General features: G+C 67.6%; 54 protein-coding genes and 7 pseudogenes (2 of these 61 only partly in view). 28 read left to right on the plus strand and 33 right to left on the minus strand.

Annotation, left to right across the window (positions count from 1 at the left end):
* From glyA to ACSJDS_RS03270, 16 genes and pseudogenes are all read left to right on the plus strand, one after another.
* Positions 1 to 488: the 3' portion of a serine hydroxymethyltransferase gene (gene glyA, locus ACSJDS_RS03195; protein WP_473032075.1), read on the plus strand. It extends 814 nt beyond the left edge of the window; 488 of the gene's 1,302 nt are visible here — the last part of the coding sequence; the start codon falls outside the window, past its left edge; it ends in the stop codon at positions 486 to 488.
* A gap of 50 nt (positions 489 to 538) precedes the next feature.
* Positions 539 to 1,789, plus strand: a complete 1,251-nt coding sequence (locus ACSJDS_RS03200) for a sarcosine oxidase subunit beta family protein (protein ID WP_473032076.1) — start codon at positions 539 to 541, stop codon at positions 1,787 to 1,789.
* A gap of 12 nt (positions 1,790 to 1,801) precedes the next feature.
* A pseudogene (locus ACSJDS_RS03205) lies at positions 1,802 to 2,169 on the plus strand (sarcosine oxidase subunit delta).
* Positions 2,166 to 5,228 (plus strand): sarcosine oxidase subunit alpha family protein, encoded by a 3,063-nt coding sequence (locus ACSJDS_RS03210; RefSeq protein ID WP_473032077.1) that lies wholly within the window; start codon positions 2,166 to 2,168, stop codon positions 5,226 to 5,228. Before ACSJDS_RS03205 ends, ACSJDS_RS03210 begins: the two are co-directional and overlap by 4 nt.
* A complete protein-coding gene (locus ACSJDS_RS03215; protein WP_473032078.1) occupies positions 5,221 to 5,529 on the plus strand; it encodes a hypothetical protein in 309 nt (102 codons plus the stop codon). The genes ACSJDS_RS03210 and ACSJDS_RS03215 overlap by 8 nt, the downstream gene beginning before the upstream one ends.
* Positions 5,502 to 5,870, plus strand: a complete 369-nt coding sequence (locus ACSJDS_RS03220; RefSeq protein WP_473032079.1) for a sarcosine oxidase subunit gamma — start codon at positions 5,502 to 5,504, stop codon at positions 5,868 to 5,870. Before ACSJDS_RS03215 ends, ACSJDS_RS03220 begins: the two co-directional genes overlap by 28 nt.
* Before the next feature lie 185 nt (positions 5,871 to 6,055).
* Positions 6,056 to 6,921: pseudogene (gene purU, locus ACSJDS_RS03225) on the plus strand (formyltetrahydrofolate deformylase).
* Positions 6,922 to 7,082: 161 nt separating this feature from the next.
* Positions 7,083 to 8,663, plus strand: coding sequence for an ABC transporter substrate-binding protein (locus ACSJDS_RS03230; protein ID WP_473032080.1), 1,581 nt, complete (start codon positions 7,083 to 7,085; stop codon positions 8,661 to 8,663).
* A 66-nt stretch (positions 8,664 to 8,729) separates the two neighbouring features.
* Positions 8,730 to 9,710 carry an ABC transporter permease gene (locus tag ACSJDS_RS03235; RefSeq protein WP_473032081.1) on the plus strand — a complete coding sequence of 327 codons (981 nt, stop codon included), beginning with the start codon at positions 8,730 to 8,732 and terminating at the stop codon, positions 9,708 to 9,710.
* 54 nt (positions 9,711 to 9,764) lie between these two features.
* Complete coding sequence (locus tag ACSJDS_RS03240) at positions 9,765 to 10,670, plus strand: ABC transporter permease (protein WP_473032082.1); 906 nt, start codon at positions 9,765 to 9,767, stop codon at positions 10,668 to 10,670.
* On the plus strand, positions 10,645 to 11,199 hold the full coding sequence (locus ACSJDS_RS03245) for an ATP-binding cassette domain-containing protein (protein ID WP_473034964.1): 555 nt from the start codon (positions 10,645 to 10,647) through the stop codon (positions 11,197 to 11,199). The genes ACSJDS_RS03240 and ACSJDS_RS03245 overlap by 26 nt, the downstream gene beginning before the upstream one ends.
* Complete coding sequence (locus ACSJDS_RS03250; RefSeq protein ID WP_473032083.1) at positions 11,181 to 11,732, plus strand: ABC transporter ATP-binding protein; 552 nt, start codon at positions 11,181 to 11,183, stop codon at positions 11,730 to 11,732. The genes ACSJDS_RS03245 and ACSJDS_RS03250 overlap by 19 nt, the downstream gene beginning before the upstream one ends.
* Complete coding sequence (locus tag ACSJDS_RS03255) at positions 11,722 to 12,318, plus strand: ATP-binding cassette domain-containing protein (protein ID WP_473032084.1); 597 nt, start codon at positions 11,722 to 11,724, stop codon at positions 12,316 to 12,318. The genes ACSJDS_RS03250 and ACSJDS_RS03255 overlap by 11 nt, the downstream gene beginning before the upstream one ends.
* The gene (locus ACSJDS_RS03260) at positions 12,216 to 12,767 is read left to right on the plus strand and encodes an oligopeptide/dipeptide ABC transporter ATP-binding protein (RefSeq protein WP_473032085.1); all 552 of its coding nucleotides are present in this window, start codon (positions 12,216 to 12,218) and stop codon (positions 12,765 to 12,767) included. Before ACSJDS_RS03255 ends, ACSJDS_RS03260 begins: the two co-directional genes overlap by 103 nt.
* Positions 12,768 to 12,780: 13 nt before the next feature.
* A complete protein-coding gene (locus tag ACSJDS_RS03265) occupies positions 12,781 to 13,218 on the plus strand; it encodes a TSUP family transporter (protein WP_473032086.1) in 438 nt (145 codons plus the stop codon).
* 17 nt (positions 13,219 to 13,235) lie between these two features.
* A complete protein-coding gene (locus tag ACSJDS_RS03270) occupies positions 13,236 to 13,544 on the plus strand; it encodes a hypothetical protein (RefSeq protein ID WP_473032087.1) in 309 nt (102 codons plus the stop codon).
* A gap of 10 nt (positions 13,545 to 13,554) precedes the next feature.
* Here the strand turns inward: ACSJDS_RS03270 and ACSJDS_RS03275 are convergent, their stop codons facing one another.
* The 4 genes and pseudogenes from ACSJDS_RS03275 to ACSJDS_RS03290 all read right to left on the minus strand — a co-directional run bounded on the left by ACSJDS_RS03275 (position 13,555) and on the right by ACSJDS_RS03290 (position 16,325).
* Positions 13,555 to 14,343, minus strand: a complete 789-nt coding sequence (locus tag ACSJDS_RS03275) for a heme ABC transporter ATP-binding protein (protein ID WP_473032088.1) — start codon at positions 14,341 to 14,343, stop codon at positions 13,555 to 13,557.
* Positions 14,336 to 15,287: pseudogene (locus ACSJDS_RS03280) on the minus strand (FecCD family ABC transporter permease). Before ACSJDS_RS03280 ends, ACSJDS_RS03275 begins: the two are co-directional and overlap by 8 nt.
* Positions 15,288 to 15,394: 107 nt before the next feature.
* Positions 15,395 to 15,724 (minus strand): annotated as a pseudogene (locus ACSJDS_RS03285) (hypothetical protein); the annotation flags it as partial.
* A 13-nt stretch (positions 15,725 to 15,737) separates the two neighbouring features.
* Entirely contained in the window at positions 15,738 to 16,325 is a 588-nt protein-coding gene (locus ACSJDS_RS03290) for a heme/hemin ABC transporter substrate-binding protein (RefSeq protein WP_473032089.1), read from the minus strand.
* 198 nt (positions 16,326 to 16,523) lie between these two features.
* Between ACSJDS_RS03290 and ACSJDS_RS03295 the strand changes: the two genes are divergently transcribed.
* The 6 genes from ACSJDS_RS03295 to ACSJDS_RS03320 are packed head-to-tail and all read left to right on the plus strand — an operon-like array spanning position 16,524 to position 21,243.
* A complete protein-coding gene (locus ACSJDS_RS03295) occupies positions 16,524 to 18,572 on the plus strand; it encodes a TonB-dependent receptor plug domain-containing protein (protein WP_473032090.1) in 2,049 nt (682 codons plus the stop codon).
* Positions 18,573 to 18,608: 36 nt separating this feature from the next.
* Entirely contained in the window at positions 18,609 to 19,034 is a 426-nt protein-coding gene (locus ACSJDS_RS03300; protein WP_473032091.1) for a hypothetical protein, read from the plus strand.
* Positions 19,025 to 19,444 (plus strand): radical SAM protein, encoded by a 420-nt coding sequence (locus ACSJDS_RS03305; protein ID WP_473032092.1) that lies wholly within the window; start codon positions 19,025 to 19,027, stop codon positions 19,442 to 19,444. The genes ACSJDS_RS03300 and ACSJDS_RS03305 overlap by 10 nt, the downstream gene beginning before the upstream one ends.
* Complete coding sequence (locus tag ACSJDS_RS03310) at positions 19,441 to 20,022, plus strand: hypothetical protein (RefSeq protein ID WP_473032093.1); 582 nt, start codon at positions 19,441 to 19,443, stop codon at positions 20,020 to 20,022. The genes ACSJDS_RS03305 and ACSJDS_RS03310 overlap by 4 nt, the downstream gene beginning before the upstream one ends.
* Positions 20,023 to 20,032: 10 nt before the next feature.
* Positions 20,033 to 20,575, plus strand: coding sequence for a heme utilization cystosolic carrier protein HutX (gene hutX / locus ACSJDS_RS03315; protein WP_473032094.1), 543 nt, complete (start codon positions 20,033 to 20,035; stop codon positions 20,573 to 20,575).
* Positions 20,572 to 21,243: an NAD(P)H-binding protein gene (locus ACSJDS_RS03320; protein ID WP_473032095.1), complete on the plus strand. Its 672-nt coding sequence runs from the start codon at positions 20,572 to 20,574 to the stop codon at positions 21,241 to 21,243. The genes hutX and ACSJDS_RS03320 overlap by 4 nt, the downstream gene beginning before the upstream one ends.
* Positions 21,244 to 21,342: 99 nt before the next feature.
* Here the strand turns inward: ACSJDS_RS03320 and ACSJDS_RS03325 are convergent, their stop codons facing one another.
* From ACSJDS_RS03325 to ACSJDS_RS03335, 3 genes are all read right to left on the minus strand, one after another.
* The gene (locus tag ACSJDS_RS03325) at positions 21,343 to 22,758 is read right to left on the minus strand and encodes a TonB-dependent receptor domain-containing protein (protein WP_473032096.1); all 1,416 of its coding nucleotides are present in this window, start codon (positions 22,756 to 22,758) and stop codon (positions 21,343 to 21,345) included.
* Positions 22,658 to 23,533: a TonB-dependent receptor plug domain-containing protein gene (locus ACSJDS_RS03330; RefSeq protein ID WP_473032097.1), complete on the minus strand. Its 876-nt coding sequence runs from the start codon at positions 23,531 to 23,533 to the stop codon at positions 22,658 to 22,660. The genes ACSJDS_RS03325 and ACSJDS_RS03330 overlap by 101 nt, the downstream gene beginning before the upstream one ends.
* Positions 23,534 to 23,675: 142 nt before the next feature.
* Entirely contained in the window at positions 23,676 to 24,599 is a 924-nt protein-coding gene (locus ACSJDS_RS03335; protein WP_473032098.1) for a LysR family transcriptional regulator, read from the minus strand.
* Between the two features lie 426 nt (positions 24,600 to 25,025).
* Between ACSJDS_RS03335 and ACSJDS_RS03340 the strand changes: the two genes are divergently transcribed.
* Positions 25,026 to 26,339 (plus strand): serine hydrolase, encoded by a 1,314-nt coding sequence (locus ACSJDS_RS03340; RefSeq protein ID WP_473032099.1) that lies wholly within the window; start codon positions 25,026 to 25,028, stop codon positions 26,337 to 26,339.
* Positions 26,340 to 26,410: 71 nt separating this feature from the next.
* Here the strand turns inward: ACSJDS_RS03340 and ACSJDS_RS03345 are convergent, their stop codons facing one another.
* The 5 genes and pseudogenes from ACSJDS_RS03345 to ACSJDS_RS03365 all read right to left on the minus strand — a co-directional run bounded on the left by ACSJDS_RS03345 (position 26,411) and on the right by ACSJDS_RS03365 (position 31,876).
* The gene (locus tag ACSJDS_RS03345) at positions 26,411 to 27,850 is read right to left on the minus strand and encodes an ABC transporter ATP-binding protein (protein WP_473032100.1); all 1,440 of its coding nucleotides are present in this window, start codon (positions 27,848 to 27,850) and stop codon (positions 26,411 to 26,413) included.
* Positions 27,847 to 28,674 (minus strand): ABC transporter permease, encoded by an 828-nt coding sequence (locus ACSJDS_RS03350; RefSeq protein WP_473032101.1) that lies wholly within the window; start codon positions 28,672 to 28,674, stop codon positions 27,847 to 27,849. Before ACSJDS_RS03350 ends, ACSJDS_RS03345 begins: the two co-directional genes overlap by 4 nt.
* Complete coding sequence (locus ACSJDS_RS03355) at positions 28,671 to 29,654, minus strand: ABC transporter permease (protein WP_473032102.1); 984 nt, start codon at positions 29,652 to 29,654, stop codon at positions 28,671 to 28,673. The genes ACSJDS_RS03350 and ACSJDS_RS03355 overlap by 4 nt, the downstream gene beginning before the upstream one ends.
* Positions 29,651 to 31,035, minus strand: a pseudogene (locus ACSJDS_RS03360) (ABC transporter substrate-binding protein). Before ACSJDS_RS03360 ends, ACSJDS_RS03355 begins: the two are co-directional and overlap by 4 nt.
* Positions 31,036 to 31,231: 196 nt before the next feature.
* Entirely contained in the window at positions 31,232 to 31,876 is a 645-nt protein-coding gene (locus ACSJDS_RS03365; protein WP_473032103.1) for a DUF1826 domain-containing protein, read from the minus strand.
* 293 nt (positions 31,877 to 32,169) lie between these two features.
* On the opposite strand from ACSJDS_RS03365, the gene ACSJDS_RS03370 reads away from it, so the two are divergent.
* On the plus strand, positions 32,170 to 33,045 hold the full coding sequence (locus ACSJDS_RS03370) for a DMT family transporter (protein WP_473032104.1): 876 nt from the start codon (positions 32,170 to 32,172) through the stop codon (positions 33,043 to 33,045).
* 11 nt (positions 33,046 to 33,056) lie between these two features.
* Here the strand turns inward: ACSJDS_RS03370 and ACSJDS_RS03375 are convergent, their stop codons facing one another.
* The 4 genes from ACSJDS_RS03375 to ACSJDS_RS03390 all read right to left on the minus strand — a co-directional run bounded on the left by ACSJDS_RS03375 (position 33,057) and on the right by ACSJDS_RS03390 (position 35,678).
* Positions 33,057 to 33,929, minus strand: coding sequence for a metal ABC transporter permease (locus ACSJDS_RS03375; RefSeq protein ID WP_473034965.1), 873 nt, complete (start codon positions 33,927 to 33,929; stop codon positions 33,057 to 33,059).
* 43 nt (positions 33,930 to 33,972) lie between these two features.
* Positions 33,973 to 34,515, minus strand: coding sequence for a metal ABC transporter ATP-binding protein (locus ACSJDS_RS03380; RefSeq protein ID WP_473032105.1), 543 nt, complete (start codon positions 34,513 to 34,515; stop codon positions 33,973 to 33,975).
* Between the two features lie 85 nt (positions 34,516 to 34,600).
* The gene (locus ACSJDS_RS03385; protein ID WP_473032106.1) at positions 34,601 to 34,759 is read right to left on the minus strand and encodes a hypothetical protein; all 159 of its coding nucleotides are present in this window, start codon (positions 34,757 to 34,759) and stop codon (positions 34,601 to 34,603) included.
* Positions 34,752 to 35,678, minus strand: coding sequence for a metal ABC transporter solute-binding protein, Zn/Mn family (locus tag ACSJDS_RS03390; RefSeq protein ID WP_473032107.1), 927 nt, complete (start codon positions 35,676 to 35,678; stop codon positions 34,752 to 34,754). The genes ACSJDS_RS03385 and ACSJDS_RS03390 overlap by 8 nt, the downstream gene beginning before the upstream one ends.
* A 218-nt stretch (positions 35,679 to 35,896) precedes the next feature.
* On the opposite strand from ACSJDS_RS03390, the gene mntR reads away from it, so the two are divergent.
* Positions 35,897 to 36,379, plus strand: coding sequence for a manganese-binding transcriptional regulator MntR (mntR, locus tag ACSJDS_RS03395; protein WP_473032108.1), 483 nt, complete (start codon positions 35,897 to 35,899; stop codon positions 36,377 to 36,379).
* A 39-nt stretch (positions 36,380 to 36,418) separates the two neighbouring features.
* On the opposite strand, the gene thiE is transcribed toward mntR, so the two are convergent.
* The 3 genes from thiE to ACSJDS_RS03410 all read right to left on the minus strand — a co-directional run bounded on the left by thiE (position 36,419) and on the right by ACSJDS_RS03410 (position 38,183).
* The gene (thiE, locus tag ACSJDS_RS03400; RefSeq protein ID WP_473032109.1) at positions 36,419 to 37,036 is read right to left on the minus strand and encodes a thiamine phosphate synthase; all 618 of its coding nucleotides are present in this window, start codon (positions 37,034 to 37,036) and stop codon (positions 36,419 to 36,421) included.
* Between the two features lie 109 nt (positions 37,037 to 37,145).
* Positions 37,146 to 37,628 carry a C40 family peptidase gene (locus tag ACSJDS_RS03405; protein ID WP_473032110.1) on the minus strand — a complete coding sequence of 161 codons (483 nt, stop codon included), beginning with the start codon at positions 37,626 to 37,628 and terminating at the stop codon, positions 37,146 to 37,148.
* Between the two features lie 210 nt (positions 37,629 to 37,838).
* A complete protein-coding gene (locus tag ACSJDS_RS03410) occupies positions 37,839 to 38,183 on the minus strand; it encodes a hypothetical protein (RefSeq protein WP_473032111.1) in 345 nt (114 codons plus the stop codon).
* 255 nt (positions 38,184 to 38,438) lie between these two features.
* Between ACSJDS_RS03410 and gloA the strand changes: the two genes are divergently transcribed.
* Positions 38,439 to 38,972 (plus strand): lactoylglutathione lyase, encoded by a 534-nt coding sequence (gloA, locus tag ACSJDS_RS03415; protein WP_473032112.1) that lies wholly within the window; start codon positions 38,439 to 38,441, stop codon positions 38,970 to 38,972.
* A 34-nt stretch (positions 38,973 to 39,006) separates the two neighbouring features.
* On the opposite strand, the gene ACSJDS_RS03420 is transcribed toward gloA, so the two are convergent.
* The 4 genes and pseudogenes from ACSJDS_RS03420 to ACSJDS_RS03435 all read right to left on the minus strand — a co-directional run bounded on the left by ACSJDS_RS03420 (position 39,007) and on the right by ACSJDS_RS03435 (position 42,981).
* Complete coding sequence (locus ACSJDS_RS03420; RefSeq protein WP_473034966.1) at positions 39,007 to 39,381, minus strand: hypothetical protein; 375 nt, start codon at positions 39,379 to 39,381, stop codon at positions 39,007 to 39,009.
* Between the two features lie 147 nt (positions 39,382 to 39,528).
* A pseudogene (locus ACSJDS_RS03425) lies at positions 39,529 to 39,995 on the minus strand (asparaginase domain-containing protein); the annotation flags it as partial.
* 26 nt (positions 39,996 to 40,021) lie between these two features.
* Positions 40,022 to 41,440 (minus strand): aspartate ammonia-lyase, encoded by a 1,419-nt coding sequence (locus ACSJDS_RS03430; RefSeq protein ID WP_473032113.1) that lies wholly within the window; start codon positions 41,438 to 41,440, stop codon positions 40,022 to 40,024.
* Positions 41,441 to 41,505: 65 nt separating this feature from the next.
* The gene (locus ACSJDS_RS03435) at positions 41,506 to 42,981 is read right to left on the minus strand and encodes an alanine/glycine:cation symporter family protein (RefSeq protein ID WP_473032114.1); all 1,476 of its coding nucleotides are present in this window, start codon (positions 42,979 to 42,981) and stop codon (positions 41,506 to 41,508) included.
* An 805-nt stretch (positions 42,982 to 43,786) separates the two neighbouring features.
* On the opposite strand from ACSJDS_RS03435, the gene ltrA reads away from it, so the two are divergent.
* Entirely contained in the window at positions 43,787 to 45,118 is a 1,332-nt protein-coding gene (ltrA, locus tag ACSJDS_RS03440; protein WP_473032115.1) for a group II intron reverse transcriptase/maturase, read from the plus strand.
* A gap of 198 nt (positions 45,119 to 45,316) precedes the next feature.
* Here the strand turns inward: ltrA and ACSJDS_RS03445 are convergent, their stop codons facing one another.
* From ACSJDS_RS03445 to ACSJDS_RS03455, 3 genes and pseudogenes are all read right to left on the minus strand, one after another.
* Complete coding sequence (locus ACSJDS_RS03445; protein WP_473032116.1) at positions 45,317 to 46,288, minus strand: Bug family tripartite tricarboxylate transporter substrate binding protein; 972 nt, start codon at positions 46,286 to 46,288, stop codon at positions 45,317 to 45,319.
* Positions 46,289 to 46,380: 92 nt separating this feature from the next.
* Positions 46,381 to 47,900, minus strand: a pseudogene (locus ACSJDS_RS03450) (tripartite tricarboxylate transporter permease).
* A 1-nt stretch (position 47,901) separates the two neighbouring features.
* The gene (locus ACSJDS_RS03455; protein WP_473032117.1) at positions 47,902 to 48,351 is read right to left on the minus strand and encodes a hypothetical protein; all 450 of its coding nucleotides are present in this window, start codon (positions 48,349 to 48,351) and stop codon (positions 47,902 to 47,904) included.
* A gap of 208 nt (positions 48,352 to 48,559) precedes the next feature.
* On the opposite strand from ACSJDS_RS03455, the gene ACSJDS_RS03460 reads away from it, so the two are divergent.
* Complete coding sequence (locus tag ACSJDS_RS03460; RefSeq protein ID WP_473032118.1) at positions 48,560 to 48,925, plus strand: helix-turn-helix domain-containing protein; 366 nt, start codon at positions 48,560 to 48,562, stop codon at positions 48,923 to 48,925.
* Here ACSJDS_RS03460 and ACSJDS_RS03465 read toward each other — a convergent pair.
* From ACSJDS_RS03465 to ACSJDS_RS03495, 7 genes are all read right to left on the minus strand, one after another.
* Positions 48,907 to 49,356 (minus strand): hypothetical protein, encoded by a 450-nt coding sequence (locus ACSJDS_RS03465; RefSeq protein ID WP_473032119.1) that lies wholly within the window; start codon positions 49,354 to 49,356, stop codon positions 48,907 to 48,909. The genes ACSJDS_RS03460 and ACSJDS_RS03465 overlap by 19 nt on opposite strands.
* A gap of 42 nt (positions 49,357 to 49,398) precedes the next feature.
* Positions 49,399 to 50,136, minus strand: a complete 738-nt coding sequence (locus tag ACSJDS_RS03470) for a DODA-type extradiol aromatic ring-opening family dioxygenase (protein WP_473032120.1) — start codon at positions 50,134 to 50,136, stop codon at positions 49,399 to 49,401.
* Positions 50,137 to 50,219: 83 nt separating this feature from the next.
* Positions 50,220 to 50,774 (minus strand): lipocalin family protein, encoded by a 555-nt coding sequence (locus ACSJDS_RS03475; RefSeq protein WP_473032121.1) that lies wholly within the window; start codon positions 50,772 to 50,774, stop codon positions 50,220 to 50,222.
* A gap of 74 nt (positions 50,775 to 50,848) precedes the next feature.
* The gene (locus ACSJDS_RS03480; RefSeq protein ID WP_473032122.1) at positions 50,849 to 51,370 is read right to left on the minus strand and encodes a lipocalin-like domain-containing protein; all 522 of its coding nucleotides are present in this window, start codon (positions 51,368 to 51,370) and stop codon (positions 50,849 to 50,851) included.
* Positions 51,367 to 52,176 (minus strand): FtsX-like permease family protein, encoded by an 810-nt coding sequence (locus ACSJDS_RS03485; RefSeq protein ID WP_473032123.1) that lies wholly within the window; start codon positions 52,174 to 52,176, stop codon positions 51,367 to 51,369. The genes ACSJDS_RS03480 and ACSJDS_RS03485 overlap by 4 nt, the downstream gene beginning before the upstream one ends.
* Positions 52,176 to 53,858, minus strand: coding sequence for an FtsX-like permease family protein (locus ACSJDS_RS03490; RefSeq protein ID WP_473032124.1), 1,683 nt, complete (start codon positions 53,856 to 53,858; stop codon positions 52,176 to 52,178). Before ACSJDS_RS03490 ends, ACSJDS_RS03485 begins: the two co-directional genes overlap by 1 nt.
* Positions 53,858 to 54,459, minus strand: the 3' portion of a protein-coding gene (locus tag ACSJDS_RS03495) for an ABC transporter ATP-binding protein (protein ID WP_473032125.1). Its footprint extends 79 nt past the window's final position; the window shows 602 of its 681 coding nt (coding positions 80-681); its start codon lies off the right edge, out of view; it ends in the stop codon at positions 53,858 to 53,860. The genes ACSJDS_RS03490 and ACSJDS_RS03495 overlap by 1 nt, the downstream gene beginning before the upstream one ends.

Below are 54,459 nucleotides of genomic sequence, written 5' to 3' on the forward strand. Positions count from 1 at the left end.
CGGTGGCCTTCAAGGAGGCCATGAGCCAGGACTTCGTCCAGTACCAGCAGCGGGTGATCGACAACGCCCGGGCCATGGCCGGGGTGTTCGTGGAGCGCGGCTATGACGTCGTCTCCGGCGGCACCGACGACCACCTCTTCCTGGTCTCGCTGATCAAGCAGGGCGTGACCGGCAAGGACGCCGACGCGGCGCTGGGCCGCGCCCATATCACCGTCAACAAGAACGCCGTGCCCAACGACCCCCAGAGCCCCTTCGTCACCTCCGGCCTGCGCATCGGCACCCCGGCGGTGACCACCCGCGGCTTCGATGCGGCCGAGTGCACCGAGCTGGCCGGCTGGATCTGCGACATCCTCGATGTGCTGGCCGAGCAGCGCAACAGCGATGCCGTGGAGGCCGAGGTGCGCGAGAAGGTCGCCGCGCTCTGCGAGCGCCATCCGGTCTACGGGGTCGCCACCGCCGCCCCGGCCCACGAAACCGCCACCGCCTGAACGCCTAGGGTAACGGCCCCGCCCGCCGGGGCCGGTCGAGGAGAGACGAGATGCAACGCTATTCAGGATTCGGGCTGGCCAAGCACGCGCTCAGCCACCATGAGAACTGGGAGCGCCAGTGGCGCAATCCCACGCCCAAGAAGCAGTACGACGTGATCATCGTCGGCGGCGGCGGCCACGGCCTGGCCACCGCCTACTACCTGGCCAAGGAGCACGGCATCAAGAATGTTGCCGTGGTGGAGAAGGGCTGGCTGGGCGGCGGCAACACCGCCCGCAACACCACCATCGTGCGCTCCAACTACCTGTGGGACGAGTCGGCGGCCCTCTACGAGCACGCCATGAAGCTGTGGGAGGGGCTCTCCCAGGACCTCAACTACAACGTCATGTTCTCCCAGCGGGGCGTCATGAACCTGGCCCACACCCTGCAGGACATGCGCGACGTTCAGCGCCGGGTCAACGCCAACCGCCTGAACGGCATCGACAGCGTGGTGCTCACCCCCGAGGAGATCCAGGAGATCGTGCCGATCATGGACTGCTCGAAGAACGCCCGCTACCCGATCCTCGGCGCCTCCTGGCAGCCGCGGGCGGGCGTGGCGCGCCACGACGCCGTGGCCTGGGGCTATGCCCGGGCCGCCGACGCGCTGGGCGTCGACCTGCTGCAGAACACCGAGGTCACCGGCTTCAAGATCCGCGACGGCCGCGTCTACGGGGTGCACACCAACCGCGGCGACATCGAGGCCAAGACCGTGGGCTGCGTGGCAGCGGGCAACTCCGGCGTGCTGGCCAAGATGGCCGGCTTCCGGCTGCCGCTGGAGTCCCACCCGCTGCAGGCGCTGGTCTCCGAGCCGCTCAAGCCGGTGCTGGATACGGTGGTGATGTCCAACCACGTGCACGGCTACATCAGCCAGACCGACAAGGGCGACCTGGTGATTGGCGCCGGCATCGACGGCTACAACGGCTACGGCCAGCGTGGCAGCTACCCCACCGTGGAGCACACCCTGCAGGCCATCGTCGAGATGTTCCCGATCTTCTCGCGGGTACGCATGAACCGCCAGTGGGGCGGCATCGTCGACACCTGCCCGGACGCCTGCCCGATCCTCTCCGCCACGCCGGTGAAGGGGCTCTTCTTCAACTGCGGCTGGGGCACCGGCGGCTTCAAGGCCACCCCCGGCTCCGGCCACGTGTTCGCCTGGACCCTGGCCAAGAACCAGGCCCATCCGCTGGCGGCCCCGTTCTCCATCGACCGTTTCCATACCGGTGCTCTCGTCGACGAGCACGGTGCGGCCGGCGTGGCTCACTAAGGAGGCAATCCCATGTTTCTTATCTACTGCCCCACTGCGAGGAGCACCGCGAGGAAGAGGAGTTCCGTCCCAAGGGCCAGGCGCACATCGCGCGCCCCGCGGAGCCCGAGGCCTGCTCCGACAAGGAGTGGGGTGACTACCTCTTCTTCCGTGACAATCCGCGCGGCATTCACCACGAGCTGTGGGTGCACGCCGTCGGCTGTCGCAAGTTCTTCAACGTCACGCGTAATACCGTGAGCTACGAGATCCTCGAGAGCTACAAGGTCGGCGAGCGGCCACGCTTCACCGCCGAGCATCCCGATGGCCGGCCGGCCGAGGCCGCCGAGAGCGTCGCCTCCAGGGCGGAAGTGGTCGAGCGCAAGGAAGGAGTCAAGGCATGAGCCAGTCGTCCAATCAGCCGAATCGCCTCAACGAGGGCGGGCGCATCGATCGCTCCCGCCGGCTGACCTTCACCTTCAACGGCAAGCGCTACCAGGGCCATGCCGGTGACACCCTGGCCTCGGCGCTGCTGGCCAACGGGGTGGATATCGTCAACCGCAGCTTCAAGTACTCGCGCCCGCGCGGCATCGTCGCCGCCGGCGCCGAGGAGCCCAATGCGCTGGTTCAGCTGGGCAGCACCGAGGCGGCCCAGGTGCCCAACGTGCGCGCCACCCAGCAGGCGCTGTTCGACGGGCTCGTCGCGCGCAGCACCAACGGCTGGCCCAACGTCCAGCGCGACGTCATGAGCCTGGTGGGCAAGCTGGGCGGTCGCTTCATGCCGCCGGGCTTCTACTACAAGACCTTCATGGCGCCGGCCTCCATGTGGATGACCTACGAAAAGTACATCCGCAAGGGCGCGGGCCTGGGCCGCAGCCCCATGGAAGCCGATCCGGACAGCTACGATCACCTCAACCAGCACTGCGACCTGCTGGTGATCGGCGCCGGGCCCGCCGGCCTCGCCGCGGCGCTGACCGCGGCCCGCAGCGGCGCCCGGGTGATTCTGGCCGACGAGCAGGAGGAGATGGGCGGCTCGCTGCTGGACAGCCGCGAGCTGCTCGACGGCCAGCCCGCCGCCCAGTGGGCCGAGCAGGTGCTGGAGGAACTCGCCGGGCTCGACAACGTCACCCTGCTGGCCCGTACCACCGCCAACGGCTATCACGACCACCACTTCGTGACCCTGCACGAGCGGCGCACCGAGCATCTCGGTGAGACCTCGCCGACCGTGGACGGCTGCCGCCCCTCCCGTTCGCGCATGCACCGCGTGCGTGCCGGTCAGGTGCTGCTGGCCACCGGTGCCCACGAGCGGCCGCTGGTCTACGCCGGCAACGACGTCCCGGGCAACCTGCTGGCCGGCGCCGTCTCCACCTATATCCGCCGCTACGGGGTGGTGCCGGGCAACAAGCTGGTGCTCTCCACCAGTAACGACCACGCTTATCGCGCCGCCCTGGACTGGGATGACGCCGGCCGCGAGGTGGTGGCCATCGTCGATGCGCGCCAGGCGCCGGACGGCGAGCTGGTGGAGCAGGCCCGCGCCCGCGGGATCCGCATCATCGAAGGCGCCGCGGTGATCGAGGCCAAGGGAGGCAGCCGCGTCAGCGGTGCCCGGGTGGCCACCCTCGATGCCCAGGCGTTCAAGGTGACCGGCCAGGCCGAGACCCTGGCCTGCGATACCATCGCCAGCTCCGGCGGCTACAGCCCGGTGATCCACCTGGCTTCCCACACCGGTGCCCGGCCCACCTGGAACGATGAGATCCTCGGCTTCGTGCCCAGCCTGGTGAAGGGCGTGCACGCCGCCGGCAGCGCCCGGGGGATCCACGACCTGGCCGAGGGGCTGGCCGACGGCGTGGCCGCGGCGGCGAAGGCGCTGGCCGCGCTGGGCCGCACGGCCCAGGCCATCGAGCTGCCCCAGGTCGATGCCCGCCGCGAGGGCAAGGCCTGTGCGCTCTATCAGGTGCCCCACGAGAAGCCCACCCTGCGCGCGCCCAAGCAGTTCGTCGACCTGCAGAACGACGTCACCGCGGCGGCCATCGAGCTGGCCACCCGCGAGGGCTTCGAGTCCATCGAGCACGTCAAGCGCTACACCGCCATGGGCTTCGGCACCGACCAGGGCAAGCTCGGCAACATCAACGGCATGGCCATCGCCGCGCGCTGCCTGAACAAGTCGATCCCCGAGGTGGGCACCACGGTGTTCCGGCCCAACTACACGCCGGTGACCTTCGGCGCCATCGCCGGCCGCCACTGCCGTGAGCTGTTCGACCCCGAGCGCTACACCGCCCTGCACCAGTGGCACGTGGAGAACGGCGCCGAGTTCGAGGACGTGGGCCAGTGGAAGCGCCCCTGGTATTTTCCACAAGTACGCCCCGACGCCGCGAACGGCGAACGCGAAAGCATGGCGGAAGCGGTGGCCCGCGAGTGCCTGGCGGTGCGCGAGAAGGTCGGCATTCTCGACGCCTCGACCCTGGGCAAGATCGATATCCAGGGGCCGGATGCCCGGGAGTTTCTGGGTCGCATCTACACTAACAAGTGGGCCAAGCTGGCGCCCGGTCGTGCCCGCTACGGGCTGATGTGCAAGGACGACGGCATGCTGATGGATGACGGCACCACCAGCTGCCTGGCCGAGAACCACTTCCTGATGACCACCACCACCGGCGGCGCCGCCGGGGTCATGGAATGGCTGGAGCTGTGGCACCAGACCGAGTGGCCCGAGCTCGACGTCACCTTCACCTCGGTGACCGACCACTGGGCGACCATGACGGTGACCGGGCCCGAGGCGCGCAACCTGCTGGGCGAGATCACCGACATCGACCTGGCCAAGGAGAGCTTCAAGTTTATGGACTGGCGCGAGGGCAAGGTCGCCGAGGTGCCGGCGCGGGTCTTCCGCATCTCCTTCACCGGCGAGCTCGCCTACGAGATCAACGTCCAGGCCAACTACGCCCTGCACGTCTGGAAGACGCTGTTCAAGCACGGCGAGAAGTACGGTCTGACCCCCTACGGCACCGAGACCATGCACGTCCTGCGCGCCGAGAAGGGCTTTATCATCGCCGGCCAGGACAGCGATGGCTCGGTGACCCCGGAGGACCTGGGCATGCAGTGGGCGGTCGGCTACGACAAGCCCTACTCCTGGGTGGGCAAGCGGGCCCTGTCGCGCTCCGATACCCGGCGCGTCGACCGCAAGCAGCTGGTGGGCCTCAGGCCGAAGGACCCGGCGGTGGTGCTGGAGGAGGGCGCCCAGATCGTCTTCGACCCGGATCACGCCATCCCCATGCCCATGGTGGGCCACGTGACCTCGAGCTACTACAGCCCGACCCTGAAGAGCGGCTTTGCACTGGCCGTGGTCAAGGGCGGCCACTCGCGGATGGGCGAGACCGTCTACCTGCCCATGGCCGACGGCAAGACCCACGCCGCCGAAATCGTCAGCCCGATCTTTGTCGATCCCAAGGGAGAGCGCCAGCATGTCTGAGCAAACTGCCACCTGGTTCAACCTCTACGACGCGCGCCCCGAGACCGAGGTGCCCGCCGAGTCCCCGCTGGCCTGGTCCTATCACAGGACCGGCCGCCCGGCGGTCAGCCAGAAGAGCCGCGTGGTGCTGCGCGAGCGCGCCATGCTGGGTCACCTGATCCTGCGCGGCGGGGCCATCGTCATCGACGAGGCCGTCCGCCAGGTGCTCGGCTTCGGCCTGCCGGGGCGCCCCAATACCCTGGCCCATGACGACGGCGGCGAGCGCTCGATCCAGTGGCTCTCCCCGACGAGTGGCTCCTGATCGTCCCCGGCGGCGAGGAGTTCGCCCTGGAGGGCAAGCTGCGCGAGGCGCTGGGCGACGCCCACTACGCCATCGTCAACGTCAGCGGCGGTCAGACCCTGATCGAGCTCGAGGGCGAGATGGCCCGGGAGCTTCTGATGAAGTCGACGCCCTACGACGTGCACCCGGACGCCTTTCCGGTGGGCAAGGGCGTCACCACGGTGTTCGCCAAGGCCAACCTGATCCTGCGTCGGCCCAGCGAGCATCGCTGGGAGCTGGTGCTGCGCCGCAGCTTCGCCGACTACTGCTATCGTTGGATTCTGGATGCGGGCGCGGAGTACGCTATCGGCGTCGAGCGCTGAGCCTTTTCCACCCGTCCCGCTATTGGGTAGGACGAGGGGCGCCGGGGGCAGGTCGCAGCGGGGGTCCGATTCCAGGGATGGAATCGGTAGCGTACAGGGAGGTATTCACAGCGCCCCGCATAGACCTGTCGCCGGATCAGCCCCAAGAACGATAATCCGGGCCTCTGGTGATAGGAGAGTTAGTAATGAGCCGTAGTGTCAATACCTGGATCCTCACCGCCCAGTGCCCGAGCCAGCTCGGCACCGTGGACGTGGTCACGCGCTTTCTCAAGGAGCGCCGCTGCTATATCACCGAGCAGCACTCCTTCGACGACCGCCTGAGCGGGCGCTTCTTTATCCGCACGGAGTTTCGTCCCGAGGCGGACGGGTTCGATCAGGCGGCTTTCGAGGCCGAGTTCGCGGGTCGGGCCGCCGAGTTCGACATGCTCTTCGAGCTCACCCCCCGGGCACCCGCATGCCGGTGGTGATCATGGTCTCCAAGGCCGATCACTGCCTCAACGATCTGCTCTATCGCTACCGTATCGGCCAGCTGCCCATCGACATTCGCGCCATCGTCTCCAACCACCCGGACCTGGCGCCCCTGGCGGAGTGGCACGACATCCCTTATCACCACTTCCCGATCACCGCCGACACCAAGCCCGAGCAGGAGGCGCAGGTGTGGGCGGTGGTCGAGGAGACCGGCGCCGAGCTGGTGATACTGGCCCGCTACATGCAGGTGCTCTCCAGCGAGATGTGCGAGAAGCTCAGCGGCCGCGCGATCAACATTCACCACTCCCTGCTGCCCGGCTTCAAGGGCGCCAAGCCCTACCACCAGGCCTATGAGAAGGGCGTGAAGCTGGTCGGCGCCACCGCCCACTACATTAACGACGACCTGGACGAAGGGCCGATCATCACCCAGGGGATCGAGCCCGTGAGCCACGCCGACTATCCGGAGGACCTCGTGGCCAAGGGGCGCGACATCGAGTGCCTGACCCTGGCCCGGGCCGTGGCCCTGCACGTGGAGCGCCGCGTCTTCCTCCACGCCAGGCGCACCGTGGTCTTCGAGCGGTAGATCGGGCGGCGAGCTGTCTCGGCATGGGGCTGATGCAAGGACCAGAGTCGAAATAACGCTGAAAGCCGCGTTCCTCGTCGGGCTGGCAATCTTGACTAAGGTGTGGGAAAAACGACGCCAAGGGCGAGAGCCCATCAAACGCTTGAACGAGGAACAACAAGATGCTCAAGAAGACCGTACTGGCCAGCGCCGTGATTGGTGCCATGCTGGCCTCCGCCGCTCATGCCGAGACCCTGCGCTGGACCCGCTCCGCGGACAGCCTGACCATGGACCCCCACTCCCAGAACGAGGGGCCGACCCACTCGGTCAACCACCAGATCTTCGACACTCTCATCTATCAGGACATGGACGTAGCCTACCAGCCGGGCCTGGCCACCGACTGGTATGTTCACCCGGACGACCCCAAGATCTGGGTGTTCGAGATCCGCGAGGGCGTGACCTTCCACGAGGGGCAGTCGTTGACCGCCGACGACGTGGTCTTCTCCCTCAACCGCGCCCGCCACGAGCACGCCGACATGCGCGGCCTGCTCACCTCCATCGCTGAGGTGCGCGCTGCCGACGACTACACCGTGCACGTGGAGACCCACGACCCCAATCCGCTGCTGCCCAACAACCTCACCAACCTGTTCATCATGAGCCGTGAGTGGGCCGAGGAGCACGGCGTCGAGGACCCGCAGAACTACGCCGCCGGGGAAGAGACCTATGCGGTGCGCAACGCCAACGGCACCGGCCCCTTCCGGGTCGAGAGCCGCGAGCCGGACGTGCGCACCGTCTTCGTGCGCAACGACGACTACTGGGGCATCGATCACTACCCGATGGAGATCACGCGGCTGGTGTTCACCCCCATCGAATCGTCGGCCACTCGGGTGGCGGCGCTGCTCTCCGGTGAGGTCGACCTGCTCCAGGAGACCCCGGTACAGGACATCGAGCGTTTGGCCAACGCCCCGGGTCTGAAGAACGAGCAGGGCGCCGAGAACCGCACCATCTTCCTGGGCATGGACCTGGCCTCGGCCACGCTAGAGACCGTCGACACCGACGACAATCCCTTCGCCGACCGCCGCGTGCGCGAGGCGATCAACCTGGCGGTGGATGCCAACACCATTCAGACCGCGGTGATGCGCGGCAACTCCGAACCCGCCGGGATGATCGCGCCGCCCTTCGTCAACGGCTACAGCGAGGAGATGGATGTGGTGCTGCCGGCTGATGTGGGCCGCGCCCAGCAGCTGATGGAAGAGGCCGGCTACGGCGACGGTTTCCGCGTCACCCTGCAGTGCCCCAACGACCGCTACGTCAACGACGAGCAGATCTGCCAGGCGGTGGTCAGCATGCTGGCGCGCATCGGCATCACCGTGGACCTGGTGGCCCAGACCCGCTCGCTGCACTTCGCGGAGCTGGCCCGCGGCGAGTATGACTTCTACATGCTCGGCTGGGGCGTGCCCACCATGGACTCGGAGTACGTCTTCAACTACCTCTACCACACCAAGGAGGAGGATCGCGGCACCTGGAACTTCACCGGCTACAGCGATGAGCGGGTCGACGAGCTGACCGTGGCCATGGGCCAGGAGACCGACGAGGCGGCGCGCAACGAGATGATCGCGGAAGCCTGGCAGATCGTGCATGACGAGATCGTCTACATCCCGATCCACCATCAGATGCTGACCTGGTCGATGCGCGACGATATCGACTTCCAGGTGCAGAGCGAGAACACGCCGCACTTCAAATATCTGAAGTTCAACCAGTAAGTCTCTCGAGGCACGACCCCTGGCCGCCACAAGCGGCCAGGGGTATCGTCGTTATTTGGTGATCCCATGCTAGCGTTTCTGATCCAGCGCGTGCTGCAGGCCATCTTCGTGATGTTCGTGGTCGCGCTTATCGCCTTCTCGCTGTTCCACTACGTCGGCGACCCGGTGCTCAACATGCTCGGGCAGGAGGCCACCGAGGCCGATCGCGCCGCGCTGCGGGCCCAGCTCGGTCTCGACCAGCCGGTGGTGGTGCAGTTCTGGAATTTCATCGTCAATGCCGCCCAGTTCGAATTCGGCATTTCCTACCGCTCGGCGCGCCCGGTGACCGATCTCATCATGGAGCGACTGCCGGCGACCCTGGAGCTGGCCATCATCTCGGCGATCTTCGCCGTGGTCATGGGCATCGGCCTGGGGATCTATACCGCCCTGCGTCGCCGCAGCTGGCTGTCGAAGTTCATCATGACCACCTCGCTGATCGGCGTCTCGCTGCCGACCTTCCTGATCGGGGTGCTGCTGATCTACCTGTTTGCCGTGGAGCTGGGCTGGCTGCCGGCCTTCGGTCGCGGGCAAACGGTGCGCCTGGGAGAGTGGTGGACCACCGGGCTGCTCACCGCCAGCGGGCTGCGCTCGCTGATCCTTCCGGCGATCACTCTGGGGCTCTTCCAGCTGACGCTGATCATGCGCCTGGTGCGCGCCGAGATGCTCGAGGTGCTCAGCACCGACTACATCAAGTTCGCCCGGGCCCGCGGGCTCTCCAAGCGGGTGGTCAACCTGCGTCATGCGCTGAAGAACACCATGATCCCGGTGATCACCATCATCGGCCTTCAGCTTGGCACCATCATCGCCTTCGCCATCATCACCGAAACGGTCTTCCAGTGGCCAGGGGTAGGGGCGCTGTTCATTACCGCGGTGCGCTTCGTCGATATCCCGGTCATGGCCGCCTATCTGATGATGATCGGTCTGGTGTTCGTGGTCATCAACCTGGTGGTGGACCTGCTCTACTACGCCGTGGATCCACGCCTGCGCGCGCAGGGAGGTGGCAAATGAGCCAGCAACCGAAACCGACGCCGGAGGCGCCCATCTACCGCCCAAGCCGAGCAAGTGGCGCACTTTCCTGGAGAGCGACATCGTCTACTCCTGGAAGCGCCAGCCGGTGGTCATTCTGGCTACCCTGGTGACTCTGATCATGTTCGCCGGGGCGCTCTTTGCCCCTGGATCGCGCCGCAGAATCCCTTCGATCCGCGGGAGCTGGAACTGATCGACGCCTTCAGCGCGCCACTGACGACCTCGGAGTTCACCGGCAACTTCTATCTGCTGGGCAGCGACAGCCAGGGGCGCGACGTCTTCTCGGCGATTCTCTACGGCTCGCGCATCTCGCTGCTGGTGGGCTTCGCCGCGGTACTCTTCGCCCTGGTGCTGGGCACCGCGCTCGGCCTGATGGCGGGCTTCCGCGGTGGCTGGCGCGATGCCCTGATCATGCGCATCGCCGATGTCCAGCTCACCTTCCCGTCGATCCTGATGGCGCTGCTGATCTTCGGCGTGATCCGCGGCTTCCTGCCGCGCTCGATGCATGCCGAGGTAGCGATCATCGTGCTGATCATCGCCATCGGCCTCTCCGACTGGGTGCAGTACGCCAGGGCGGTGCGCGGGGCCACCATGGTCGAGAAGGGCAAGGAGTACGTGCAGGCGGCGCGGGTCATCGGCCTGCCGGCGCCCAAGATCCTGTTCCAGCATATCCTGCCCAACGTGATGCGTCCGGTGCTGGTGATCGGCACCATCGGCCTGGCGTTGGCCATCATCGCCGAGGCCACGCTGTCGTTCCTGGGGGTCGGCATGCCGGCCACCCAGCCGAGCCTGGGCACCCTTATCCGGGTCGGCCAGGACTACATGTTCTCGGGAGAGTGGTGGATCCTGCTCTTCCCCGGGGTGGCGCTGCTGATGCTGGCGCTCTCCGTCAATCTGCTGGGAGACTGGTTGCGTGATGTCCTCAACCCCAAGCTCCGATAATCCACGCCCCGCGCCCCAGGCCAGGGGCGAACAGGGTGAGACGCCGGTCCTTAGCGTGCGGCATCTGCGGGTGGAGTTTCCCACCCGCCACGGCACCCTGGTGGCGCTCGACGACGTCTCCTTCGATATCGCCCCGGGGGAGGTCCTCGGCGTGGTGGGCGAGTCCGGTGCGGGCAAGTCGATGACCGGCAATGCGGTGATTCAGCTGCTCGAGCCGCCTGGCCGTATCGCCGACGGCGAGGTGCGCCTGGGTGGCAAGCGTATCGATAACCTGCCGGAAGAGCAGTTCGTGCCGCTGCGTGGCCGCCATATCGGCATGATCTTCCAGGATCCGCTGACCAGCCTCAATCCGCTCTTCTCGATCGGCGATCAGCTGGTGGAGACCATTCGCGCCCATCTGCCGATGAACGAGAAGCAGGCCCGGGAGCGGGCTCTGGAGCTGCTGCGCGAGGTGGGCATTCCGGCGCCGGAGACGCGCCTTGCCGCCTATCCCCACCAGTTCTCGGGGGCATGCGCCAGCGGGTGGTGATTGCCCTGGCGCTGGCCGCCGAGCCGGAGTTCATCATTGCCGACGAACCCACCACGGCCCTGGATGTGTCGGTGCAGGCGCAGATCCTGGCGCTGCTCAAGCGCCTCTGTGCCGAGCACGGCACCGCGGTGATGCTGGTCACCCACGACATGGGGGTGATCGCCGAGACCGCCGACCGGGTGGCGGTGATGTATGCCGGGCGACTCATCGAGATCGGGCCGGTGGACGAGGTGATCCGCCACCCTCAGCACCCCTACACCGAGGGGCTGATGGCCTCGATCCCCGGTATCGAGAAGAGTCTCGATAGGCTCTACCAGATCGAGGGGGCCATGCCGCGGCTGGCGGCGATTCCCGAGGGCTGCGCCTTCAACCCGCGCTGCCCCCATGCCCAGGAGCGCTGCCGGCGCGAGCGTCCGGACCTAATGCCGGCCGGGGCCGGCCAGGCGGCCTGCTGGCTGCACGACCCGGACGATCCGCTGCCGCCGCGGTCAGCGGCAACAGTCGCAGGAGAGGAGGTGAGCCATGTGCGCTGATACCGCAGTGAAGAAGACGGCGGCGGCGTCGGGTGACACCCTGCTGGAAGCTCATGACCTGGCGCGTCACTTCGATGTCTCCAAGCCCTGGCTCAACCGGGTGCTGGAGCGCGGCGAGAAGCTGACCCTCAAGGCGGTGGACGGGGTGAGCTTCGCCATCCGCCGCGGCGAGACCCTGGCGCTGGTGGGCGAGTCGGGCTGTGGCAAGTCCACGGTGGCCCGGCTGGTGGTGGGGCTCTACGGCCTGACTCGTGGCAAGCTGGTGTTCGACGGCGAGGAGATCAGCGACCTGGCGAGCCGCACCGGGCGCCAGGCCGCGGCGGTGCGCAGGCGCTTCCAGATGATCTTCCAGGACCCCTACGCCAGCCTTAACCCGCTGTGGCGGGTGGGCGCCGTCATCGGCGAGCCGCTGCGGGTCTTCCGCCCGAGCTCGGCGCCACCGAGCGCCGCCGGAGAGTGGGCGAGCTGCTTGAGCAGGTGGGCATGTCGGCGCCCGACGCCAACCGCTACCCTCACGAGTTCTCCGGCGGCCAGCGTCAGCGCATCTCGATTGCCCGAGCGCTGGCCAACGAGCCGGAGTTCATGATCTGCGACGAGCCCACCTCGGCGCTGGACGTGTCGGTGCAGGCGCAGATCCTCAACCTGATGCGTGACCTGCAGGATCAGTATGGGCTGACCTACCTGTTCATCAGCCATGACATGGCGGTGGTCAAGCACATGGCCGATCGCATCGCGGTGATGTACCTGGGGCGCATCGCCGAGATCGCCCCCGCCGAGCAGCTCTTTGCCACGCCGCACCACCCCTACTCGAAGATGCTGCTGGCCGCGGTGCCGTCCCTGGAGGGCGCGGGCAAGGAGCGCACCATGATCGAAGGCGAGGTGCCCAACCCGGTGCATCCTCCCTCGGGCTGCGCCTTCCATCCGCGTTGCCCCCATGCCAACGAGCGCTGTCAGCGGGAAGTGCCGCAGCTGATTGCCAGAAGCGACGGCAGCGAAGTGGCCTGTCACGGCGTCGAGGAGGGGCGCATCGAGTGAACGGACGGCGCTGATGCTGGAGTGGCTCTCACCGCTGTCGGGCGGAATCAACCTGGGGCTGGTGGCGCTGTCCGCCTTCACCTCGATGATCTCCGCCGCCGCAGGCATCGGTGGGGGCTCCCTGCTGATCATGACCATGGCGCAGGTGATGCCCGCGACGGCGCTGATCCCGGTGCACGGCATGGTCCAGCTGGGCTCCAACGGCGGCCGAGCGCTGATGACCTGGCGCCACCTGGATCGCGGCCTGCTGGCCGCCTTCCTGCCCGGCGTGGTGCTGGGCGCCCTGGCCGCCGCCTGGCTGCTGGTGCGCCTGCCGCCCGGGGTGCTGGAGCTGTGTATCGCCGCCTTCGTGCTCTACGCCTGCTGGGGGCCGGGTTGGCCGCGGGCGCTGCTGGGGCGCGCCGGCACCCTGCTGGCCGGGGGCTCACTACGTTCCTCTCCAGCCTGGTAGGGGCCACAGGCCCACTGGTGGCCGCGGTGATCCAGCAGCACTTCGCGGCGCGCCTGCCGCGGGTGGCTACCTTCGCCGCCTGCATGAGCGCCCAGCATCTCACCAAAGCCTTCGTGTTCGGCGTGGCTGGATTCGTGTTCCGCGACTGGCTGGGGCTGATGCTGGCGATGGTGGCGGTGGGCTTCGCCGGCACCTGGCTGGGCCTGCGGCTGCTGCATCGGCTCAGCGATCATCGCTTCGATGCCATCTTCAAGTGGGTTCTCACCCTTCTCGCCCTGCGCCTGATCTGGCTGGGCGGGGAGCGGCTGGAGATACTCGGCGGGTGATGTGGTTCGCTCAGGCGGTTGCCCAGCACGCCGAATAATGAGGGGTTACCGTGAGGCTGTCACCCTCTTGCTGGACCCGGATGGGCACCCCATAGAGCTCACTCAGGCGTGGGCCGGTCAAGATCGCCCGTGGGCAGCCGTCGGCGACGACCCGTCCGCGCTTGAGCAGCACGATGCGCTGGGCCACGCTGGCGGCCAGGCTGATATCGTGGAGTATGGCCAGAACGCCGACCCCTTGCGCGGCGGCGTTTCGGGCCGCCTTGAGTACCGTGATCTGATGCTGCAGGTCGAGGCTGGCGGTAGGCTCATCGATGAGCAGATAGCGCCCACCGCCGAGCCGCTGACCGGCCCACAGTTGCGCCATGACTCTGGCCATGTGGGTGCGATGCTGCTCGCCGCCGGAGAGCCGGGCTATCGGGCGCTGTCTTAGTGCCTCCAGGTCGAGCCGTCGCAGTGCCCGGTCGGTGATCGCGGTGACCTCATGACTCGTCAGCTCCTGCGGAATGCCAAGCTGCACCAGCGTTTCGACGCTGAACGGGGCAATGACTCTCGGCGTCTGCTCCAGCACGGCACGCTGCATCGCCAGCTCGAAGGCGCTGAGTGCGCTGGGGCAACGGGCGTCCATGCGCACTTCGCCAGTTCCCTGCTCGGCGCCGCTGAGACAGTGCATCAGCGTGGATTTGCCGGCGCCATTGGGTCCCAGCACCGCCACGAACTCACCGGGGCGTAGTTGCAGGTCGATGTTGTCGAGCAGCCGCTTGCCGCCCTTTACCAGGGTTAAGGCTTTGGCTTCAAGCATGTGAAAGGCTCCTGGAGCGTCGCGTCAACAGCCAGAGGAAGAAGGGCCCGCCGATCAGGCTGGTGGCGATGCCGATGGGGGGCTCCTGAGGCGGAATCGTCAGGCGCACGGCAAGGTCGGCGCCCAGCACCAGGCTGACACCCAGCAGGGCGGCCGCCGGCAGCACCCAGCGGTGGCCATGGCCGATCAGTAGCCGTGCCAGGTGGGGGCGACCAGGCCGATGAAGCCGATGGGGCCGGCGGCCGCGGTGACCGCGCCGACGCACAGTGCGGCGGCCAAGGCCAGGCGGCGCTTGCTGCGTTCCACATCCAGCCCGGCGTGAAAGGCCTGCCGCTCTCCCAGCTGAAACAGGTCCAGCCCACGCGCTTGGCACCAGAAGACCGGGGTCATCGCCAGGGTGATGCCCAGCGCCATCAATACGACCGGCCAGCCGGCGTGACCCAGTCCCCCATGGTCCAGAAGGTGAGATCGCGCAGCGCCTGGTCGTCGGCGATATACACCAGTACGCCCAGCAGGGCGCCGGCGATGGTATTGATGGCAATGCCGATCAGGATCAGCATGGCCACGGAGGTTTCGCCCCCGCAGCGGGAGAGTGTGAACACGCATGCCATGGCAACCGTGCTGCCGATAAACGCCGCCAGCGGCAGCAGCGCACCCTGAGCTAGCGCAGGCAGCTCCGGGCTGCTCAGCCCGCCGAGCACGATCGCGCTGACGGCCCCGATCGAGGCCCCCGCCGTGATGCCGATCAGGCCGGGGTCGGCGAGCGGATTTCTCAGCATCCCCTGCAGCGCGGTGCCGGAGAGAGCAAGAGCCATGCCCACCGCCAGGCCCAGGGTCAGCCTGGGCAGACGAATCTGCCAGAGAATGCTGGCGTCCAGCGGCTCCCCTTGGCCGGCGAGTGCCGCCCATAGCCGGGTGCCGTCGATCGGTACGGGACCGAGCATCAGCTCGGCCAGCGCCAGGGCGAGTGCCAGCGCGCCGAGCCCCGCCAGTATCAGCGGCTGGCGGGAAGCCGTTGACCGCAGAATGCCTCTGCGCAGGATCGTCGCGCTCACGGTGAAGCTTCCCTAGCCGTGCTCATGGCGCCAGCGAGCGCTTCGTGTAGTGTGCGGATGGCGTGGGGGGTACGAGGACCGTAGCCGAGTAGCAGCATGCCCTCCATGGAGATAAGACGGCCCTGCTGGCCGGCAGGCGTCTCTCCGAGGTCCGGCCGATTCAGAATCAACTCCGGTGACCGGCCGTCGAGCTGCTCCTCCATCATCAGCACGATATCGGGCTGCAGGGAAATCAGCGACTCCATGGACAAGGGACGATAGCCGGCAATGCCGCCAGTCACCGGCTGGCCTCCTGCCATCCGGATCATCGCCTCGGCCACGGTATCCTCCCCCCGATAATCATCGGCCCGCTGTCCGCTGAAAGCACGAACAGGACCCGGGGGGCTGGGGACCGATCTCGATACGCCGTTGCACCTTGGTGAACTCCGACATGAAGCGGCTTGCCAGGCGGTCGGCTTCGTTTTCTCGACCCAGTGCCTCGCCGACAAAGCGAATCTTGGCGGTAACGTCTTCGGCTGCTTCGCCCTGGGGGGCCGGTGCCTGATGGACGGCAACGCCGGCGGCGAGTAGCCGCTTCAGGGTGGCATCGGGGCCGGCGAAGTGGCTAGCCAGCACCATCTCGGGGCGCAGCGAGAGCACGCCTTCCGGAGAGAGCGTGCGCACGTAGCCGATGCTGGGCAGCGTCTCGAGGGTGGCCGGGTAGGTGGCGGTGGTATCGACACCGACCACGCGGTGTCCCTCATCCAGGGCGAAGACAATCTCGGCGAGGTCGCCACCGGCAATGACGATGCGCTCGTCCGCATGGGCTGGCGTGAGGAATGCCCATGACAGGACCGCTATCAGAAGCGTCTGCAGCAGGCGCTGTTGGCTGGTCGAGTCGGCACCCTGGGCAGGGTAGGGCGGTAGCCGCCGTGGGTCGATGGACATGGTCACCTCCTGCATTAAACACTAAGAATTATCATTAGCGTTTGCCCCGTCAAGCCCCAAGCTCACCGGCGGCGCCACGGGAGGCCGGCGAGGGACAAGGATGTGATCCACATCATACAAAGAGTTATTATTTATTGCGAATCACTATCATTAAATTTTATATTCAAATTTTGGCCAGCGACATGAGAAGGAGTCCTCATGAACACGGGTAAGCATGCATGGCAGCGCAGGTTGATGATGGTGGCACTTGGCGCGCCCTTGGCATGGCAGTCGGCCGCTGCCGACGACGACACGGCCCGCCAAGCCCACGGGGTGCTGGATACCCTGGTCGTGCTGGGCACCGGGACGCAGACGCCGGTATTCGAGAGCCCCGCCTCAATCACGGCGCTCGAGGCCCATGAGCTGCGGCGCAATCCAACCTCCAGCGTGGCAGAGCTGCTGCGTGATGTCCCTGGGGTGAGGCTATTCGACGACGGTACGGCCGGCATGAAGCGCATCAGCATCCGCGGCGAGACGTCGCGCCGGGTCACCATCAAGATCGACGGCCATGCCCTGACCGATCATTCGCCCTATGGTACGCCGCTGCTGCTCGATCCCTCGATCATCGAGCGCATCGAAGTGGTGCGCGGGCCATCCTCCGTGCTTAGCGGCTCCAACGCCATCGGTGGGGTGGTCAACATCATTACGCGACGCGGCGGTGAGGCGCCGTTGGCGGGTAGCGTCAGCGCGACAGGCTATTCTGCCACTCGCGGCTATCAGGCCAGTGCCACTCTCCAGGGAGCGAGCGGGGGGGTGGACTGGCGGGTTACCGGCAGCCTGGCGGATGAAGGGGATCGACGCACGCCGGAGGGGACGCTCTCGCCTTCCGGCTTCGAGCAGGATCAGCTCTCGACCCACCTGGGATATCGCCATGATAACCACTACGTAGCGCTGAAGGCCGATCAGTATCGTCTCGAGGCCGACGTCTTCAACCCCCTGCCGCCCAACTTCGATGAGTTCTTCATTCGCCTGCCGCAGCGGGACCTGCGAAAGGTCGGCATCTTCTATGAGGGGGAAGAGCTGTCTCCTGCAATCAGCCACGTGGAGGCCAGTCTGTACCATCAGACGATCGATCGACGCTTCGGGAACCGCGCGGCAATGACCAGCGGCATGACAGTGGAAACCACCAGCGATGACCGCCAGACCACCTTTGGCAGCAACCTGCAGCTCGAACTGGCGCTGACCGAGCTGGGCGGCACCGTGGTGGGGGTCGAGTATGAGAACGATGCGCTGGACACCGACAAGACCTCGGATGTGTTCATGCCGTTTCCACCGCCGGGACAGCGCACCTTCTCCGCGACTACCGATGAGGCGCGTATCGAGACGCTGTCCGCCTATGCCCAACAGGCGTGGGAGCTGAACGACACCACGACGGCCTACTTCGGCGGGCGCGTCTATGCCGTCGAGGCAGAGCTCGAAGCGAGCAGCGACCAACCGCTCGAGCGCAACACCGATACGCAGGCGCTGGGCTCGATCGGGCTGGTCTACACACCGACGGACAGCTGGTCGCTGCGCGCGAACCTTTCGCAAGGCTACTCTTATCCCACGCTGCAGCAGCTCTTCCTCACCACGACGGCGGGCGGTCAGACCACCGTCGGCAATCCTGGGCTCGCGCCTGAAACGGCTGACACCCTGGAGCTGGGCGCCCGCTATCGCGATGCCGTGGTGACGCTGGATGCGACCCTCTTCCATACCCGGGCCGATGACTATATCGGTACCGAGGAGCAGGCCGGAAACGGAAACCGCCCCATCCGCCGCTACGTCAATATCCACCAGGCCACGACCACGGGGCTGGAGCTGTTCGGAGAGTATCGCCTTGCGTCGACCGACACTGCGTTCTACGTGAACGGCAGCCTGATGCGACGCCAGTTCGATTTCGGCGAGTCCCAAACCTATGACAGCGGCACGCCGCGGCTCTCGGGGCGGGTCGGGGTCCGGCAGGACTGGATGCTGACACCGACTACGCGGCTGGAAGGTGACCTGTTCCTGCGCGGTGAAAGCGAGGCGCGTCAGCGCAATGCAGCCGGGGAAGTGACTCAGCGCACTGCCGGCTACGGTACGCTCAATGCCTTCTTGGGTGTTCAGTATGCCGACCGCCTGGATGTAGGCCTGAGTCTCGAGAACCTGCTCGACAAGCGCTACCGCTCGTTCGGAGAGCTCACCGGTCAAGAGCGAAGTGTGGCCCTGACCACGACGCTGCACTTCTGAGGAGGGGGTTTCGGATGCGCTTGATCGCCTCGACTCGTGCGCCGCACCGAGTCCCCGGCACACCTGGAGGTGCCGCAGAAAGATGCCCGGCAGCCCAGGCTGAGCGTCGACCCGCTTACGGAAGCCTTCGCTTCGCGAGAGCCGCTGATGCCCTGGCGCGACAAGCGTCCGGTAGCCAGGGCCGAGGTGGCGGGGATCTGGCAACGTCTCGAGGAGGCCTCGCCGGCGCCGGGCAAGCGTCTGGCCTATGTGCATGTGCCCTTCTGCGCCAACCACTGCCTGTTCTGCGGCTTCTATCGTAACAAGTATCGTCCGGAAGATTCGGCACGTTTCGCCCGTGCAGTCATCGAGGAGGTACGCCGGGATGCCGAAACGCCACGCGTGGGGCAGGCCCCTATCCATGCGCTCTACCTGGGTGGGGCACCCCCACGGCGCTGGAAACGCCGGATCTCGTGGCGCTGATCGAGACGCTGAGAGAGGCGCTTCCACTGGCGCCGGACTGTGAGCTCACCCTCGAGGGGCGCATCCTGCACTTCGATGATGAGAAGGTCGATGCCTGCCTTGATGCGGGCATCAATCGGATCTCCATCGGCGTGCAGAGCTTCGATACGCAGGTGCGTCAACAGCAGGGCAGGCGTGCCAGTGGTTCACAGGCGGAGCGCTTCATTGCCGATTTGATCGCTCGTGATCGAGCCGCCGTGGTCATCGACCTGATGTACGGCCTGCCGGACCAGGATCAGACAACCTGGGCGCGAGATATCGAGACGGCGCTTGCCCTGGGCTCGGATGGACTGGATGCCTATTGTCTGGCCATGTTTCCCGGGACGCCGCTTTATCAGGCGGTGGCCAAGGGGAAGGTGAAGCCCCCGTGACGCTGGCCGAGCAGGGACGCATGTATGCCCAGGCCTGCGAGCGGCTGGGCGGAGCAGGGTGGCATCAGGTGAGCAATAGCCACTGGGCGCGAAATACCCGTGAACGCAATCTCTACAATCTCTTGATCAAGCGCGGTGCCGAGACCCTGGCATTTGGCTCGGGGGCCGGAGGAAGCCTTGGACGTTTCAGCTACAGCGTCGACCCCGACCTTCAGGCCTACCTCAAGGCAAACGGCGAGGGGCGCAAACCGCTCTCCGGCATGTTGGAAGCGGATGCGCTGCAGCCCCAGCGTGACTGGGTGGCCGGCAGCCTCGAGACGGCGCGTCTGGACATGGCCGAGCTACGGCGGCGCTGGCCGAGCCTGGAAGCCTTGGCCCCTCAGTTGGAGGGGCTGGTGCACCACTGGGAGTCGGCGGGGCTGGCGTATTGCCGCAACGAGGTGGTGAGGCTCACCACGGCGGGGCGATTCTGGAGTACCAACCTGATTGCCGGATTCAACCGGCAGCTCGCCGCCGGCGGCGCTGCGCCGACTGAGTCGGCGAGCGACCTCTGTATCGATGACATTCAACCGAAATGAGGAGAGATCCATGACCACAGCCCTGCAACCCGGCAAGACCGAGCGTATCGAGGCGCTGCGCCGACAGCTGGCGGAGAATCATGATGGCATCCTGGAAGGCATCGCCGTGCAGCATGAGCTGACGCTGCTGGATGTGGTGCGCTGCCTTCCCGATGAGTGCTGGGTTCGCGCAGACGGTGAGCATTTCGTCAGCGCCATGCAAGATATGGCCGACTGGGGAGATGTCATCACCATCGTGCATACCGAGGGGGTGATCCTCGAGTTTTCCGGCCCGCTGCCCGGTGGCGAGCTGGGCCGCGGATTCTACAACCTCAAGGGCGGTTTGGGCCTGAGCGGCCACCTCAAGCCCGACCGCTGCAGCGACATCATCTTTCTCAAGCGTCCTTTCATGGGCACGCGAACGGCCTCGGTGCAGTTTTTCAGCGCCGACGGTAACAGTATGTTCAAGGTCTATGTCGGCCGTGATGCCGCACGTCAGCTGCGCAGCGAACAGCTGGAGCGCTTCGACGCCTTGGCGCAGCGTCTGTCCCGGTCGGAACGCATCCCGGCATGAGTGCGGCGCTGATCTTTGGGGGAGCGCGCGGCACAGGCCTGGAGGTGGCACGAATCCTGCGCGAGCGTGGCCAGCGGGTGGTCGCCCTCGTGCGCCCCACCAGCGATCCGGCGGCCCTGGCGTCACTGGGCGTCGAATGCGTCACAGGCGACGCGCTGTGTGAGGAGGATGTGCGCACCGCCTTTGCCACCCTCGGCGAGGGCGGCGTGGTGATCTCCATGCTGGCTGGGCGTACCCCCGATGGAGACGTCACCGATGAAGCGGGGAGTCGTCGGGTCTTCGACGTGGCCATGGATTTCACCCCACAGCGGTGTGTGTTGGTGACGGCCATTGGCTGCGGTGAAATGGCGCCTTATCGCTCACCGCGTGCCGTCGAGGCCTTCGGGCATGTCGTGGATGCCAAGACCCGGGCCGAAGACCACCTGCGAGGCAGCGGGCTGCCGTTCACCATCCTGCGACCCGGCGGGCTCAAGAGCGAGCCCGCCACTGGAAAGGGCATCCTGAGCAGAGACCCTGCCATGCATGGCTTCATTCACCGGGTTGACCTGGCCATGCTGGTGGCCGACCTGCTGGACGACCCGGCGACCCTGAGCGGAGTCTATGCGGCTGTCGATCTCGACCAGGCCCGCTGCGACAACCCCATTGAGCCGGTGAAGCTCGCCACCTGACGCCCGCGAGCGTCTCCCCCATAGCCGTTATGAAAAAGCCCCGGCCGAGGCCGGGGCAAAGACGATCGTGCTAGCAAAAGCGTTTGGTCGGACTGATGCCTAGAACTCATAGGTGGCGGAGAGCCACAGGCTGCGGCCGTCCAGGGCGACGCCGTCCGTGGCGCGTCCGGTCTGGGTATAACGCTGAGCCTGGTAGGTGTCGCCCTGCCACTCATAGCTGTCCGACTTGCCGAAATCCTTATCGAGCAGGTTGTAAACGGTGCCGGTCAGGCGCAGCTGGTCGGTGAACCGATAGTGGGTGCGCAGATGGAACAGCTCGTAGCTATCCAGACGGTTGCCCACCTGCTCATACAGCGCCAGGCTCTGGCCGCTTGTCGGTACGCCGCCGCTGAATCGCTCGCGCGAAGAGTAGTACTCACCATCCAGCGCGGTGCTCCAGCGATCGCTGATATCCCAGGTCAGGCTGGCGGTCAGCTTGTGCTTGGGAGCGTTGGTGAGCAGCATCCCCTGGTCATCGCCGGAGGTGATCTCGGTATCGGTGAAGGTATAGCCGCCGCTCACTTCCCAGGCGGGGGTGATGCGATAGCGCGCCTCCAGCTCGACGCCCCGCGTGTCTGCCTTGTCGATGTTGATCTGCTGGGAGAAGCCGGTCTGCTGGGAGAAGTTGCCTACGCTGATGCAGCCGGGGACATTGCCGTCCGGATGCAGGCAGTTGGGAATTTCCGCGCCTGTGGCAATGCGGTCGGTGAAGCGATTGTAGAATGCTGTACCGCTGACCGAGAGCCCGTCCAGGCTGTCATAGATCGCGCCGAGCTCGTAGTTGGTGCTCTTTTCCGGCTCCAGGTCGGGAGAGCCGATGGACACGCTCTGGCCCTGATTGCCGAAGCCGGTGATACCGTCATGCAGCTGATTGAGCGTTGGCGTTTTGTAGCCCCGGCTAACCCCGCCCTTGAGGGTCCACTGGTCGGTGGTGTTCCACACCAGATAGCCGCGTGGGCTGAAGTGGCCGCCGAAGGCGTCGTGGTGCTCGTAGCGCCCGCCGAGGGTCAGCGCCAGGTCCTCACGGAGCCACCATTCATCCTCGGCGAACAGTGCCCAGCTCTGCTGCTCGAAGGTCTGGTCCCCGGCCGCGCCATCCTCGAGACGGGCATCGATGTACTGTCCGCCTACCGTCACCATATGGCGATCGACCGGCAGGGTGAACTTGGTATCGAAGACGATATCGCGGTTCTCCAGCAGGCGCGGCTCGCCGCCCTGAGCCTCGTAGCCATAGGCCGGGGCGCTGCCTGCCGGCAAGGTGCGGCCAAGGGTTTCGGTCGTATTGTGGGTGAGGCTGCTTTCCAGGGTCCCGGTGGCGAGTCGGCTGGTATGGCCGATGGCCAGCTGGTCGCGATTGAAGCGTAGCTCGTCCTGGTCAGCCCCAGAACTGCCCCGGCTCCGGCTCGCAGGTCGCCCGGCTGGTGCCGTCCAGGGTGCCGAGCCGGCAGTCGTCGTTGGAGTAAGTCTGGCGCGCACGCTCGGCATCCAGCCAGACCGAGTGGCTGTCGTCGGCTCGCAGCGTCAGTCGTCCACCGAGCGAGTAGATGCGGCCCTCTACGGGCCGCGGGTCGCGTCCGACGCTGTCGGGAATCAGGCGCTCGGAGGCGTCGCGGTCGAACAGCCGGCCACGCAGCTGCAGCCCCAGCAAGTCGTCGACCAGCGGGCCTGAGGTGTAGAGGTTGAGACCCTGGGTGTTCCCTGCGTCCCGGTCCTGCTGGAAGGTCGTGTCGAGGGTGAGGCTGCCCGTCCAGGTGTCGCTGACGGGGCGGGTGATGATGTTGATGACCCCGCCCATGGCGTCGGAACCGTACAGCGTGGACATGGGGCCGCGAATCACCTCGATGCGCTCGATGGCCGAGAGCGGCGGCATGAAGCTGGTGGAGGTTTCCCCGAAGCCGTTGGGGGTGACGCTGCCGGAGGTGTTCTGGCGGCGGCCATCGATCAGGATCAGCGTATAGTCGCTGGGCATGCCACGAATGCTGATGTTCTTCCCGCCGGTCTTGCCGGTGCCGGCCCGCACGTCGACGCCCGGCACGTCGGCGAGCGCCTCGCCAATATTGGAGAAGCGCTTGCGCTCCAGCTCCTCTCGGGTGACCACCGAGATGCTGGCCGGGGCGTCTTGCAGGGCCTGTTCGAAGCCGGCGGCGGTTACCACGATGCTATCGAGCTGGGCGCTGTCCTGGGCGTGGGCGGTGAGGCTGGTGGCGGCGGCGATGGCCGCCGCCAGGGCGGTCGGGCGTGAACGGAACATGAGTCACCTGTGTTGATGATATTGATTATCAATCGCTCAGGCGATTCTAGTGCGAGAAATTCTTATTTCCAGGGATGGCAGGTGCAACGTTGCGTTGCGCAACCGACAACAGCTTGCGGAGACGTTCGGCGTGGGGGCGCACTCACGCAGGGACCGACAGACGCTGGGGGGATTGCCACTCTTGCGGCAACGACCGGCGCAGGTGGTCGAGCAGGGCCGAGACCTTGCGCGGCTGATGTCCGTAGGCATGCAGCAGGGTCACCGGTGCCGGCGGGGCCTGCCACTCGGGCAGGCAGGCCTGCAGCGACCCCGGGTGGGCGGCTTCGCGCTTGGCGGCCATCCAGTGGGGTATTACGCCGAGCCCATGGCCTCGGGCGATGGCATCGCCGTGCAGCATGTGCTGATCGACGCGAAAGCGGGAATCGGGCGGCTGAAAGCGATAGTCGCCAAGCTCGGGGTGATGCAGCGTCAGGCCATTCTCGGTTTCGCCCAGCAGGTCGATCCAGGCATGGCGGGAGAGTGCTTCGGGATGGTCGGGATGGCCATGCCGGGCAAGATAGTCGGGGTGGCCATAGAGCCCGCGTCCCAGCCAGGCCAGGGTTTCCTGGCGCAGCGCCGAGGGCGGCACTTCGCCCAGCCAAAGGCAAATGGAGGGGCTATAGGCGCAGCTCGGCGGGGCGTGGCAGGTCTGCAGCGTCAGGTGAATTCCCGGGTGCGTCTCCATGAAGGTGGCCAGCTGCGAGGCCAGCCAGCTGCGAGCCAGCGCGTTGTGCGTTTCGACCACCAGCTCGCCGCTGATTTCCAGGCGCAGCTCGTTCAGGGCCTGCTGCCCCTGATCGGCGAGTTCAAGAATTCTGAGGCAGTAGCCGTGAAACGTCAGGCCTGCCTCGGTGGGCAGCAGCCGGTTGGATTGGCGGCGCAGCAGGGGCTGGCCCAGCTGATGCTCCAGCTGGGCGATGCGACGGCTCAGCGTCGACTTGGCGACGCCGAGATGCTGGGCGCTGCGCGTCAGGCTGCCGGTCCGCATGACCTGGACGAAGGAGGTCAGCTCGTCGAGATCGTACATGGTGAGAACGGCCGTGGTGACGGAGGGTCCCCGAGAGTGTGCCACTTCCGCTTATAAAAATAAACGATTCTCGTTAATATCAAGGCCGGCCATTACCATCGCCTCACCGGGGGAGGGCGTCGACGCCAGGACGGGGCCGCCTGAGCGGTGGAGGCGGGGCGGCGAGAAGGGTTGAATCGTTCAACGTTTCTGGTATGTGGGGTATTTTCCCAGCTTTTCGGGCTGTAAAGCCGGCGATTAATGGCCATACTGCAGCTAGCAAGCCTGTCGGATTTGACTGATCGTCGCGAGAAAGCCGGATTTCGAGACAAGTTTATCGATCTGATGAGGCGAATAACGCGCCATTTACCGAATCAGAGGCTGCTAGGCTTGCATGAGAAAAGCGGGCCGCAGGGGATACAACAAGGGAACCTAGAGGTGTCTGCCATGCACTCCTCCCACCGACATCGCCTCGGGGCGATTCTCTTTGTGCTGTTGGGCTGTCTGCTGCTCACGGTCAAGACGGCCCACGCCAACCCGCGCTACGCGGCGATCGTGATCGATGTGGAAAGCGGCGACGTGCTGCACTCGGCCAATGCCGATGCCACCCGCTACCCGGCGTCGCTGACTAAGATGATGACGCTCTATATGCTCTTCGAGGCCCTGGAAGATGGCAGCCTGCGGCTCGACCAGCCGCTGCCGGTCTCGTCCCGGGCCGCGGCCATGCCCGCCTCCAAACTGTGGCTCCAGGCCGGCAGCAGCATCAGCGTCGAGGATGCCATCCGCGCCCTGGTGGTGCGCTCCGCCAACGACGTGGCGGTGGTGGTCGCCGAGGCCCTGGGAGGGAGCGAGCGGCACTTCGCCGACATGATGACCCGCCGGGCTCGTGAGCTGGGCATGGGGGCTACCGTTTTTCGTAACGCCTCCGGGCTGCCCGACGGTCAGCAGGTCACCACGGCCCGCGACATGGCGACCCTGTCGATCCGCGTGATGCAGGACTTTCCCCAGCACTACCACTATTTCTCGACCCAGAGCTTCACCTACCGAGGTACCACTCATACCAGCCATAATCGGCTGGTGCGCAACTACCCCGGTGCCGATGGCCTGAAGACCGGTTTTATTCGCGCCTCCGGGTTTAACGTGGCGACCTCGGCGGTGCGCGACAATCGGCGCATCCTCTCGGTGGTGATGGGAGGCTTCACCGCCGCCTCGCGCGACGCCCATATGGCCGACCTGCTCGATCGTGGCTACGTGCGGCTCAACATGCTGCAGCGGGGCGACTGGATCGCCCAGGCGGACGTCTTCGGCGACCGCATGGAGCTGCCGCAACAGCCGTCGCCGCCGACGCCGGCCGTCCAGGTGGCCAGCGCCGAGCCGGCGTCATCGGTGTCGCTGAGCGCCGCCCTGCAGACTCGTCTCGCCGAGCCGAGCTCGGACGGCCGCTCCGATGCCGAGATGGGCTCCGCGGACGACCCGATACGCGACCTGATCGCCCGGGCCGATGCCTCGCCGCCGACGGGCGCCTGGGCCGTCCAGGTGGGCGCCTTCAGCAATGCCGACCAGGCCCGCAGCCTGGCGGCGCGCGCCGCCGAGCGGCTGGCCAGTCAGATGAACGGGGGGCGTGTCGCGGTGGCGCGTTCGGAAGGCGAGCAGAGCGTCTATCGTGCCCGCCTGGTGGAGCTGCAGGAGAGCGAAGCCTATAGCGCCTGCGATAGCCTGCGCGCCCAAGGCATGGACTGTATGGTGGTGGCCCACTACTGAGCCGGCCCCCGCCCCCGCCTGCACTGACGCCCTCACGCGGGGCGTCAGTCGTTGATGGGCGAGGAGGGTGGTCAGGCCGGAGCGGGCTCGAGCGCCTGCGGGGTAGTCTCGGCGGTATCCAGCAGGATGCGGCTGTCGCAGACATTCTCGATCAGCGCCGGGTCATGGCTCACCAGCATCACGCCGCAGTGTCGCTCGCGCGCAAGCTCCACCAGTAGCATGAGGGTCTGGCGCTGAGTGATGGGGTCCAGCCGCGATGTCGGCTCGTCGGCGAACAGGAAGCACGGCTTGAGCAGCAGCACGCGCAGGATGGCGAAGCGCTGCAGCTCGCCGCCCGAGATCTCGCCCGGGCGGCGGTCCAGCAGGCGCTCGTCGAGGCCCAGGCGCGCCATCAGCGGTGCAATGGCGCAGCGTTCGAGGCGATGACGCTGGACCAGATCGTCGAGCAGTCGGGAAAGGCGCCAGTGGGGCGAGAAGGCCGCCGGCGGGTCTTGATACAGCTTCTGGAAGCCGAACCGATGCCCCGTCGTACGCTCAACATGACCGGCATCGAGAGCCGTCACGCCCAGCAGCAGGTCCCCCAGGGTGCTCTTGCCACAGCCCGATGGCCCAACCACCCCGATGATCTCGCCGGGATGCACGCTCACCTCGAGATCGTGGAAAAGCTGGCGGCCGCCGCGAGCCTTGGTCAGGCCATGGCCGGTTACCACCGGCGCGGCCTTCGCGTTGCGGGCGAGCGGTGCCGGGGCCGGCCAGCGTGACGGCTCGGCGCTCAGCAGGCGTCGGCCATAGTCGGTTTCCGGCTGAGCAAGCACTTGCCGAGCCGGGCCGTGCTCGACCACCCTCCCCTGTCGCAGGATGATCACCTCGCCGCCCAGGCGGCGGGCCACGTCGATGTCGTGGGTGATGGTGAGCAGGGCGCCGCCGGCATTTGGAGTTCTGGCCAGCAGTTCGACCACCGCATCGCGCCGTGGGGCATCGAGCCCCTTGGTGGGCTCATCGGCGATCACGATCGGGGCGCCACCGGCACTGGCGGCGGCAAACGCCACTCGCTGCGCCATGCCGCCGGAAAGCTCGCCGGGCAACTTGCTTGCGGCGTTCTCCAGATCGAGCTCGGCAAGATCGCGCTGGGCGGCCTGGCGCGCCTGCGGGCGGCTCAGGCCGGCGACGTAGCGATGGCTCTCAGCGATCTGGGCGGACGCGCGCATGGTCGGATCGAGGGCATGCCAGGGTTCCTGAGGCAGCAGCGCCAGGCGGCGGCCCCACAGGGCGCGACGGGATCGGCCATCGGCGGCATCGAACGTCTCCCCATCGATGACGAGCCGCCCTTGGGCGGCCAGGCCCCGGGGCAGCGTGCCCATGATGGCCTGGGCGATCAGGCTCTTGCCCGAGCCGGTCTCGCCGAGCAGGGTCAGGCGGCCGCCCGCCTCTAGCGTGCAGGAGAAGGGGGCGATCGTGACGCCCTCGCCCTGGATCGTGATGCCGTCGGCTTGAAGTAAGTACGCACTCATCGGGGATCCCTCCCGGCCAGCAGGTTGAGGCTCAACACCAGCACGAACAGCACCAGGATCGGCTGGGCCATGGCCCAGGGCGCCTCGTGGTAGTAGGGCAGCAGCTCGATCATCATCAGCCCCAGTTCGGCGGTCGGCGGACGCAGGCCGACACTGACGAAGCCGAGTGCCGCCATGGCGAGGATCGCGCTGGCGGCACCGAAGGCGGCAAGCGTCAGTACCTGAGGGGCGAGTTCGGGCCACAGATGTCGACGGAACAGGTAGCAGGGGCTGAAGCCGAGCAGCCGGCTCGCCTCGAGTTGGGGGGTGGCGACCAGTATCCGGGTGCGGGCCCTGACCACGCGGAAGTATTCGATCCACAGCACCAGCGAAATGCCGACGTAGAGCGCCCAGAAGTTGCCCGGGGCGATGGCGACCAGCAGTAGCACCAGCAGCAGGCCCGGCAGGGCCAGACAGGCGTCGGCCAGGCTGCCCAGCCCGCGGTCGAGCCAGCCGCCGCGCCAGCCGGCGATCACGCCGAGAATCACTCCCGGCACGGCGGCGCTGACCACGCTGAGCAGCGCCATGCCCAGCGACAGGCGCACGGCGGCGGCCAGCCGGGCCAGCAGGCTGCGCCCTAGATGGTCGGTGCCGAGCGGCTCGGCAAGCGTCGGCAGCTGCAGGATGCGGGTGAGCTGCTGGCGCGCGGGGTCGGCGTCGAAGAGCCAGGGCACCAGCCAGGCGAAAGCGAGCAGCAGCGCCAGCAGCGTCGCGCCGAGTCGCTGGCGGCCGTTCAGGGCCGGCCAGGCCCAGCGGTGGGAGAGAGTCAGAACAGAGCCGTTCATAGGCTGCGCCTCCTGGGGTCGAGCCAGTGACAGAGCAGATCTACCACGGTATTGAGCGCGACGAACATCAGCCCCATGACCAGCGCGGTGCCTTGGATCATCGGCACGTCGCGGGCAACGATGGCGTGCACCAGGGCATGGCCGATGCCGGGCCAGGCGAACAGGGTCTCGACCACTACCACGCCCTCGATCAGGTAGACGAACTGCACGCCGAGATAGGCGATCACCGGTACCGCGGCGTTGCGCAGGCCATGGCGCAGGAAGCTGAGGCGCCCGCCCAGTCCCTTGGTGTGCGAGAAGGCGTAGTAGGCCGACTGGGAAACGTCGGCCATGGCGTTGCGTGCCACGCGGCTAGAGATGGCGGCCAGGGCCAGCGCCAGGGTCAACGCCGGCAGCACGCCGTGGGCGAAGCGGCCATGGCCGGCCGCGGGCAGCCAGCCGAGCGTGACCGAAAACATCAGGATCAGCAGCAGGCCCACGGCGAAGGGCGGCAGGGCACGCAGCACGCTGGCCGCCACTTCGCTGACGCGGTCCAGCCAGCCGCTGGGCTTGAGCCCGGCGATCAGTCCCAGCGGCGGGCCCAGCAGCAGCGAGAGCAGCACGGCCATTGCCGCCAGGCCCAGGGAGTGGCCGAGCTGGTGCCAGAGTTCATACACCACGGGCTGGCCGCTGACCAGCGAACGGCCCAGATCGAGCTGCACCAGGTCCCACAGCCAGCCGAAGTAGGCGGTCAGCGCCGGCTGGTCCAGCGCCAGCTCGGCGCGCACCGCCTCGGCGGCGCGGGTATTGACCATGTCGTGACCGTAGCGTCCGGCGGCGATGCGGTAGGCCATGTCGCCGGGCAAGGAGCGGGTCAGCACGAAGGTCAGTGTGCCCACCATCCAGGCCACCAGGCCGGCCTGAAACAGCCGCTGCAGCAGCAGGCCGCGAAGGCCTGCCGTCCAGGTTGGAGTCGTCCGTGATTCCAGTGCCGGGGTCATTCGCTCCACCTCAGCTCATCGATGCGGTAGCTGCGCTCCAGCGGGTCGATGGAGAAGCCCTCCAGCTCGGCGTTGACCGCTGCCGTCTGCTGATACCAAGCCACGGGTACGACCGGCATGGCCTCGTTCAGGCGTCGCGCGACCTGTCCCGCCAGCTTGGTGCGAGCCTCGGGATCGGCCTCCTGGCGCAGGGTGTCGAGCCAGGCCGCCACGTCGTCGTCGCGCCAGCCCATGGCGCCCCAGTCGCCGCCCATGGCCTCGGGGTCGGTGCCGAAGTCGTCGAGCAGGGTGCCCAGCGGATCGGGCACCAGGCCGTAGTTGCGTGCCATCAGGCCCAGCTCCAGGCTGCCGTCCTGGTGGCCGGAGGGAATTCCGCTGGCATTGCCCACCGCGACCTCCAGCGCCACGCCGATCTCACGCCACTGATCCTGCAGGGCGGTAGCCACCAGCGGCAGCTCGGGTCGGTCGGAGAAGGTGCGCAGGGTCAAGCGGAAAGGCTCGCCGTCGCGCTCTAGCATGCCGCTGCCGTTGGCTTCCCAGCCCAGCTCGGCGAGCAGCTCCCGGGCGCGCTCCAGGTCCTGGGCCTCGCCGGCGTCGAGGCCCAGGTGCCAGGGCCCGAGGCTGGACGGAAACAGCTCGGCGGCGGCGGCCTCGGGATTACGCAGCAGGCCGGCGGCAATGCCTTCACGATCAATGGCCTTGCTCATCGCCTGGCGGGCGCGCTCGTCTTCGAGCAACGGGTGAGAGGCATTGACCTTGAGTACGATGGTGCGCGGCAGCGGTTCGGCGTACAGCGCGAGACGGTCATGGCGCGCCAGCCGCGCGCGGCTCGCCGGGTCAAGGGTAAACACCACGTCGGCATCGCCGCTCTCGGCCATCAGCGCCCGGGTTTCGCCGCGGCCCACCGCCAGGTAGCTGGCGCTGTCGATGGCGGGAACCTTGCCCAGTAGTCGTCGAAGCGCTCCACGTCGAGCCGCTGCGGAGGTGCCACGTTTTCCGCCCGGTAGGGGCCGGTACCGATCGCCTGGGTGACCCGCCCCTCGTCATCGAAGGCGCCCGGGGCGAGGATCAGGGTGGTGGAGTGGGCCAGCAGCGCCGGCAGCGGCGCGAAGGGGCTCTCGAGCTCGATCACCACCTCGTTGCCGTCGGCCTCGATGCCGGTGACGGGGGCCGAGTCGAGGATGCCCGGCTTGGCCAGGGCGTGCTGCAGGCTGGTGGCCGCCGCTTCTGCCGTCAGCGGGCTGCCGTCGTGAAAGGTGACGTCTTCACGCAGGGCGAAGCGCCAGGTCAGGACATCGTCGCTGGCCTGCCAGGAGACGGCCAGGCCCGGTGCGGGCTGGCCGTCGGCGTCGGTATCGACCAGGGTCTCGGCGACGCGCATGCGGGCGAAGACATAGCCCGAGGTCGCCGGGTCGGCGCCGGTGATCTCCCAGGGGCAACCACGGCGAGCGGGCGGTCGGCTGCCGCGGATAGGGGAAGCAAGGCCAGCCCGAGTAGGAGTGGGCGAATGGGAAGCTGCATGATGGAGGTCATCCTCGGTGTATTGAGTGGGCAAGGGTGAGAGGAGGCTGGGCGTGTCAGCCGGGATCCAGCGCCAGTAACAGGCGGCGCTCGCCGGGTGCCGGCTGGGGGCTGCGGTGGACCAGGCCGCGCGCTTCGTTGCCGACCCAGCCACAGCCCTTGAGCAGGGCAAGATCGCCCGCGTGGAGGCGCTGGATGGCCTGGGGGTCGGCGACGATTTCCGGCTTCTCCGGGTGGGGAGCGCCGAGTCCGGCGCGGTTGACGGTGTGTTCCGGCAGCCATTCGCTGGCCGGGCCGGCGTAGGTGGTCACCAGCCGCACCGGCAGGTTGTCGACGTGGAAGCGCGGGCACATGGCGCCCTCCAGGGTGCGCAGGCGCACGCCGATGGTCTCGGTGTCGAATAGGTAGGCCATGGCCGTGGCGATGTTGGCGATATCCTCGATCAGGGCGTTACCCGCCTCGGGCGCGGGGAGCGCCTTTGCCAGGTCCTCCTTCATGGCCTGGCTCGGTGCGCCGCGCCAGTGCCACTCCAAACCACCCCGGCCGGCAAGCTGGCTGCGCACGGCCAGACTCAGCGCCGGGTCGAGCCGGCGCTCCATCACGGCCAGGGTGATCGCTTCCTCGAAGATGCGTGGCAGTACCTCGATATCCTGATCGAAGGCCCAGTGTTCGTGGTGCTGTGAAGTTGAGTGGAACAGCATGCTGCCTCCCTATGAGATGTTATAACCTATCTTGCTGTCGAAGAGACTTGACTGACTGGCGTGTTGCGAACGAGATAGGCCGCCCGGAGGAAGGGGCGTGAATGGAACTGATTCGTTATAACATAACAATGATGTTGGAGGCGCGCTAGGACGACCCCTGCGCATCCCCGCACGACACAGTGAGGCGCGGCACTTGCTGACACCCGTTCAAGCCGTTAGGTTGTTAATCAACAAGCCCCGCTGGCCGTCTCCGGTCGGCGGGGTGGTTTTTTGGCAGCCGTGGAGAGGGGGCCATGTCACCATCCTTGAAGGGTATTCTGTTCATGTGTGCCGGTGTGCTGTGCCTGGCCATTGGTGACGCCATCGCCAAGTGGCTGGGCGAGGTTCACTCCCCGCTGCAGATCATCTTCTTTCGCACCCTGGTGTCGCTGCCGCTGATTGCGCTGCTGGCCTACTACGGCGGCGGCCTGCGCAAGCTGCGCACTCGGCGCCCCGGGGTGCACCTGGTGCGAGGGCTGATCTATACCGGCACCATGGTCTGCTTCGTGCTGGGCCTGACCCTGCTGCCGCTGGCCGAGGCCACCGCCATCGCCTTCGTCGCGCCGCTGTTCGTCACCTTGCTGTCGGTGCCGCTGCTCGGCGAGAAGATCGACCGGCCGGTGCTGGCGGCTTCGCTGCTCGGCTTCGTGGGGGTGCTGATCGTGGTGCGTCCCGGCGGCGACGCCTTCCAGCTCGGCTCGCTGGTGCTGATCGGCGCGGCGTTGTTCTATGCGCTGATGATGATCACCGCGCGGCGCTACGGCGGCCGCGAGCACCTCTGGGCCATGGTCTTCTACATGACGCTGGTGCCGCTGGTGATCACCGCGGTAGCGCTGCCCTGGGTGTGGCAGACCCCCTACCCCTGGCACTGGGTGGGCTTCCTGGCGGCGGGTGTCTTCGGCGTGGGCGCCACGGGCTGCATCACCATGGCGTTTCGTTTCGCACCGGCCGCCATCGCCGCCCCCTTCGACTACACCGCCATGCTCTGGGCGGTGCTGCTGGGCTGGTGGTTCTGGGGGGAGATGCCCGATCTCTGGGTCTTTGTCGGCAGCGTGCTGATCATCGGCAGCGGCCTGGCCATCGCCTATCACGATCGCCGGACGACACTCAAACGCCGCCCGACGTCCTGATCCACGTCGGGTCAGGCGCGATTGAGCCGCCAGCGCCGCCACTGGCGTGCCACCAGGCCATGCCGGGGGCCTGCCAGCAGGGCGACCAGGAAGAGGGCGGAGGCCACCAGCACGATGGCGCCCCCCGAGGCGACATCCAGCTGCACCGAGAGCACCAGCCCCGCCACGGCGGAGATCACGCCGACGCCGACGGAGATCGCCAGCATGGCGGGGAAGCGGTCGGTGAGCAGGTGCGCCGTGGCGCCGGGAGTGATCAGCATCGCCACCACCAGGATGATGCCCACGGTCTCCAGGCTCGCCACGATGGTCAGGGTCAGCAGTAGGATCAGCCCATAGTGGATGAGGCTGGTGTTGAACCCCAGCGCCTGAGCCTGCTGGGGGTCGAAGGTGTAGAGCAGCAGCGGGCGATAGGCCAGCCAGATGACCAGCGCGGCCACCAGGCTTGCCGCCAGGGTCAGCAGCAGTGCGGTGGTCTGCACCCCCAGCACGTTGCCGAACAGAATGTGCATCAGGTGGGTGCTGGTGGCGATCTTGCTGATGATCACGATGCCCAGTGCGAAGGCGGCGGTGAACATCAGGCCCATGGCGGCATCCGCCTTGATGCGGGTATGGCGCTCCAGGGCGCCGATGCCCAGCGACGTCAGGGCGCCGGTGACGAAGGCGCCGATGAAGAACGGCCAGCCCAGCAGGTAGGCGATGGCTACGCCGGGCAGCACCGCATGGGAGATGGCGTCACCCAGCAGCGACCAGCGCTTGAGCACCACGTAGGAGGAGAGCAGTCCGCAGATCGCGCCCACCAGCACCGAGGTGAGCAGGGCGCGCTGCATGAAGCGGTACTCGAAGGGGGCCGCCAGGGAGTCGGGCAGCAGGTTGACCGCCACCATCAGCAGGCTGATCAGGGCGTCGATGACGCCGGTGGCCAGTGTCTCAAGCGGCAACGCTCACCCCTCCCCGTTCGGTCTCGGGTGTCCCCACCGCCAGGCGGGCCAGCATGGCGTCGTTGAGCATGTCGTCGGGCGAGCCCATGCCCACCAGGGTGCGATTGATCAGAAGCACGTTGTCGGCATGGCTGCGGGCGCTGGGCATGTCATGGGTCACCATGATGACGGTGCGCCCGTTGCTGCGCTCGCGCTCCAGCGTCGCGAGAATCAGCGCCTCGCTGGGGGAGTCGACCCCGGCCAGCGGCTCGTCGAGGAGCAGGATCTTGGCCTGCTGGGCCAGGGCGCGGGCCAGCAGCACGCGCTTCTTCTGGCCGCCGGAGAGCTCGCCGATGGGGCGGGCGGCATGCTCGGCCATGTCGACGGCTTCCAGGGCGGCCTCGACGGCCTGCCGGTGGCAGGGGTTGGCCCAGTAGCGCGGCAGCAGGCGCTGCCAAAGCGGATCCCGGCGCATCAGCCCGTAGCGGCCCGTCAGCACCGTCTCGCTCACCGAGATGGGGAAGTCCCACTCCATCGCCTCCTGCTGGGCCATGTAGGCGATGTTGCCGGCCCGGCGCTGGGCGGCGGGGGCTGGCCGAGGATCGTCAGGCTACCGCGCAGCGGCGTGAGGCTGCCGATCACCAGATTGAGCAGGCTCGATTTGCCGGCCCCGTTGGGCCGACGATCGCCGTCCACTGCCCTTGGGGCAGCGTCAGGGTGATGTCCTCCAGCACGGGCTGCTGGTGGTAGGCCGCAGAGAGGCGGCTGGCCTGAAGCGCCGGTACGGCGTCAGTCATCGGCATCTCCCAGAGTGTCTCGCAACAGCTGAATGTTGTGGCGCAGCATGGCGGCGTAGTCGGGCGCGTCGCCATCGGGCTCGCTGAGGGAGTCGACGTACAGCGGGCCGGCGATCTCCACCTGGGTCTCGGCGGCCACGCTGCGCACATGGCGATCGGAGATCGTGCTCTCCCAGAAGATGGCGGCCGGCTGCTTCGCCTCGATCAGGTCGACGATGCGCATGATCTGGCGCGGTGACCCCTCTTCCTCGGCGTTGGTGCCCCAGATGCCGTCGTGCTCGAAACCGAAGGCATCGGCGAAATAGACAAAGGCCGCCTCGCTGGTGATCAGCAGGCGCCGCTCTTCGGGAAGGGGCGCGAGGGCCTCGGTCAGCTCGTCATACAGCGCATGAAGCGACGCCTCCAGCGCCTCGGCGCGCGCCTGGAAGGCCTCGGCGCTCTCCGGCCTGGCCTCGGCCAGGGTCTTTGCGATCACTTGTCCGTACGCCGCCGCGGCGCGTGGATCCATCCACATATGCGGATCGACGTCGCCGGCATACTCGCCGGTCACGATGGGCTGGGTGGGGTAGCCGGTCCGTTCGGCGACCGCCACCACCGGGACGCCATCGCCCACCGTGGCATTGACCTGGCCCATCCACTGCTCGAGATCGAAGCCGTTGTAGAAGACGATGTCGGCTTCCTCGATGGCGATGAAGTTGCTCGGGATCAGCTCCCATTCGTGCACTTCCGCCCCCACCGGGGTCAGCAGGCTGACCTCGGCGTCGTCGCCCGCCACCTCGCGCACCAGGTCGCCCAGCACCGAGAACGAGGCGGCCACCCTGAGCGGGGCCTGCTCGGCCTGAGCCGTGGTCGACATCGCCAGGGTCGACAGCGCGAAGGGCAGGGCGCTGAGCAGCATCAAGCCTTTGGCGGTCGGCATCGGGGCATTCTCCTCTGGTGTCTGGCAGCCTGTCGGACTTAACGCTGATCTGCTGCGAAATCCGACAGGCTGCTGGGCGTTGGCTGTCAGTGATGTCGCATCGGTGAGCTTGTTGAGAATATAGCCAATATTTTAGCCAAGGTTAACTTGTAGGGTAGTAGGAAATTTCTATCGATGCTTGGTTGCTGCCCTATCAGGAGTTTGGCTATATTGGCGCGATGACCGACTCCTCGAACGACGTGACGCCGGATCGCCTTTCCAAGGCGGATGCCCTGCCGCCCAGCGACCAGCATGCCCAGCAGTACGCTGCCGTGCGCAACGCTCACGAAACCGAGCTTCTCGAAGACTATGTAGAGCTGATCGCCGATCTGCTCGAACATCAGGGCGAGGCGCGCTCGACTGACATCGCCGCCCGGATGGGCGTCAGTCAGGCCACGGTGTCGAAGACCGTCTCGCGGCTGAAATCACAGGGACTGGTCTCCAGCAAGCCCTACCGCTCGCTGTTCCTGACCGAGAAGGGAGAGGCGATGGCGACCATGTCGCATCAGCGGCATGCCATCGTGCTGCAGTTCCTGCGGGCGTTGGGGGTCAGCGATCGCACGGCGCGCATCGATGCCGAGGGCATGGAGCACCACGTCAGCCAGGAAACCCTGGACATCATGCAGCGCTTCACTCGTGAGCAGGAGCGCCGAGGCTCCTGACCCTCGCCCCTCGCCCCTCGCCCCTCGCCCCTCGATTCGCTATCGCTCGACGAAGAACGCCCGTGCGGCGGCTTCCGGGTCCGCCTGTCCGCAGATCGCCGAGATCACCGCCGGCCCCTGGGCGCCGGCGGCGCGCACCTGGGCGGCATGTTCGGCCTGCAGGCCGCCGATGGCCACCGCTGGCAGGGGGCTCTTCGCCACCAGGGCGGCCAGGCCCTCGAAGCCCAGCGGTACGGCGTGATCCTGCTTGGTGGCGGTGGCGAATACCGGACCCAGCCCCAGGTAGTCCAGCGGCGCGGGATCAAGGGCGGTGAGCTGGTCATGGGTTTGCACCGAGAGGCCGAGCAGGGCCTGGGGGCCTAGGGTCGCGCGGGCACGCGCCACGTCGCCGTCGTCCTGGCCGATATGCAGGCCATCGGCGCCGCTTTCCAGGGCCACCTCGAGCCGGTCGTTGATGATCAGTGGCACGCCGCTGCCCGCCAGGGCGGCCTTGAGGCGTCGCGCCTGGTCGATCAGCTCGGCGTCCGAGGCGTGCTTGTCGCGCAGCTGCACCAGCGTCACGCCGCCGCGCACCGCCGCCACCACGGTTTCCACCAGCCCAAGGCGGGCGCACAGCCGGGGGTCGGTCACCAGGTAGAGGGAAAGGTCGAGTCGCATGGGGCCTCCGCCGGTAGGATTCGGTTCGTTCAGGAGCGCTCCGCCGGCGAAGCGGCGTTCCTGTCGCAGGGCGACGATGATACGCCGCGGGCGGCGGGCGAGAAAAGGCTCAGGGGATCGGGCGTGCCGCGCCAAGGTAGCGCTGCTGCCAGTAGGCCACGTCCAGCGGCACGCTGACCACTTCGCGGCCGCGCCCCGGGGCGTGGATCATCTGGCCGTTGCCGCGGTAGATGCCTACGTGGGAGGCCTTGCGGCGATCGCCGAAGAACAGCAGGTCGCCGGGCTGCGGCTGCTCCACGGCGGGCAGCTGGCGGTACTGCTCGTCGGCGGTGCGCGGGACCTGAATGCCGGCCGCGCGGTAGGCCATTTCCACCAGCCCTGAGCAATCCAGGCCCTCCGGGGTGTTGCCGCCGAAGCGGTAGGGAGTACCCAGGGCGCGCTTGGCGGTCGACAGCGCCAGGGCGCGTTCGATGGAGAGGCCCTCCTCCGAGACCGGGGCACGATCGGCGAGATCGCGCCCGGCGCAGCCGGCCAGCAGGCCGAGCAGTGCCAGGCAGGCAACAAGACGCCAGATAGCAGATCGGTGGGGCATGCCGGGGGCTCCTGGGCGGTGGGCATGCTCCTACATTAGCCGCTGCTCCGGGAATGGGGAAGCCTCAAGGAAGCGCTGAACAAATTGCCGAGCGAGATGAAGCGCAAGGCGCCCGGAGCACAGGAACCGGAGCATATGCGGTATATGTGAGGATTCCGCGCACCGCGCAACGCAGCGATTCGCTCGCGCAGGCATTTGTGCAGTGTTTCCCTATCGGAAGGCGATGCGGGTGCCATAGGTCAGCATCTCGTCGGGGGTCATGGCATGGCCCGGCACGCCGATCATCTCGTCGCCGCACTGGTCGGCCCAGGTCAGCACCCCGTGGGTCAGGCCGGTCTCCCCCAGCAGGTCGCGGATCTCGCCGGTGCCCATGAAGGTCAGGGTATGCCCCTCGGCATCGGAAAGCGTGGCGACCCCGTTGGCGTGGTGCAGGCGCACGGTGTAGATGCCGTCCTGGGACTCGACCTCGACGATGGGGGTGAAGCCGTTGGCCACGGCCCGGGTGAGCTGCTTGTGGGTGATATGGTCACCGATGGAGTGGTCGATGTCGGACATGGGGCGTTCTCGTCTTAGCGGGGGGGGGTGTATAACCAGCGTAGAAGTCTGGAGGCGCTTTTTCCATGTCGTGGGCGGATTTTCGCCATTGTCATCGGGATTGGGCGATGCCCGCCGGTATGGCTTCACATGGCGACGTGGCTGTATAGTAATTGTACTGTTATTTTTGACCCGGGTCCGCTTCGCCTCGGGCTGGTATTGTCAGGCAGGCATCGCCATCATCGATGTATCCCCTCACGACGCAAGGAGACCGCTATGAGCTTCAAGGGTGAGCAGTATCCCGGCGTTCAGACGCCCACCGCGGACAGCGCCGGCTTCCGGCTCAATCACACCATGCTGCGGGTCAAGGATCCGGAAAAGGCGCTGGCCTTCTACAGTCGGGTGTTTGGCATGCGGGTGCTGCGTCGGCTCGACTTCGAAGAGCTGCAGTTTTCGCTCTACTTCCTGGCCCGGCTGGAGGAGGGCGATGCGGTGCCCGATGAGACGGGGGAGCGCACCGTCTGGACCTTCCAGCAGCGGGGCCTGCTGGAGCTGACCCACAACTGGGGCACCGAGACCCAGGACGACTTCGCCTATCACGACGGTAACGCCGAGCCCCAGGGCTTCGGGCATATCTGCTTCTCGGTGCCGGACCTGGATGCCGCCGAAGCCTGGTTCGATGCCAACGACGTGACGTTCGTCAAGCGCGCCGATCAGGGCAAGCTGAAGGACGTGGTGTTCGTCAAGGACGCCGACGGCTACTGGATCGAGGTGATCCAGGCCGACCGGCTGGCCGCCCTGGGCGACTGACTCGGGCGTCGCCGAGCATGCCTACGCCGCCCTCCTAGCCGCCAGGCAGCATGGCAGGCGTCATTTCGCCGCGACACGGCCGTGACATGGCCTGGCGCAGGGCTTCGCCCTCCAGGCCCCGCCCTAGCAGTACCTGCAGCTTGGTCACCGCGGCTTCCGGGGTCATGTCTTGGCCGGAGACGACGCCGGCGGCATTGAGGGCGGCGCCGGTGGCATAGGCGCCCTGGTGGACCCGCCCCTGGTGACACTGGGTCACATTGACCACGACCAGCCCTCGATCCGTGGCCCGCCGCAGGTCGGCCAGGAGGCGTCCCGCCAGGCTCGGCGGATTGCCGACGCCATAGGTCGCCAGCACCAGGCCCTGGAGGCAGGGCTCCTTGAGCAGCGCCTCCACCAGGCGGGATGACATGCCGGGATGACAGTGCAGCAGGCCAACGCGATCAGCCTCGAGGGCCGCCGCCGAGAAGTCCGGTACACCCTTGGCCAGGGGCGGCGTCCGGCCGAGACGCAGCTCGATGCCCGCCTCGCCGAGCCAGGGGGCGTTGGGCGAGTCGAAGGCATCCAGGCCTTGAGTCCGGCACTTGCGCGCACGGTTGCCGCGCAGCAGGCGGTCGTGAAAGGCGAGGCACACCTCGCGGGGGCAGCCGGGTGTGTGGCCGCCTGCATGGCCAGGATGATGTTGTTGAGGGCATCGCTGCGCGGTTCGCCGAGTGGGATCTGGGACCCGGTCAAGATCACCGGTTTGTCGAGTGCACCGAGCAGGAAGGAGAGCGCCGAGGCGGTGTAGGCCATGGTATCGGTGCCATGCAGGATGACGAACCCGTCGTAGCGCTCCCAGGCCGCGCCAAGGGCGGCCACCAGCCGATTCCACGCTGCTGGATCAAGGTCGGCGCTGTCGATCAATGGCTGCAGGCTGTGCAGGTTGTAGTCCGGCAGCTCCCCAGCCGGATAGGCCGCCAGGGCCGCGCCCAGGCGTTCGTCGAAGTCGGCCGAGGGCACGTAGCCCGCCGGTGATGCCTGCATGCCCAGGGTACCGCCGGTATACAGTATCAACAGTCGTGGCACGGGGGCTCCTCCGGCATCGGGGCCAGCATGGCGTTGGGCTGCAACAGCGCATCGAGGCGCTGGGGGTCCAGCAGCCCTTCGGCGATCACCAGTTCGCGGACCGTGGCGCCGCTGTGCAGGGCCTGGCGGGCGATACGCGTGGCGTTGACGTAGCCGATGTGGGGGACCAGCGAGGTCACCACGCCGATGCTGCGCTCGACGTGCTGGGCGCAGGTCTCGCGGTTGGCTTCGATGCCGACGATGCAGCGGGTGCGCAGCATATGGCAGGCCTCGCCCAGCATGCGCATGGCATTGAGCAGGTTGTAGATGATCATCGGTTCCATGGCATTGAGCTGCAGCTGCCCCGCCTCGGCGGCCATGGTCACGGCGAGATCGCTGGCGATCACCTGGTAGACGGTCTGGTTGACCGCCTCGGGAATCACCGGGTTGATCTTGCCTGGCATGATCGAGGAGCCGGGCTGCACCGGGGGCAGGGTGATTTCCCCCAGTCCGGTACGCGGCCCGCTGGAAAGCAGGCGTAGATCGTTGCACAGCTTGCCGAGCTTGATGGCGAAGCGCTTGAGCATCCCCGACAGGAACACGAAGGCGCCCATGTCCGAGGTGGCCTCGATAAGGTGTGACGCCGGTACCAGCGGGCGCGCCGACAGCTGTGCCAGGTGCTCGACGGCCAGCGCCTGGTAGCCTGCCGGGGCGTTGAGGCCGGTGCCGATGGCGGTGCCGCCGAGGTTGATCTCGCACAGCAGCCGCTGGGCCTCGCGCAGGCGGTCGATGTCCTCGCCGAGGTTGACCGCGAAGGCCTCGAACTCCTGCCCCAGGGTCATGGGCACGGCGTCCTGCAGTTGGGTGCGCCCCATCTTGACCACGTCGGCGAAGGCCACGCTCTTGTCTTGCAGGGCATCGCGCAGCTCGCTGATGGCGGAGACCAGCGGCTCCGCGGCGAACTGCAGGCTTAGGCAGGCGGCGGTGGGGTAGGCGTCGTTGGTCGACTGGGAGCGGTTGACGTCGTCGTTGGGATGCAGGTGCTGGTAGGCCCCCTTGGGATGGCCCAGCTTGGCCAGTGCCAGGTTGGCGATGACCTCGTTGGCGTTCATGTTGGTGGAGGTGCCCGCTCCGCCCTGGATCAGGTCGACCACGAACTGGTCGTGCAGTGCGCCGTCGATGATCTCCTGGCAGGCGGCCTGGATCGCCGCGGCCTTGTGGGGCTCGAGGGTGCCCACTGCCTGGTTGGCGTTGGCGGCGGCCGACTTGACCATGGCCAGTGCCTGCACCAGCTCGGGGAAGTGGCTGATCGGAATCCCTGTGATGCGAAAGTTCTCCAGCGCGCGCTGGGTCTGGATGCCGTACCAGGCATCCGCCGGCAGGGCGCGCTCGCCCAGCAGGTCGTGTTCGATACGTGTGGTCATGGGGTCAGCGCTCTTGGGTCGGACGGCCCTGCCAGCCCCGCCAGGGGGCTGGCAGGCGACGTGAATCATTCGATGGCGGGGCTGCTCGGCGCCTTGCTGGCGTGGGCCTGCAGGCGTTCCCGATCCTCGGGCTCGAGGTCCCAGGCCTGCGGGTAGAGGTTGAGATCCGGGTGTTGGCTGGCGTCGAAGACTGGCTGACTGACGCCCTGGCGGCGCTGGTCATCGTAGTCCTTGAGGATGCGCAGCCCTTTCTTGAACAACAGGATCAACGCCACCAGGTTGGTGACCGCCAGCAGGCCCATGGTGACATCGGCGAAGCCGAACGCGGTGCCCAGGTTGGTAGTGGCGCCCCAGCACACCAGCAGCACGATCGCCACGCGGAAGGCGTTGAACAGGTTCTGGTTGTCGCGGCTGAAGAAGTTGAGGCTGTTCTCGCCCAGGTAGTAGTTGTAAAGGATGGTGCTGAAGGCGAATAGCAGCAGTGCCACGCTGACGAAGGAGCGGCCCCACTCCCCGACATGGTCGGCCAGGGCCGACTGGGTCAGCGCAATACCCTCGACATTGCCGCTGGCGCCGGGGTCATAGGCACCGCTGAGCAGGATCAGGAAAGCGGTGGAAGAGCAGATGATCAGGGTATCGATAAAGACCGAGAAGGCCTGCACGATGCCCTGGTTGGCGGGATGCGGCACATAGGCCACGGCGGCAACGTTGGGCGCGCTACCCAGGCCTGCCTCATTGGAGAACAGACCGCGCTGGAGGCCTATCATGATGGCCGCCCCGATGCCGCCGCCGATGGCAGGCTCCAGGCCGAAGGCGCTGTTGACGATCAGCATCACCACCTCGGGGATGCGTTCGAGGTTCAAGCCGACCACGATCAGTGCGATCAGCAGATAGCCGACGGCCATGAAGGGCACCAGCACCTCGGAGATGCGCGCGATCCGTTTGATCCCACCGAAGATGATCAGGCCGACCAGCATCGCCAGGGCGATGCCGCTGTAGAGCACCGGCACGCCGAAGGCGTCGTTGAACGAGGTGGACACGGCGTAGGACTGCAGCGCAGTGAAGGCAAAGCCGAAGGTCAGCAGCAGTAGCACCGAATAGAAACCGGCCAACCAGCGCCAGTTGCGGCCGAGGCCCTTGACGATGTAGTAGGCCGGCCCGCCGCGATAGGTACCGTCACCCTGGGGCTGCTTGTAGGTCTGCGCCAGGGTGCGTTCGAGGAAGCTCGTGGCCATGCCCATCAGGCCGACCAACCACATCCAGAAGATGGCTCCCGGGCCGCCCAGGGTGATCGCCACGGCAACGCCAGCGATATTGCCGCCGCCCACGCGGCCAGCGACGGACAGCACCAGCGCCTGGAAACTGCTGAGGTGGCCGTGCTTGTCATGGCGGAAGGCCTGGCGAGATCCCAGGATCTGGAACATGCGGCCGAAGTAGCGAAACTGGACGAAGCGTGAGGCAACGGTGAAGCCGATGCCCACGCCGACCAGCAGGATGAGAAGGATTTTGCCCCAGAGGAGCTCGTTGAGCAGGTCAAACATGAGGGGTCTCCGCTGTTGTCTTGTTGATAGCGCTCCCCGATTAAACCAGTTGATTTGATGGAAGAAATTGGGCGAAACGATGCACTGCGTCGCATTCCCGGCGCCACCGAGTGCAGCGGACCGCACCACCCGCCTGATGCATTGGGTGCTATCGCCAAAAAAGGTTCTTCGCATTTTAGCGTGAACATGTTTGGCAGGCTCTATGGTGGGAGGCCGGCTCTGCCGGGCGAAGGCGCCGCAGGCGCCCCCTGGGTAGCGCTGCGCGCTACTTCGCGAGCTGAAGCTCCCTCCCAGTGCGCCCGAGAAGGCGTGCACACAGTGCGGTGAGAGTCCGCATCGGGGTAAGCCATGGCCCCGTAGCCAAAGGTAACTGCGTCGTCGCGAGGCGGGGTGGGGAGCAACCGGAGGCGAACTGGCGGTCCGTAGGATGACGAACTCGATTCGGCCGGGTCAGGTGGCGAGCTCGCTGGGAGATAGCGAAGCCTGAAACTCACCCGTCGCGCTGGCATGGCGGACAAAGCGACGACGGGACCTGCCAGGTGGTTGGAGGCGGAACGTCAGGAAGGGTGTACGAGATAATCGGGGAGACCTGGCGGCCGAGGTGACGGCGGCCAGGAGTCAGAGCCTTCATAGTACCGGCGTGCGGATCACGCCCTGGCCACGGCTCATCCCGGCGAAAGCCGGGATCGAGAGATGCTGGAGCGCGGACTCTGCCTACCGCCAAGGCGCCGCACAGGAGGCGCAGAGAACAGAACCTGCGCCGAGGGAAGGGAGGCAGGAAGATGGATGCGAGAGACGACCAGAGATGAGCGAACGCGACAGCACAGCATCGACAGTGCCCCACGATGGGGCTAAACAAGATGCGTCATCATCCGCCACGATGGCGAGGGTTGACCGCTCGATCTGGACGGACCGCATGTTGGCGGCGCTGGATAACGGCGTCAAAGGACGTAAGTGGTTCAGTCTGATCGACAAGGTATACCGCTCGTCGACCCTGGTGGATGCCTGGCTACAGGTCTACCGCAATCAGGGAGCGGCGGAGGTCGACCGGCAAAGCGTGTCACGCTTCGCATCGCAGGCCGAGCGCTATCTTGAGGAGCTCCAGGCCGACCTGGCAGCGGGGCGTTACCGCCCGCAAGCGGTGCGACGCGTCGAGATCCCCAAGGGCAACGGCAAGATGCGCCCGCTGGGCATTCCGACCGTCAAGGACCGTATTGTCCAGGCGGCGGTCAAGCGGGTGATCGAACCGATCTTCGAGCATGAGTTCCTGCCGATGAGCTACGGCTTCCGGCCGGGAAGAGGCTGCAAGGATGCCTTGCGAGACGTTGATGACGCGCTCAAGGCGGGCATGACCTGGGTGGTGGATGCGGATCTGCAAGGCTATTTCGATAGCATCCCGCACGACCGTCTGATGGCCCGCGTCGAAGGACGGATCAGCGACGGCCGACTGCTGGCCTTGCTACGAAGCTGGTTGAGCCAGGATATTGTCAGCGACATGAGCCGATGGACACCCACGTCAGGGACGCCACAAGGAGCGATCATCAGCCCCTTGTTGGCGAACGTCTACCTGCATCCGCTGGACCAGGAAGTGACACAGCACGGCTACCGTATGGTGCGGTACGCCGATGACTTCGTCATTCTCTGCCACAGCGAGCAGGAGGCCCGGCAAGCCCTGGCCCACGTACAGGAATGGGTGGCGGCGAATGGCCTGACCCTGCACCCCGACAAGACCCATGTCGGCGATTGCCGGCAACAGGGACAGGGCTTCGACTTCCTGGGCTACCGCTTCGAGGCGGGCAGGCGCTGGGTCCGCAAGAAGAGCCTTAAGGCGTTCAAGGACAAGGTGAGAAGCAAGACGCGGCGTACGGAAGGCAAGAGCCTACGGCACGTCATTGCCTCGCTGAACCCCATGCTGAGAGGTTGGTTCGGCTACTTCCAGCATGCCTATCGGACGACGTTCCGTCCTCTGGACGGCTTCATTCGTCGACGTCTTCGGGCCATGCTGCGCAAGCAGGAGAAGCGTCCGGGGCATGGCAACACCCGGTCGGACATACGGCGCTGGTCTAATACGTTCTTCGCGACTGCGGGGCTCTTCACCCTAGCCGGAGCCTGGCGGTACGCGAGCCAATCCCGATGAGGAAAACCATCGACTGGAGAGCCGTGTGCGGGAGAACCGCACGCACGGTTCGGAGGGCGGGAGGGCACAGCCCTTCCCGACCCCTATCAAGGCCCATTCACGCCAGTCTGCGCTGAACCCCAAAAAACGCCCGAGGCCGCTCTTCGCTGGCCTCGGGCGCGGTGTCACTGCCCGCTTACACTGGGCAATGTGTGTCGATCACTCCTCGTCTTGCGGCAGGCCGCCGAGCTCCTCGAGCAGCGCCTTGTAGCCCTCGACCTGGTCGGCGAGGGTCTGGGTGACCTCGTCCTCGGGCATCCAGGTCACCGGCATCAGGATGCGCTCCTCGGTGACTTCAAGGAAGCGCTCGTCCTCGGTGGCCGCCTTCAGCGCTTCGGCGAGGCGCTCGACGTGGGCGTCCGGGGTGTCCTTGGGCACCATGGCCACCCGGATCTCGGCGGCGTTGATGTCGTAGCCGGCCTCCTGGAGGGTGGGGGCGTCCGGGTAGGCCACCAGGCGATCCTCGGCCAGGCTCAGCAGCACCGGCATCTCGCCGGTCTCGGCGTAGCCGGAGTGGGTGCCGCCGCTGTAGGCGAAGTCCACGTCGCCGGAGAGGATCAGCGGGGCCATGCCGGCGCCGCCGGAGGTGGGCACGATACGCAGGTCGAGCCCTTCGCGCTGGGCGATGTACTCGATGATCATGCGGTCCAGGGCGGTCTGGTTGGCGTAGCTGGTGCCCGGGTTCTCGCGGGCGTACTCCACCAGGTCGTCCCAGCTGTCGCCGAAGGGGCGGTTCTCGCCGGTGACCAGGGCCGACTGGCCCAGGGTCACGCCGGCCACATAGCGGAAGTCATCCAGGTCGTAGGTGGTCTCGGTAGAGAGCGGTCCGAAGGTGATGGTCATGGAGGTGCCGAAGACGAAGGTGTAGCCCTCGTCGGTGCTGTTGGCCAGGCGCGCCAGGGCCACGCCGCCGCCGGCGCCGGGCTGGTTGACCACGTTGACCGGCTGGCCGAGCTCCTCGGTCATGATGTCGGCCAGCACCCGGGCCTGGATGTCGGTGCTGCCGCCGGCGCCCCAGCCGACCACCAGGGTCAGCGGCTTGGACGGGAAGTCGTCGGCCTGGACCTGGCCGGCGGCGCCGAGGGCCATGGCGGCGGAGAGAACGGCGGTGCTCAGCAGTTTCATCTTCATGTTAGGAACCTCGTTGGTGGCGTTGTTGTGGGGGTTGTGCTGCGATGGCCCTGGGGCCGTGGTAACAGCCGGCCCGGTGGCCGGCCAGGGGATCACACCGGCTTGGCCTTGTGCCTGGCCTGCATCCAGCGCCGATAGCTGGTCCAGCCCAGGTGCAGCACCATCAGCACCGTGAACACGACGAAGGCCAGGGCGATGGGGCGCTCCAGCAGGATGCTGATCTCGCCGCCGGAAAGGATCACCGACTGGCGCAGGTTCATTTCCAGCATCGGGGTGACGATGAAGGCCACCAGGAAGGTCACGAAGGAGTAGTCGAACGTCTTCAGGAAGTAGCCGAAGATCGCGAAGACGAAGACGGTGAGCAGCCCGAAGGTGCCGTAGCCCTGCACCTGGATGCCGGCCAGGCAGAGGAAGATCACCACCGAGATCACGATATGCGGCGGGACGCTGGTGACCCGGGCGAAGATGCGCAGGCCGTACCAGCCCACGGCCAGCATCAGCAGGCTCGCCACGATCATCCCCGAGAACAGCGTGAACAGCATCTCGGGGTGGTCACGCAGCATCAGCGGCCCCACCTGGATGCCGTGGATCATGAAGGCGCCGACCAGCAGGGCGGCCGAGACGCTGCCGGGAATGCCCAGGCCGAACAGCGGAATGTAGCTGGCGGGAATCACCGCGTTGTCGGAGGCCTCGGCGGCGGCGATGCCGTTGGGGTTGCCCTTGCCGAAGCTGTCCGGGTCCTTGGCGGTCCGCTTGGCCAGGCCGTAGGCCATGAAGGCCCCCACCGAGGGGCCAAGCCCCGGCAAGGCACCGACGAAGGCGCCCACCCCGGTGCTCTTGAAGATGGTCGGCAGGGTGCCCTTGAACTCCTGGTAGGAGAGGTCGTCGTCGGCATTCTTGCCCAGCTTGATGACGCTGGCGTCCTTGTTGCGGCGATACTCCTCGAGCTGCACGAACATCTCGGCGAGCGCCAGGGTGCCGATCACCAGGGGCAGGATCGGCACGCCCTCCATGAGCTCGGCATGGCCGAAGGTGAGGCGCATGGCGCCGGTCTCGGGGTCGAGGCCCACGGTGCCGAGGATCACCCCCATGCCGCCGGCGGCCAGGCCCTTGAGGAAGGAGCCCCCGCCATGCCGGCGATGAACACCAGGGCGAAGATCAGGATGGCGGTCAGCTCGTAGGGGCCGAACTTGAGGGCCACCGAGGCGAAGGGGATGGCCACCGCGATCAGCAGCAGGGTGGCGAGCAGGTCGCCGATCACCGAGGCGAGCAGGCCCACCTTGAGGGCCTTGCGGGGCTTGCCGGAGCTGGCCATGGGGTAGCCGTCGAGGCAGGTGGCCGCCGAGGAGGGCTCCCCCGGGGTGTTGAGCAAGATGGCCGAGACCGCGCTGCCGGCGGCGGTGCCCTTGGAGAGGCCGATCAGAAAGGCGATGGCGGCGTAGGCCGACATGTAGAAGGTCAGCGGGATGGCGATGGCGATGGCCACCGCCCGGTTGAGCCCCGGGATCACGCCGACGATATAGCCGAGCAGCACCCCGCCGAGGATGATGGCGATGGACTCGTAGTGGAAGGCGGCGGCGAAGGAGCCGAGGATGGCGTCGAATCCGATCATGTCATACCACTCCGATGCGCATCAGGTGGGCCGTGAGGCCATAGAGGCCGGCGGTGGGGACGGCGGCGGTCAACACCACCACGTACCAGCGGCGTTCGCCGAGCAGCAGCAGCAGGCCGCCGATCAGGGCCGGCGCCACCCAGGTCAACGGGAAGCGGTCGATCAAGGCGATGAAGCCGAGCACATACAGAAACGGCCACGCCTGGTGCCAGAGGTGGCCGAGATCGGGAAGGATGGCGAAGGGCTCGCCGCGGCGCTTCAGGGCGATGGCGCTTACCACCGAGAGGGTGATGGAGCAGCCGAGGATCAGCCAGGCGCCGAGGGTGGCCAGCCGCTGGGGCTGCAGGCCGAACGCGAAGCCGCTGCCGCCGTAGGTGGGAATGATCCAGGTCAGCAGCAGCACCGTCACGGCGGCAACACCTAGCCCGGACCAGAAATTCTTGCGTATCATTGGGTTGCCTTCGGTCACTTGTTATTGGGATGGGCCGATGGGAAACGGTTGGCGCGATGGCGCAACGCACATGAGAGAATTGAAGCAGATGAGCGGGGCAATGTGACTTGGCGCTCCGTTGCACTCCAGTGCACTATCCGCAAAGCTGAGTGAGTCAGACTGCACCACTTGGCGTGCACCATTCAGCCAGGGCTCCGAGGAGCACTTCATGCAAGACGACTTCGTCGCTAACCTGCGTCTGCTGTGCAGCTACTACCCGTCCATTGCGGAGGTGTGCCGACGGCTGGAGATCAATCGGGCCCAGTTCAATCGCTACCTGACGGGGCGCTACCGCCCTAGGCATGCCGCCATGCGGCGCCTCTGCGCCTTCTTCGGCGTGGAGGAGCATGAGCTCTACCTGCCCCATGAGGACTTCTGCACTTTGGTGCAGGCCGGACGGGGCCGACCGAGTCGACCCAGGTGTCGGGGGTGGGCTGGCCGGATGCGCTGCTGCACAGCGGCCGTGAGGACATGGCGCGCTACCTGGGCTGCTATTTCGAGTACTACCACTCGATGTCACGGCCCGGGCACCTGATCCGCACCCTGGTGTGCCTGGAGGAGCGGGAGAGCGGCGTCGTCTACCAGCGCACCGAGCGCATGCAGACCCCGGCCAATCCCCGACCCTGTCACAATCGCTACCAGGGCGTAGCCGTCAAGTTGGCTGACCGCATCTTCCTGGTGGACCACGAGACCCTCAATGGTCATGAGGTTACTCAGACCATCCTCTTCCCGAGCTTCCAGAGCCAGGTGAAGCGGCTCACCGGCCTCAAGCTCGGCGTGGCGGACAGCAGCGAGCGCATGCCCTGCTGCGTACGCGTCCTCTATGAGCGTCTCGATGAGCAGGTGGGCGTGCGCGAGGCCCTGGCGCAATGCGGGCTGCTGGCGCTCGACGATCCGAGCCTGGATGCCGAATTGCTGACCGCCGTGCGCAACGATGTGGCGCCGGGGAACAGCACTTCCGGGCACGCCACTGAGGGGCGTGCCCGGGAGGCGGCCGTTCCCGATCGATCAGCCGAAGGCGTAGACGTCCATGGCCAGCACGCCGTGCTCCACGCTGTGGTGCAGCCGCTTGCCCGGCCCCCCGGCGCCCATGGCCACCAGCAGCGGCTGGAAGTGCTCCGGCGTGGGGTGGTTTTCCCGGGCCCGCGGGGCCGTCTCCCACTGCATGAGCGCCTCGCGGTCGTCCGCCGTCAGGCGCGCGTGCACCCAGTCGGCGAACTCGCCGACCCAGGCCGGCATGGCAGCGTCCTGGGGCTGCATCTCGTAGAGGTTGTGGGTCAGGCTGCCCGAACCGATCACCAGCACGCCCGCCTCGCGAAGTCCCGCGAGCTTCTCGCCCAGCGCCACCAGCTCGGCGTTGGACCACTCCACCGGCAGCGACAGCGAGACCACCGGCACCTCCGCCTCGGGGAACAGCAGCGACAGTGGCACCCAGGCGCCGTGGTCCAGGCCGCGCTCGGTGGGAACGGCGTTGAGCTGCCGGGCCAGGCGCCGCGCCAGCTCGGGGTCGCCCGGGGCGGGGTACTGGCACTCGTAGAGCTCCCGGGGAAAGCCGCCGAAGTCGTGGATCGTCTCGGGCCGGGCGCTGGTGCTGACCAGCAGCGATCGGCTGGCCCAGTGGGCCGAGACCACCACCACCGCCTCGGGGCGGAGCTCCCGGCCGAGTTCGCGCAGGAAGCCGTGGGCCGGCGTCTCGGTGAGCGCCAGCATGGGGGAGCCGTGGGAGATAAAGAGACTGGGCAGCATGGCGAGCTCCGAACAGGGGACTGCCTTCAGGATAGTGGTTCGCGACGGGAAGATCGATAGCAGGCTTATGAAATAATCGCCTGTCAATAGCCGGTCATCTCCAGGTAGCCCTCGCCCAGGCGCGCCTCGCTCTCGCGGTCGAAGGCGATCACCTCGCCTTCCCAGTAGGGCACGCTGGTGTCCATCCAGCGTTCGGCGTGGGGCGCCTCGACGACCAGGTCGAGCTCGGCGGCTGGCACCTCGAGGCGCCAGCGGGTGGGCACCTCGCGGCCCGCCACGGCCGAGGTGGCCAGGGGCGTCAGCGCCAGCTCGTCCGGGGCCAGGGGCCGGGGATCGCCCTCGGGGGTGATCCAGGTGCCCGAGCGATAGTCGCCGCCCGCCTCGCCGCCGCCGCGCAGCCGGAAGGCCATCAGCCGGTGGCCGTCGGCCAGGTGCAGGGCGAACCAGTCCCAGCCCTGCTGCTCGGGCCCCAGCAGCTGGCTGCTCCACTCCCGGTCGAGCCAGCCGCGCCCGCTGACCGCCCGGGTCTCGCCTTCCAGGGTCACCTCCCCCTCGATGCGCCAGAAGGGCTGGCTGACGTACATCGAGCCCTGGCCGTCGGCAGCCTTCTGGCTGAACCCCGCCTCCCCGTGGCGCACCAGGGGCCCCTCGGCGGTGAGGTCTAGCCGGTAGCCGACGCGCGCCTCGCCCTCGCCGTCGAAGGCGGAGAGGGTCAGCCGGGAAAGGTGTCGGCGTCGGGGTCTTCCACCCGGGTGGTCAGCGCCCAGTCGTCGAGCCAGGCATGGAAGGGGTGGGCGCGCACCCCGGCCTGGCCGTCGTCATCCCGGGAGTGGCTGCGGGCGAAGCGCTCCGCCACCCGGTGGGTTTCGCCCCGGGAGACCGCCAGGTGTGCCATCCACAGCTGGTCGGCCACCCAGGGGCCCGGTGGCGGTCGCTCGTCCGGCGGCACCAGCGCCTGGCGAAACAGCGTCCACTGCAGGCCCAGGGGGTCACCCCGGTCGTCGCGGAGGTTGGCGGTGAGGTACCACCATTCGATGCGATGGTCGGGGTGGGGGCCGTGATCCTCGGGGAAGCGCAGCGGCGTGCCGGGACGCGCCTGGGCGAAGTCGCCGGCGGCCTCGCCCAGGCCGGCGAAACCGGCCGGCGCCGCGTCGTCCTCCGCGGGCGGGGCGGCGTCGCAGCCGGCCAGGGCCAGCAGCGCCAGCAGCATCGCGGCGGGGGCGAGACGGCTCATGGACCGCCCTCCTCGGCGAGCAGGGCGCGGGGCGGCGAGCGCCACAGGCGCAGGGCCGGCAGGGCGGTGGCCAGCAGGGCGACGCCGACCGCCGTGGCCAGGGTCAGCGCCATCTCGCCCGGGAAGAGATAGAGCGGCAGGCGCCAGCCGAAGGCGGCGACGTTGATCACCGCCACCAGCCCCAGCGCCAGGGCGATGCCCAGCGGCACGGCCAGGGCGCCGGTGGCCAGGGCCGCGGTGCCCAGCTGGGCCAGCTGCACCCGGACCAGCCGGGCCCGGGGTACCCCCAGCGCCCATAGCGGCGCCAGCTGGGCGCGGCGCTCCCGGGCCTGGGCGAGCAGGCTGGCCAGCAGCGCCAGGGCGGCCACGCCCAGGGTCAGGGCGCTGAGCGCCCGGGTGATGGTGAAGGTGCGCTCGAAGATCTCGGTGGCGATGCGCTTCACCTCGCGCTGGTCCACCAGGCTGTCGCGGGCCAGCGCGAACCGCTCGCCCAGCTCGCGGGCCAGGTCGCCGTCGTCGGCCCCCTCGGCGAGCACGATGCCCAGCGAGCCCGGCGGGGCGTTGAAGCGGCTGGCCAGCACCTCGGTGCTGAACAGTACCTCGCGGCGGGTATTGCCGTAGTCGGGATAGATGGCGGCCACCCTGACCCTCTCCCGGCCCTGGGGGGTGTCCAGCGTCAGGCGGTCGCCGGGGGCGAGGCCGGAGGCGATGGCCAGCTGCTCGTTGATAAAGGCCTCGCCCTGACGAAAGGCCTGCCAGGCGGCCGTTCTCCCGTCGCGGGTGGCCAGCAGCGGCCAGTGGGGCATCAGCGACTCCCCGGGGGGATGCCGTAGAGGCTCACCGGCGCGCTGCGCGGGGCGTCGCCGTTTCCGGCGAGCAGCGTGGCCTCGCTGCGTCGGGTGGGTAGCCGCTCGGCCACCTCCGGGCGCTCGGCCAGCCAGGCGTCGATCGCCTCGTACTGGGCCGGCGGTGGACGGAAGTAGAGGTCGGCGACCAGGCGCTGGTCGAGCCAGTCGAGGAAGGTCAGGCGAAAGCCGCCCACCATGCTGCTCACCCCCAGGTTGGCGGAGAGCGCGATCAGCAGTGCCATCATCGCCAGCGACAGCCGCGGCAGCTGCAGCTGCAGGTCGGCCAGCGCCCACTGGGTCAGCGGGCGGCGCCTGGCCAGGCGCTCCAGCCCCGCGAGCCCCGCCGCCAGCAGCGGCGGCAGCCACAGGGCGCTGGCCAGCAGCAGCGCAGCGACCAGGCCGAAGCCGGCGATGAGCCCCTCGCCGGGGGGCTGGCCGGCCAGCCAGGCCCAGAGGCCGAGCCCCAGCGCGGCCACCGCCGCGCCGGCCAGGGTCATCAGCCGGAGCTGGCGGTGAAAGCCGGCGCGCCAGGCCCGCGCCTGGCCCAGCCCCAGCACGTTGAGCCTGGCCGCGCGCCACAGTACGCCGCTGCCGGCCAGGAAGAGGCCGCCCAGGGTGACGGCGAACCCGCCGGCCCAGTAGTGCCAGGGCAGGCTGAGTTCGGTGCCCACCCCGGCGCCATAGAGGCTGCCCAGGGTGGCGGCCACGTCGGGCAGCAGCGCGCGCGCCAGCCAGACGCCGCTGACGATCCCGGCCAGGGCGCCGACCAGGCCCAGCAGCACCAGCTCGGCGACCAGCAGGGCGACCAGGCGCCGGCCCGACACCCCCAGGGCACGCAGGGTGCGCAGCAGGCCGAGGCGCTGCTCCAGGGCCAGGCCCAGCGCCGCCTGCACGATGAACAGCCCCACCACCAGCGCCAGCAGCGCCATGGCGGTGAGATTGAGATGGAAGCTCTCGGTGAGCTGGCCCGGCGAGGCCAGGGTCTCGGCGCGGGTCAGCGTCAGCCCCTCGGGGGCGACCTCCAGGGCGTCCGGCCGGGTGACCAGCCGCGACAGGGTCTCGCCGCGCGCCAGCAGGTCAGCCGCGGCGGCGAGATCCATCACCAGGGTATCCGGCGGCAGGGCGGGTGCCAGGACCAGCGGCGGCAGCCGCCGGCCGTCGGCCAGGGCGGGGGTGGCGCCCTCGGCCTCGCGCGGCGCCACCCCCAGGGCGGCCAGGCTGTCGGAGGCCAGCCGGGTCTGCCAGGGCGGCTGCAGGAAGTCGTTCAGGGGAGCGGTGCCGCTGGCGGCGGCGAAGGCGCTGTCGCCGGGCAGGGTGAGGGGGTCGATGCCGATCAGCGTCAGCCGGCTGCCATCGGGAGCGTCCAGGGTGCCCTCGAGCAGCGGCGAGACCGGCAGGCCGGCGCGGCGCAGGGCCAGGTAATCGTCGCGGGTCAGTGGCTCGCCGTCGCGGCGCTCCAGGCGGTCGAGCCCGGTGGTGAACAGCGCCTCGGCGCGGGCGTAGCTGTCCCGGGCCGAGGCGTTGATCGCCTGCACGCCGCTCCACAGGGCGCTGGCCACCCAGAGGCCCAGCAGCAGCATGGCCAGCTGGCCGGGGTGGCGCTTGTAGTGGGAGAGCAGGGTGGCCAGGGCGGTGAGCATCAGCGGGCCGGCTCCGTCAGGGCGACGGGGGTCAGCTGCCCGCGGGTCAGCCGCAGGCAGCGGTCCAGCGGCGCGGCCACGTGGGGGCTATGGGTGACCACCAGCAGGGCGCTGCCGCTCTCGCTGACCAGCTCGAGCAGCAGAGCGAGCACGCCGTCGGCGGTGGCCTCATCCAGGTTGCCGGTGGGCTCGTCGGCCAGCAGCAGCGCCGGGCGCGGGGCCAGGGCGCGGCCGATGGCCAGGCGCTGCTGCTGGCCGCCGGAGAGCTGCTCGGGGTAGCGCGTCTCGAGGCCGGCAAGGCCCAGGCGTTGCAGCAGATACGCCGACCAGTCGGCGCGCTCGCGGCCGGCCAGCCGCGCCTGCAGGCGCAGGTTGTCGGCCACGTTGAGGCTTGGCACCAGGTGGAACTGCTGGAACACCAGGCCCAGTGCGTCGCGGCGCAGCCGCGCCCGGGCCGGCTCGGCCAGCGCCGAGAGGGCCTGCCCCTCGAGGCGGATCTCGCCGCGATCCGGCAGGTCGAGCCCCGCCGCCAGGTGCAGCAGGGTCGACTTGCCGCTGCCGGACTCGCCCATCAGCGCCAGGCTCTCCCCGGCATCGAGCC

The organism is Halomonas sp. SL18_1 (assembly GCF_055755715.1).

Bases quoted from the DNA above. Each gene is read 5' to 3' on its own strand.
- ACSJDS_RS03200 (WP_473032076.1), top strand. From the start codon at position 539: ATGCAACGCTATTCAGGATTCGGGCTGGCCAAGCACGCGCTCAGCCAC.
- ACSJDS_RS03210 (WP_473032077.1), top strand. From the start codon at position 2,166: ATGAGCCAGTCGTCCAATCAGCCGAATCGCCTCAACGAGGGCGGGCGC.
- ACSJDS_RS03215 (WP_473032078.1), top strand. From the start codon at position 5,221: ATGTCTGAGCAAACTGCCACCTGGTTCAACCTCTACGACGCGCGCCCC.
- ACSJDS_RS03230 (WP_473032080.1), top strand. From the start codon at position 7,083: ATGCTCAAGAAGACCGTACTGGCCAGCGCCGTGATTGGTGCCATGCTG.
- ACSJDS_RS03235 (WP_473032081.1), top strand. From the start codon at position 8,730: ATGCTAGCGTTTCTGATCCAGCGCGTGCTGCAGGCCATCTTCGTGATG.
- ACSJDS_RS03245 (WP_473034964.1), top strand. From the start codon at position 10,645: ATGTCCTCAACCCCAAGCTCCGATAATCCACGCCCCGCGCCCCAGGCC.
- ACSJDS_RS03250 (WP_473032083.1), top strand. From the start codon at position 11,181: ATGCGCCAGCGGGTGGTGATTGCCCTGGCGCTGGCCGCCGAGCCGGAG.
- ACSJDS_RS03255 (WP_473032084.1), top strand. From the start codon at position 11,722: ATGTGCGCTGATACCGCAGTGAAGAAGACGGCGGCGGCGTCGGGTGAC.
- ACSJDS_RS03260 (WP_473032085.1), top strand. From the start codon at position 12,216: ATGTCGGCGCCCGACGCCAACCGCTACCCTCACGAGTTCTCCGGCGGC.
- ACSJDS_RS03265 (WP_473032086.1), top strand. From the start codon at position 12,781: ATGCTGGAGTGGCTCTCACCGCTGTCGGGCGGAATCAACCTGGGGCTG.
- ACSJDS_RS03275 (WP_473032088.1), bottom strand. From the start codon at position 14,343: ATGCTTGAAGCCAAAGCCTTAACCCTGGTAAAGGGCGGCAAGCGGCTG.
- ACSJDS_RS03290 (WP_473032089.1), bottom strand. From the start codon at position 16,325: ATGTCCATCGACCCACGGCGGCTACCGCCCTACCCTGCCCAGGGTGCC.
- ACSJDS_RS03295 (WP_473032090.1), top strand. From the start codon at position 16,524: ATGAACACGGGTAAGCATGCATGGCAGCGCAGGTTGATGATGGTGGCA.
- hutX (WP_473032094.1), top strand. From the start codon at position 20,033: ATGACCACAGCCCTGCAACCCGGCAAGACCGAGCGTATCGAGGCGCTG.
- ACSJDS_RS03320 (WP_473032095.1), top strand. From the start codon at position 20,572: ATGAGTGCGGCGCTGATCTTTGGGGGAGCGCGCGGCACAGGCCTGGAG.
- ACSJDS_RS03330 (WP_473032097.1), bottom strand. From the start codon at position 23,533: ATGTTCCGTTCACGCCCGACCGCCCTGGCGGCGGCCATCGCCGCCGCC.
- ACSJDS_RS03335 (WP_473032098.1), bottom strand. From the start codon at position 24,599: ATGTACGATCTCGACGAGCTGACCTCCTTCGTCCAGGTCATGCGGACC.
- ACSJDS_RS03340 (WP_473032099.1), top strand. From the start codon at position 25,026: ATGCACTCCTCCCACCGACATCGCCTCGGGGCGATTCTCTTTGTGCTG.
- ACSJDS_RS03345 (WP_473032100.1), bottom strand. From the start codon at position 27,850: ATGAGTGCGTACTTACTTCAAGCCGACGGCATCACGATCCAGGGCGAG.
- ACSJDS_RS03350 (WP_473032101.1), bottom strand. From the start codon at position 28,674: ATGAACGGCTCTGTTCTGACTCTCTCCCACCGCTGGGCCTGGCCGGCC.
- ACSJDS_RS03355 (WP_473032102.1), bottom strand. From the start codon at position 29,654: ATGACCCCGGCACTGGAATCACGGACGACTCCAACCTGGACGGCAGGC.
- ACSJDS_RS03365 (WP_473032103.1), bottom strand. From the start codon at position 31,876: ATGCTGTTCCACTCAACTTCACAGCACCACGAACACTGGGCCTTCGAT.
- ACSJDS_RS03370 (WP_473032104.1), top strand. From the start codon at position 32,170: ATGTCACCATCCTTGAAGGGTATTCTGTTCATGTGTGCCGGTGTGCTG.
- ACSJDS_RS03375 (WP_473034965.1), bottom strand. From the start codon at position 33,929: ATGGTGGCGGTCAACCTGCTGCCCGACTCCCTGGCGGCCCCCTTCGAG.
- ACSJDS_RS03380 (WP_473032105.1), bottom strand. From the start codon at position 34,515: ATGGCCCAGCAGGAGGCGATGGAGTGGGACTTCCCCATCTCGGTGAGC.
- ACSJDS_RS03385 (WP_473032106.1), bottom strand. From the start codon at position 34,759: ATGACTGACGCCGTACCGGCGCTTCAGGCCAGCCGCCTCTCTGCGGCC.
- ACSJDS_RS03390 (WP_473032107.1), bottom strand. From the start codon at position 35,678: ATGCCGACCGCCAAAGGCTTGATGCTGCTCAGCGCCCTGCCCTTCGCG.
- mntR (WP_473032108.1), top strand. From the start codon at position 35,897: ATGACCGACTCCTCGAACGACGTGACGCCGGATCGCCTTTCCAAGGCG.
- thiE (WP_473032109.1), bottom strand. From the start codon at position 37,036: ATGCGACTCGACCTTTCCCTCTACCTGGTGACCGACCCCCGGCTGTGC.
- ACSJDS_RS03405 (WP_473032110.1), bottom strand. From the start codon at position 37,628: ATGCCCCACCGATCTGCTATCTGGCGTCTTGTTGCCTGCCTGGCACTG.
- ACSJDS_RS03410 (WP_473032111.1), bottom strand. From the start codon at position 38,183: ATGTCCGACATCGACCACTCCATCGGTGACCATATCACCCACAAGCAG.
- gloA (WP_473032112.1), top strand. From the start codon at position 38,439: ATGAGCTTCAAGGGTGAGCAGTATCCCGGCGTTCAGACGCCCACCGCG.
- ACSJDS_RS03420 (WP_473034966.1), bottom strand. From the start codon at position 39,381: ATGTCATCCCGCCTGGTGGAGGCGCTGCTCAAGGAGCCCTGCCTCCAG.
- ACSJDS_RS03430 (WP_473032113.1), bottom strand. From the start codon at position 41,440: ATGACCACACGTATCGAACACGACCTGCTGGGCGAGCGCGCCCTGCCG.
- ACSJDS_RS03435 (WP_473032114.1), bottom strand. From the start codon at position 42,981: ATGTTTGACCTGCTCAACGAGCTCCTCTGGGGCAAAATCCTTCTCATC.
- ltrA (WP_473032115.1), top strand. From the start codon at position 43,787: ATGAGCGAACGCGACAGCACAGCATCGACAGTGCCCCACGATGGGGCT.
- ACSJDS_RS03445 (WP_473032116.1), bottom strand. From the start codon at position 46,288: ATGAAGATGAAACTGCTGAGCACCGCCGTTCTCTCCGCCGCCATGGCC.
- ACSJDS_RS03455 (WP_473032117.1), bottom strand. From the start codon at position 48,351: ATGATACGCAAGAATTTCTGGTCCGGGCTAGGTGTTGCCGCCGTGACG.
- ACSJDS_RS03460 (WP_473032118.1), top strand. From the start codon at position 48,560: ATGCAAGACGACTTCGTCGCTAACCTGCGTCTGCTGTGCAGCTACTAC.
- ACSJDS_RS03470 (WP_473032120.1), bottom strand. From the start codon at position 50,136: ATGCTGCCCAGTCTCTTTATCTCCCACGGCTCCCCCATGCTGGCGCTC.
- ACSJDS_RS03480 (WP_473032122.1), bottom strand. From the start codon at position 51,370: ATGAGCCGTCTCGCCCCCGCCGCGATGCTGCTGGCGCTGCTGGCCCTG.
- ACSJDS_RS03485 (WP_473032123.1), bottom strand. From the start codon at position 52,176: ATGCCCCACTGGCCGCTGCTGGCCACCCGCGACGGGAGAACGGCCGCC.
- ACSJDS_RS03490 (WP_473032124.1), bottom strand. From the start codon at position 53,858: ATGCTCACCGCCCTGGCCACCCTGCTCTCCCACTACAAGCGCCACCCC.